At 72.0% G+C, this 55352-nt stretch carries 56 protein-coding genes (2 of these 56 only partly in view); 33 read left to right on the top strand and 23 right to left on the bottom strand.

Features of this window, described 5'->3' with window-relative positions:
* On the top strand, positions 1-1425 hold the 3' portion of the coding sequence (locus AC2AXK_RS02420; protein WP_484343739.1) for a lysylphosphatidylglycerol synthase transmembrane domain-containing protein. Its footprint begins 1164 nt before the window's first position; 1425 of the gene's 2589 nt are visible here — the last part of the coding sequence; its start codon lies beyond the left edge, outside the window; it ends in the stop codon at positions 1423-1425.
* 264 nt (positions 1426-1689) lie between these two features.
* Here AC2AXK_RS02420 and AC2AXK_RS02425 read toward each other — a convergent pair whose 3' ends face one another.
* The 4 genes from AC2AXK_RS02425 to AC2AXK_RS02440 form a co-directional block, all read right to left on the bottom strand.
* A complete protein-coding gene (locus AC2AXK_RS02425; protein WP_484343740.1) occupies positions 1690-4098 on the bottom strand; it encodes a glycoside hydrolase family 31 protein in 2409 nt (802 codons plus the stop codon).
* A 77-nt stretch (positions 4099-4175) separates the two neighbouring features.
* A complete protein-coding gene (locus tag AC2AXK_RS02430) occupies positions 4176-5138 on the bottom strand; it encodes a sugar ABC transporter permease (protein WP_484343741.1) in 963 nt (320 codons plus the stop codon).
* A gap of 1 nt (position 5139) precedes the next feature.
* Positions 5140-6753: an ABC transporter permease subunit gene (locus AC2AXK_RS02435; RefSeq protein WP_484343742.1), complete on the bottom strand. Its 1614-nt coding sequence runs from the start codon at positions 6751-6753 to the stop codon at positions 5140-5142.
* Between the two features lie 132 nt (positions 6754-6885).
* Complete coding sequence (locus AC2AXK_RS02440) at positions 6886-8187, bottom strand: sugar ABC transporter substrate-binding protein (RefSeq protein WP_484343743.1); 1302 nt, start codon at positions 8185-8187, stop codon at positions 6886-6888.
* Positions 8188-8411: 224 nt separating this feature from the next.
* On the opposite strand from AC2AXK_RS02440, the gene AC2AXK_RS02445 reads away from it, so the two are divergent.
* Positions 8412-9431 carry a LacI family DNA-binding transcriptional regulator gene (locus AC2AXK_RS02445; RefSeq protein WP_484343744.1) on the top strand — a complete coding sequence of 340 codons (1020 nt, stop codon included), beginning with the start codon at positions 8412-8414 and terminating at the stop codon, positions 9429-9431.
* Here the strand turns inward: AC2AXK_RS02445 and AC2AXK_RS02450 are convergent.
* Entirely contained in the window at positions 9376-10761 is a 1386-nt protein-coding gene (locus tag AC2AXK_RS02450; RefSeq protein ID WP_484343745.1) for a YibE/F family protein, read from the bottom strand. The genes AC2AXK_RS02445 and AC2AXK_RS02450 overlap by 56 nt on opposite strands.
* Before the next feature lie 38 nt (positions 10762-10799).
* Positions 10800-12065 carry an MFS transporter gene (locus AC2AXK_RS02455; RefSeq protein ID WP_484343746.1) on the bottom strand — a complete coding sequence of 422 codons (1266 nt, stop codon included), beginning with the start codon at positions 12063-12065 and terminating at the stop codon, positions 10800-10802.
* Positions 12066-12246: 181 nt separating this feature from the next.
* On the opposite strand from AC2AXK_RS02455, the gene AC2AXK_RS02460 reads away from it, so the two are divergent.
* Positions 12247-12696, top strand: coding sequence for a hypothetical protein (locus AC2AXK_RS02460; RefSeq protein ID WP_484343747.1), 450 nt, complete (start codon positions 12247-12249; stop codon positions 12694-12696).
* Positions 12693-13004 (top strand): winged helix-turn-helix domain-containing protein, encoded by a 312-nt coding sequence (locus AC2AXK_RS02465; RefSeq protein ID WP_484343748.1) that lies wholly within the window; start codon positions 12693-12695, stop codon positions 13002-13004. Before AC2AXK_RS02460 ends, AC2AXK_RS02465 begins: the two co-directional genes overlap by 4 nt.
* Positions 13005-13112: 108 nt before the next feature.
* Here the strand turns inward: AC2AXK_RS02465 and AC2AXK_RS02470 are convergent, their stop codons facing one another.
* A complete protein-coding gene (locus AC2AXK_RS02470; protein WP_484343749.1) occupies positions 13113-13397 on the bottom strand; it encodes an HU family DNA-binding protein in 285 nt (94 codons plus the stop codon).
* A 167-nt stretch (positions 13398-13564) separates the two neighbouring features.
* Between AC2AXK_RS02470 and AC2AXK_RS02475 the strand changes: the two genes are divergently transcribed.
* The 6 genes from AC2AXK_RS02475 (at position 13565) to AC2AXK_RS02500 (ending at position 17599) form a co-directional block, all read left to right on the top strand.
* Positions 13565-14773, top strand: coding sequence for a class I SAM-dependent methyltransferase (locus AC2AXK_RS02475; RefSeq protein ID WP_484343750.1), 1209 nt, complete (start codon positions 13565-13567; stop codon positions 14771-14773).
* Complete coding sequence (locus AC2AXK_RS02480) at positions 14770-15795, top strand: DMT family transporter (RefSeq protein ID WP_484343751.1); 1026 nt, start codon at positions 14770-14772, stop codon at positions 15793-15795. The genes AC2AXK_RS02475 and AC2AXK_RS02480 overlap by 4 nt, the downstream gene beginning before the upstream one ends.
* A complete protein-coding gene (locus tag AC2AXK_RS02485; RefSeq protein WP_484343752.1) occupies positions 15792-16328 on the top strand; it encodes a GNAT family N-acetyltransferase in 537 nt (178 codons plus the stop codon). Before AC2AXK_RS02480 ends, AC2AXK_RS02485 begins: the two co-directional genes overlap by 4 nt.
* Entirely contained in the window at positions 16325-16855 is a 531-nt protein-coding gene (locus AC2AXK_RS02490) for a hypothetical protein (RefSeq protein ID WP_484343753.1), read from the top strand. The genes AC2AXK_RS02485 and AC2AXK_RS02490 overlap by 4 nt, the downstream gene beginning before the upstream one ends.
* A 100-nt stretch (positions 16856-16955) precedes the next feature.
* Positions 16956-17219, top strand: a complete 264-nt coding sequence (locus AC2AXK_RS02495; protein WP_484343754.1) for a type II toxin-antitoxin system Phd/YefM family antitoxin — start codon at positions 16956-16958, stop codon at positions 17217-17219.
* Positions 17216-17599: a PIN domain-containing protein gene (locus AC2AXK_RS02500; protein ID WP_484343755.1), complete on the top strand. Its 384-nt coding sequence runs from the start codon at positions 17216-17218 to the stop codon at positions 17597-17599. The genes AC2AXK_RS02495 and AC2AXK_RS02500 overlap by 4 nt, the downstream gene beginning before the upstream one ends.
* Before the next feature lie 76 nt (positions 17600-17675).
* Here AC2AXK_RS02500 and AC2AXK_RS02505 read toward each other — a convergent pair whose 3' ends face one another.
* Entirely contained in the window at positions 17676-18203 is a 528-nt protein-coding gene (locus tag AC2AXK_RS02505) for a PGPGW domain-containing protein (protein WP_484343756.1), read from the bottom strand.
* A 10-nt stretch (positions 18204-18213) separates the two neighbouring features.
* Entirely contained in the window at positions 18214-18666 is a 453-nt protein-coding gene (locus tag AC2AXK_RS02510; RefSeq protein WP_484343757.1) for a DoxX family protein, read from the bottom strand.
* A gap of 84 nt (positions 18667-18750) precedes the next feature.
* On the opposite strand from AC2AXK_RS02510, the gene AC2AXK_RS02515 reads away from it, so the two are divergent.
* Positions 18751-19182 carry a fluoride efflux transporter FluC gene (locus AC2AXK_RS02515; protein WP_484343758.1) on the top strand — a complete coding sequence of 144 codons (432 nt, stop codon included), beginning with the start codon at positions 18751-18753 and terminating at the stop codon, positions 19180-19182.
* Positions 19179-19544, top strand: a complete 366-nt coding sequence (locus AC2AXK_RS02520) for a fluoride efflux transporter FluC (protein WP_484343759.1) — start codon at positions 19179-19181, stop codon at positions 19542-19544. The genes AC2AXK_RS02515 and AC2AXK_RS02520 overlap by 4 nt, the downstream gene beginning before the upstream one ends.
* A 42-nt stretch (positions 19545-19586) precedes the next feature.
* On the opposite strand, the gene AC2AXK_RS02525 is transcribed toward AC2AXK_RS02520, so the two are convergent.
* Positions 19587-20528 carry a cation diffusion facilitator family transporter gene (locus tag AC2AXK_RS02525; RefSeq protein WP_484343760.1) on the bottom strand — a complete coding sequence of 314 codons (942 nt, stop codon included), beginning with the start codon at positions 20526-20528 and terminating at the stop codon, positions 19587-19589.
* 145 nt (positions 20529-20673) lie between these two features.
* Between AC2AXK_RS02525 and AC2AXK_RS02530 the strand changes: the two genes are divergently transcribed.
* Genes AC2AXK_RS02530 through AC2AXK_RS02545 form a run of 4 tightly spaced genes read left to right on the top strand, consistent with a single transcriptional unit; the run spans position 20674 to position 23892 of the window.
* On the top strand, positions 20674-21318 hold the full coding sequence (locus tag AC2AXK_RS02530) for a hypothetical protein (protein ID WP_484343761.1): 645 nt from the start codon (positions 20674-20676) through the stop codon (positions 21316-21318).
* A 53-nt stretch (positions 21319-21371) separates the two neighbouring features.
* Entirely contained in the window at positions 21372-22472 is a 1101-nt protein-coding gene (locus AC2AXK_RS02535) for an amidoligase family protein (protein ID WP_484343762.1), read from the top strand.
* Positions 22469-23119 carry a SigE family RNA polymerase sigma factor gene (locus AC2AXK_RS02540; RefSeq protein ID WP_484343763.1) on the top strand — a complete coding sequence of 217 codons (651 nt, stop codon included), beginning with the start codon at positions 22469-22471 and terminating at the stop codon, positions 23117-23119. Before AC2AXK_RS02535 ends, AC2AXK_RS02540 begins: the two co-directional genes overlap by 4 nt.
* The gene (locus AC2AXK_RS02545) at positions 23116-23892 is read left to right on the top strand and encodes a hypothetical protein (protein ID WP_484343764.1); all 777 of its coding nucleotides are present in this window, start codon (positions 23116-23118) and stop codon (positions 23890-23892) included. The genes AC2AXK_RS02540 and AC2AXK_RS02545 overlap by 4 nt, the downstream gene beginning before the upstream one ends.
* Before the next feature lie 15 nt (positions 23893-23907).
* Here AC2AXK_RS02545 and AC2AXK_RS02550 read toward each other — a convergent pair whose 3' ends face one another.
* On the bottom strand, positions 23908-25572 hold the full coding sequence (locus tag AC2AXK_RS02550; RefSeq protein WP_484343765.1) for a diguanylate cyclase: 1665 nt from the start codon (positions 25570-25572) through the stop codon (positions 23908-23910).
* 371 nt (positions 25573-25943) lie between these two features.
* On the opposite strand from AC2AXK_RS02550, the gene AC2AXK_RS02555 reads away from it, so the two are divergent.
* The gene (locus AC2AXK_RS02555; RefSeq protein WP_484343766.1) at positions 25944-27428 is read left to right on the top strand and encodes an MFS transporter; all 1485 of its coding nucleotides are present in this window, start codon (positions 25944-25946) and stop codon (positions 27426-27428) included.
* A 71-nt stretch (positions 27429-27499) separates the two neighbouring features.
* Positions 27500-28486: a nuclease-related domain-containing protein gene (locus AC2AXK_RS02560; RefSeq protein ID WP_484343767.1), complete on the top strand. Its 987-nt coding sequence runs from the start codon at positions 27500-27502 to the stop codon at positions 28484-28486.
* Positions 28487-28665: 179 nt separating this feature from the next.
* Here AC2AXK_RS02560 and AC2AXK_RS02565 read toward each other — a convergent pair whose 3' ends face one another.
* The 9 genes from AC2AXK_RS02565 to AC2AXK_RS02605 all read right to left on the bottom strand — a co-directional run bounded on the left by AC2AXK_RS02565 (position 28666) and on the right by AC2AXK_RS02605 (position 39881).
* The gene (locus AC2AXK_RS02565; protein WP_484343768.1) at positions 28666-29907 is read right to left on the bottom strand and encodes a serine hydrolase domain-containing protein; all 1242 of its coding nucleotides are present in this window, start codon (positions 29905-29907) and stop codon (positions 28666-28668) included.
* Between the two features lie 258 nt (positions 29908-30165).
* The gene (locus AC2AXK_RS02570) at positions 30166-31398 is read right to left on the bottom strand and encodes a serine hydrolase domain-containing protein (RefSeq protein ID WP_484343769.1); all 1233 of its coding nucleotides are present in this window, start codon (positions 31396-31398) and stop codon (positions 30166-30168) included.
* A 123-nt stretch (positions 31399-31521) separates the two neighbouring features.
* On the bottom strand, positions 31522-32907 hold the full coding sequence (locus AC2AXK_RS02575) for a dicarboxylate/amino acid:cation symporter (protein WP_484343770.1): 1386 nt from the start codon (positions 32905-32907) through the stop codon (positions 31522-31524).
* A gap of 397 nt (positions 32908-33304) precedes the next feature.
* Positions 33305-34417: a lytic polysaccharide monooxygenase gene (locus AC2AXK_RS02580; protein WP_484343771.1), complete on the bottom strand. Its 1113-nt coding sequence runs from the start codon at positions 34415-34417 to the stop codon at positions 33305-33307.
* A gap of 80 nt (positions 34418-34497) precedes the next feature.
* Positions 34498-35730, bottom strand: coding sequence for a MalY/PatB family protein (locus AC2AXK_RS02585; RefSeq protein WP_484343772.1), 1233 nt, complete (start codon positions 35728-35730; stop codon positions 34498-34500).
* 112 nt (positions 35731-35842) lie between these two features.
* Positions 35843-36073, bottom strand: coding sequence for a hypothetical protein (locus AC2AXK_RS02590; protein WP_484343773.1), 231 nt, complete (start codon positions 36071-36073; stop codon positions 35843-35845).
* Between the two features lie 65 nt (positions 36074-36138).
* Positions 36139-38091, bottom strand: a complete 1953-nt coding sequence (locus AC2AXK_RS02595; RefSeq protein WP_484343774.1) for a penicillin-binding transpeptidase domain-containing protein — start codon at positions 38089-38091, stop codon at positions 36139-36141.
* Positions 38092-38178: 87 nt separating this feature from the next.
* Positions 38179-38985: an ABC transporter permease gene (locus tag AC2AXK_RS02600; protein WP_484343775.1), complete on the bottom strand. Its 807-nt coding sequence runs from the start codon at positions 38983-38985 to the stop codon at positions 38179-38181.
* Positions 38982-39881, bottom strand: a complete 900-nt coding sequence (locus AC2AXK_RS02605) for an ABC transporter ATP-binding protein (protein WP_484343776.1) — start codon at positions 39879-39881, stop codon at positions 38982-38984. Before AC2AXK_RS02605 ends, AC2AXK_RS02600 begins: the two co-directional genes overlap by 4 nt.
* Positions 39882-40019: 138 nt before the next feature.
* On the opposite strand from AC2AXK_RS02605, the gene AC2AXK_RS02610 reads away from it, so the two are divergent.
* The 9 genes from AC2AXK_RS02610 to AC2AXK_RS02650 all read left to right on the top strand — a co-directional run bounded on the left by AC2AXK_RS02610 (position 40020) and on the right by AC2AXK_RS02650 (position 48423).
* Positions 40020-41804 carry a sensor histidine kinase gene (locus AC2AXK_RS02610; RefSeq protein WP_484343777.1) on the top strand — a complete coding sequence of 595 codons (1785 nt, stop codon included), beginning with the start codon at positions 40020-40022 and terminating at the stop codon, positions 41802-41804.
* Positions 41801-42568, top strand: a complete 768-nt coding sequence (locus AC2AXK_RS02615) for a response regulator (RefSeq protein ID WP_484343778.1) — start codon at positions 41801-41803, stop codon at positions 42566-42568. The genes AC2AXK_RS02610 and AC2AXK_RS02615 overlap by 4 nt, the downstream gene beginning before the upstream one ends.
* Positions 42569-42604: 36 nt before the next feature.
* Positions 42605-43078 carry a heme-degrading domain-containing protein gene (locus tag AC2AXK_RS02620; protein ID WP_484343779.1) on the top strand — a complete coding sequence of 158 codons (474 nt, stop codon included), beginning with the start codon at positions 42605-42607 and terminating at the stop codon, positions 43076-43078.
* A 108-nt stretch (positions 43079-43186) separates the two neighbouring features.
* Positions 43187-43666 (top strand): GyrI-like domain-containing protein, encoded by a 480-nt coding sequence (locus tag AC2AXK_RS02625; protein ID WP_484343780.1) that lies wholly within the window; start codon positions 43187-43189, stop codon positions 43664-43666.
* Positions 43667-43991: 325 nt separating this feature from the next.
* Positions 43992-44813 (top strand): CPBP family intramembrane glutamic endopeptidase, encoded by an 822-nt coding sequence (locus tag AC2AXK_RS02630; RefSeq protein ID WP_484343781.1) that lies wholly within the window; start codon positions 43992-43994, stop codon positions 44811-44813.
* A 98-nt stretch (positions 44814-44911) separates the two neighbouring features.
* Positions 44912-45472 (top strand): hypothetical protein, encoded by a 561-nt coding sequence (locus AC2AXK_RS02635; protein WP_484343782.1) that lies wholly within the window; start codon positions 44912-44914, stop codon positions 45470-45472.
* A gap of 55 nt (positions 45473-45527) precedes the next feature.
* On the top strand, positions 45528-46028 hold the full coding sequence (locus tag AC2AXK_RS02640) for a ribosomal maturation YjgA family protein (protein WP_484343783.1): 501 nt from the start codon (positions 45528-45530) through the stop codon (positions 46026-46028).
* Between the two features lie 182 nt (positions 46029-46210).
* Positions 46211-47872 (top strand): DEAD/DEAH box helicase, encoded by a 1662-nt coding sequence (locus AC2AXK_RS02645; protein WP_484343784.1) that lies wholly within the window; start codon positions 46211-46213, stop codon positions 47870-47872.
* Between the two features lie 32 nt (positions 47873-47904).
* A complete protein-coding gene (locus AC2AXK_RS02650) occupies positions 47905-48423 on the top strand; it encodes a MarR family winged helix-turn-helix transcriptional regulator (protein WP_484343785.1) in 519 nt (172 codons plus the stop codon).
* A gap of 13 nt (positions 48424-48436) precedes the next feature.
* Here AC2AXK_RS02650 and AC2AXK_RS02655 read toward each other — a convergent pair whose 3' ends face one another.
* On the bottom strand, positions 48437-48946 hold the full coding sequence (locus AC2AXK_RS02655) for a hypothetical protein (RefSeq protein WP_484343786.1): 510 nt from the start codon (positions 48944-48946) through the stop codon (positions 48437-48439).
* Between the two features lie 100 nt (positions 48947-49046).
* On the opposite strand from AC2AXK_RS02655, the gene AC2AXK_RS02660 reads away from it, so the two are divergent.
* From AC2AXK_RS02660 to AC2AXK_RS02685, 6 genes are all read left to right on the top strand, one after another.
* Positions 49047-50228, top strand: coding sequence for an AI-2E family transporter (locus AC2AXK_RS02660; RefSeq protein ID WP_484343787.1), 1182 nt, complete (start codon positions 49047-49049; stop codon positions 50226-50228).
* 9 nt (positions 50229-50237) lie between these two features.
* A complete protein-coding gene (locus tag AC2AXK_RS02665; RefSeq protein WP_484343788.1) occupies positions 50238-51698 on the top strand; it encodes a dihydrolipoyl dehydrogenase family protein in 1461 nt (486 codons plus the stop codon).
* A gap of 113 nt (positions 51699-51811) precedes the next feature.
* Entirely contained in the window at positions 51812-53011 is a 1200-nt protein-coding gene (locus AC2AXK_RS02670) for a toxic anion resistance protein (protein ID WP_484343789.1), read from the top strand.
* A gap of 34 nt (positions 53012-53045) precedes the next feature.
* Positions 53046-53510, top strand: coding sequence for a hypothetical protein (locus AC2AXK_RS02675; protein WP_484343790.1), 465 nt, complete (start codon positions 53046-53048; stop codon positions 53508-53510).
* A complete protein-coding gene (locus AC2AXK_RS02680; RefSeq protein WP_484343791.1) occupies positions 53507-54094 on the top strand; it encodes a TerD family protein in 588 nt (195 codons plus the stop codon). The genes AC2AXK_RS02675 and AC2AXK_RS02680 overlap by 4 nt, the downstream gene beginning before the upstream one ends.
* Positions 54094-54660, top strand: a complete 567-nt coding sequence (locus AC2AXK_RS02685) for a hypothetical protein (protein ID WP_484343792.1) — start codon at positions 54094-54096, stop codon at positions 54658-54660. Before AC2AXK_RS02680 ends, AC2AXK_RS02685 begins: the two co-directional genes overlap by 1 nt.
* Here the strand turns inward: AC2AXK_RS02685 and AC2AXK_RS02690 are convergent.
* Entirely contained in the window at positions 54648-55229 is a 582-nt protein-coding gene (locus tag AC2AXK_RS02690) for a 1-acyl-sn-glycerol-3-phosphate acyltransferase (protein ID WP_484343793.1), read from the bottom strand. The two genes, AC2AXK_RS02685 and AC2AXK_RS02690, sit on opposite strands and share 13 nt — an antisense overlap.
* Before the next feature lies 1 nt (position 55230).
* Positions 55231-55352: the end of a tetratricopeptide repeat protein gene (locus AC2AXK_RS02695; RefSeq protein ID WP_484343794.1), read on the bottom strand. It continues 1000 nt past the right edge of the window; 122 of the gene's 1122 nt are visible here — the last part of the coding sequence; its start codon lies beyond the right edge, outside the window — the gene reads right to left on this strand; the stop codon is at positions 55231-55233.

Here is a 55352-nt window from a genome sequence, read left to right on the forward strand (position 1 = left end):
GCCAGCGACTCGATGCTCCTCATCCAGGAGCACACCGTCGGCACCGTCCCCCTGCGGGACCTGCCGACCGAGCAGATCACCGACGCCGTGCTGCGGGACGCGTGGTGCCAGCTCGAGCTCGCCCACGGCGCCGGCCTCGCGCACCGCGCCCTGACCGCGGACGTCCTCCTCGTGGGGACCGGGCCCGACGGCGCGCCCCAGGTGTGGCTCACCGGCTGGGAGTCGGGCGACGTCGCGTCCTCGACCCTCGCCCGCCGCGTCGACCGGTCACAGCTCATCGCCCTGCTCGCCCTGCGGGTCGGCGCCGAGCGTGCCGTCGCGTCCGCCGCCGCCGTCCTGCCCGAGGAGGACATCGCGGCGCTCGGCCCGCTCCTGCAGACCGTCGCCCTGCCCGCCAGCACCCGCGAGGAGGTCGGCCGGCACAAGGAGGTGTTCGCCGAGCTCCGCACCGCTCTCCTCGCCCGGATGCCCCAGGCCGACGTCGAGCCCGTCAACCTCGTGCGCTTCGGCGCCCGGACGATCATCACGCTCGCGATCACGATCGTCGCCGTCGTCGTCGTCGTCACCACCGTGAACTTCGACCAGATCGCCCGGGCGGTCGCCGAGGCCCAGCCGTGGTGGGCCCTCGTCGCGTTCGCCCTCGGACTCCTCACGTGGGTGGGGGGCGCGGTGACGCTCGTCGCGTTCTCCCCCGTGCGCCTGGCCCTCGTCCGCGTCACTCTCGTGCAGGCCGCCGCGTCGTTCGTCGCCCTCGCCGCACCCGCCGGGATCGGTCCAGCGGCGCTCAACCTGCGGATGCTCACCCGACGGGGCGTGTCCACGTCCCTCGCCGTCGCGACGGTCGCGCTCGTCCAGGTGTCCCAGCTCGTCGTGACGATCATCCTCGTCGTGGTGCTGTCGGTCGTCACCGACAACGGCGGGGCGCTGCGCAGCCTCCCCTCCGCCACCGTGTTCTCGGCCCTGGCGATCCTCGCTGCCGTCGCCGCCGTCGCGTTCCTCGTGCCCGCCGTCCGCCGCTGGCTGCACACGAAGATCGAGCCGATCGTCCAGCAGCTGTGGCCGAGGTTGTCCGAGATGCTCGGAAACCCGGGGCGGATGGCGCTCGGGCTCGTCGGCAACGCCGTCATGACCCTCGGTTACGTCTTCGCGTTCGACGCCGCGCTCGCTGCGTTCGGCCGGGAGGTCAACCTCATCGACGTGGCTGTCGTGTACCTCATCGGCAACACGGTGGGTTCGTTGGCCCCCACCCCGGGTGGTCTGGGAGCGATCGAGCTCGCGCTCGTCACCGGGCTCACGACCACGGCCAGCGTCTCCGCACCCATCGCGACGTCTGCCGTCGTGCTGTTCCGGGTGGTCACCTACTGGGCGCGCATCCCGCTCGGCTGGGTCGCGATGCGCTACCTGCAGAAGAAGGGCGACCTCTAGCGGGTCGCTGTCCGGCCCGGCGACCTCGGGGCGGAAGATACGGAGGCGTCTCACCCGCACAAGGTGAGACGCCTCCGCACTGCACGGGCCGCCGCAGGCACCAGTGGATCGCACCGGCGGTCCCCCTGGGGCCCGGACGAGGTCTGCACCCCGACGGATCGAATACTAGCCCCACGCGTGGCCGCTGTGGGAGCGCTCCCTTCGTTGACATCACTGACCTCCGGTCAGCGATGGGGAAGCGTCATGCCCCCCGGGGTGTCCTCGTCAGTCAGCCGCGAGAGGGCGCACGGGAGCCGGCCTGGTGCTCAGGGCAGCGCCGAGCTGCTCGGTCAGTGCGGCGAGGAGGGCGGGCTCGAGACCGAGCGCCACGAGCTGGGACAACCGCCCCGCGACGGGCCCCGGTGCGGTCGCGAGCCCGAGGATCCGGGTCTTGAGGTCGAACTCGATCTGCGCCCGGTCGAGGAGCGCGAAGACCCGCTCGGTGACGTGGTTGTCGTGCAGCCCGGGCTCAGCACCGAGCTCGACGACGACCTCGCTGTCGCGCGGCACGTCCGTGACGGTGACGGCGACCCGGGTCCCGGTCCGAGCAACGTGCCCGGTCACCGGACGACCGTCGACGGTCACCGGAATCTCACCCTCGTGCGCCAGCGCAGGGAAGGTCAGGGTCCATGAGCGGACCGCCGGCACGACGTGCGCTGCCCCCGACGCGGGCCGGACCACGACACGGCCCGACGCCTGCTCGTACGTCAGGGTGGTGCACGCGAGGTCACCACCGGGGGTGTCGTCGTCCTCGATGAGCTCGAACGTCCCGTCCGCGCCGACGACGACGAGCACCTCGAGGTGCCGGGGGCTGACCGGGTCGTTCACCGGCACGGCGCTCCCGTCGAGCGGGACGATGGCACCAGCCCGGGCGAGGACCGGCAGCGCCGTGACGTCACGGTGCATCGTGAGCTCACGGTCGCCGTCGTACACGAGGTCCGCCAGGACGTCCACCCACACCCCGGCGGGCAACCAGGTCCGCACCTGCGCGGTCCGGGTGCGCGGGTCGCACGGCTCGGTGATCGCAGCCACGACCAGCTGGGAACCGAACGCGTACTGGTTCGGGACCTCGTACGCCTGGGGCGCCTCCGGCGCCGCGTAGTACATCGGCAGCACGAGCGGGGTCCCCGCCGCTGCGCGGTGGTTCATGGTGTGCAGGTACGGCACCAACCGGTGCCGCAGCCGCAGCATGTCGACCATCGCCTCCCGGGTGTCCGTGGGGAACGTCCACGGCTCCTTGGTGATGAACGGGTTGGCCCCCGAGTGCAGGCGCGTGATCGGCGAGAACACACCGAGCTGCAGCCACCGCGTCGAGAGCTCGTCGTCCCGGGTGCCGTGGAAGTGCCCGCCGATGTCGTGGCTCCACCAGCCGTAGCCGATGTTGCTCGCCGTGGCGGTGAAGTGCGGCTGGAACGCGAGGCTCGCCCAGGAGATCACGGTGTCCCCGGAGAACCCCACGGGGTAACGGTGGCTGCCCGGTCCCGCGTAGCGCGAGAAGGTCAGCGCCCGGCGGTCCTCGCGGGCATTGTCGAGGAAGTGGAAGTGGTTGAGCATCCACAACGGGTCGATCCCGGCCACCCGCGAGTGGGGCCCGGACTGCCAGTCGAGCCACCAGAAGTCGACCCCGTCGGCCTCGAGACCACGGTGCAGGACGTCGAAGTACGCCGTGAGGAACTCACGGTCCGTGACGTCGAACGAGATGGGCTCACGCGTCGCCGGGTCGAGACCGAGCGCCCGTGCCATCGCCGCGTAGGCGTCCTCGTGGGCGCGCACGCCGTCCGCGGGGTGCACGTTGAGCGTCACCCGGAGACCGCGCTCGTGCAGCCACGCGAGGAACCCGGCCGGGTCCGGGAACAGGTCGCGGTTCCACGTGTAGCCCGTCCACCCGCTGCCGAGCTCCCGCGGGACGTCGGTGACGTGCCAGTCCATGTCGATGACGCTCACCGAGAACGGGATGCCCTCCTCCTGGAACCGCGTGATGAGCTGCGCGTAGGAGTCCGCCGTGTAGCGGTGGTACCTGCTCCACCAGTTGCCGAGCGCGTAGCGCGGGAGCACGGGCGTGGGCCCCGACACCGCGTAGAGGGCCGCGAGCGCCTCCGTGTAGTCGTGCCCGTACGTGAACACGTAGAGGTCGTGGCCGCCCGCGGGGCGCGGCGCGACCCAGCCCTCGTCGTCGAACAGCATCGACGACGAGTCGTCGATGACGGCATAACCGTTGCGGGAGACCACCCCGGGCTCGAGCGGCACCGCACCGTCCGCCTTGTCGAGCGTGCGGGCGGTCCCGCCGAGGTCGTCGGCCGGCTGCCCGAACCGCCACACCGAGTGGTACGCGCTGATGCCGCCCTGGACGGCGACGCTCAGGCCGCTCGTGGTGAACGGCCCCTTGTCGTACGTGAGCCGCATCCGGGACGTGACGATCTCGAGGTGCGTGCCTGAGTCGTGGACGGTGAAGTCCGGGACGTCGAGCGCACGGTTGAGCGCGAACGTCGATGCCCGGTCCTCGAAGCGGCCGGTGTCCGAGTACTCGAGGCGGACGAGACCGTCCGTGAGGACGGTGATGCGGTAGCGGTCACCTGCCACCACCGCCCCGGGACGGGCGATCGGGTCGGTGGACAGGCGTCGTGCGCTGGGCATGGGGATGTGTTCTCCGGAGCTGGGACGGGGCGGGACGGGGAGCCGGGACGGGCGGGGCGGTCTGCAGGGAGGGGCTGCTACCCCTTCACCGCACCTGTGGTGAGCCCGCCGACGATGAACCGCTGCAGGTACTGGAAGAGCAGGACCACAGGCAGCGCAGTGAGCACCGCGCCGGCCGCGAAGACACCGAGGTTGTTCGACCGGTCTGATTCGATGATGCCGTACAGACCCACGGCGAGCGTCTTGACCTGGGTGTCGGTGAGGAAGATCGAGGCCATGAGGAACGCCCCGATCACCCCGACGAACGCGAGGAGGGCGGTCACGGCGAGGATGGGCCGCACGAGCGGCAGGATGATGCGGAAGAACACCGTCGCGTGACCGGCGCCGTCCATGATCGCGGCCTCGTCGAGCTCCTTGGGGACGGTGTCGAAGAACCCCTTGATGAGCCACACGTGGGCGAGGGCGCCACCCATGAGCACGAGGCAGTACCCGAGGATCGTGTTCATGCCCAGGCTCGGGAGGACCTCGCCGATCGCGGTGAACATCGTGAACAGCGCGATCACGGCGAGGAACTGCGGGAACATCTGGATGAGCAGGAGGGTGAGCAGACCCATCCGGCGACCACGGAACCGGTGCCGGGAGAAGGCGTAGGCGGCCAGGGCGCTGCACAGCACCTGCCCGACGGTCACGACGAGGCAGACCACGAGGGTGTTGCGCATCCACGTGAGGAACGGCCGCGACGAGTCCGTGAAGAGGGCCTCGAAGTTCACGAGGCTGAACCTCGTCGGGATGACCCCTGTCGACACCACGGTGCCGAGGGGGTTGACCGACGCGGACAGGATGTAGAGCACCGGGATGATCGCGAACGCGACGGCGGCGAGGCCACCGACGTGGCGCCACCCGACCTCCCGCCACCACCGCAGTCCGGTGGGGCGGACGAGGGTGTCGTCGCGGCGGCGCCGACGGGCGGCAGGGCGGCCGCTCGTCGAGGTGGTGGTCCTCCCGTTGGTCGACGCGGCGGTGCGTGGGGTCTGGGCCATGTCAGTTCACCTCTTCGAGCATGCGGGTGGCGCGGAACTGCAGGGCGGCGATGACGCCGGTGAGGATGAACAGGAGCGTCGCGATGGCCGACGCGAAGCCGAACTGCGCGCCGCCCCCGCCGAACGCCAGCCGGACGGTGTAGCTGATGAGGATGTCCGTCCCGCCGGCCGTGGGGTTCTCGGGCGTGAACGGTCCGCCCTTGGTGAGGAGCTCGATGACGTTGAAGTTGTTGAAGTTGAAGGCGAACGACGAGACGAGCAGGGGTGCGACGCTCACGAGGAGCAACGGGAGGGTGATCTTGCGGAACCCCGTCCACCCGTTGGCGCCGTCGATGCTCGCCGCCTCCTTGAGCTCTCCCGGGATCGACTGCAGCGCACCGGTGCACACGAGGAACATGTACGGGAACCCGAGCCACAGGTTGGTGAGGAGGACGGCGATCTTGGCCCAGAACGGGTCGCCGAGCCAGTTGATGTCGAGTCCGGTGAGCTGGTTGATGAGCCCGAAGTCCTGGTTGTAGAACCCTGTCCACACGAGGATGCTGATGAACCCCGGGATGGCGTACGGCAGCAGCAGGATGGACCGGTAGGCCTTCTGGCCGCGCACGCGCCGGTCGTTGAGCATGACGGCGAGCACGAGACCGAGCGCGAAGCACAGGGCGACGGACCCGGTCGCGAAGACGACGGTCCACGCGAAGATCCGCAGGAAGTCCTTGAGGATCCGCGGGTCGTCGATCACCTTGGCGTAGTTGGCGAGCCCGACGTCGGCCTTCCACGACTGGTCCGACAGCCGGGTGCCGTCCGCAGAGACGAAGTACTCGCGGTCGCCCTGCTCCTGCACCGTGTACTCGACGCCGGTGTCGGTGTTCGTGATCGTGTCGCGCGCCTCGTCGTACTGCAGGACGGTGATGCCCTCGTACGCCTCCCGCAGACCTCGTTGCTGGATGGCACCGTTCTCGGTGAGGACGGTCATCTCCGCGAGCGCTGACGACGCGGCGTTGATCTGCTGGGGCGTGAGGAACGTGTAGCCGTCGGCGGCAGTGACCGCGCCGTCCTCGACGGTGACCTCGTCGTCCCCGAGCTCCTCGAGACCTTCCTCCGTCCCGGAGTAGACCTGACCGGTCTCCGGGTCGACGAGGAAGAACGTGTAGGGCCCGGAGGCCGGGTCGCCGGTGGTGGCGATCGACAGTGCGTACGTGCGGGCGTCGGGCGCCTGGACGATGGAGTTGCCGATGATCCGGCTGACGGTCTCCTCCTTCGTCGAGCGTGTGCCGTCGCCGTAGTTCGTGGTGGACGACTGCACCGTGAAGGCCACGGGCAGCACGATGAACAGGACGAGGAAGATCGACCCGGGCACGAGGTACTTGGCGGGGATCGCCCGGCGCCCCGCGTAGGTGGCGAGGAGCACGGCGGCGAGAGCCCAGACGGCGACGAGGATGCCGTACTGCTCGGCGGCGACGAGCGCGGGGGTGAGTGCGACCGCGGTCCCGAGGATGGTGCCGAGGCTGACCACCTTGATGATGACGGTCAGCGCCCCGGTCGTGCCGCGCGGGCGCCGGACGCGCCGGGATTCCGCGGACGGGGTACGTCCGGGCGTGGGTGTGAGGGTCTGGGTCACGGCGGTCCTGGCTCTCGGGAGCACGTCGCGCCGGTGGCGCTGTGCGGGCGGGGAGGTGCTGTGCGGGCGGGGAGGTGCGGGCGGGGAGGTGGATGTGGGGCCCGGCGACGGCTCACCGGGCCCCACGGGGGGTCAGCCTCCGGCGACCGCTGCGCGGATCGTCTCGGCCGTGCTCTGCATCGTCGAGGTGGGGTCGGCGCCACCGACGACCGCGGCGTAGGCCTGGCCGAGCGGGGGCCAGATCCCGGCCATGAACGCGAAGTCGGGCAGCAGGGTGGCGTTCTGCCCGGCCCCGGCGAGCTTGCCCATGTCCGGGTCCTCGACTGAGACGGTCGCGAGGACGTCCGCGTGCACGGGCGGGCGGGGGTCCTCGGCGTACATGGCTGCCATGGCCTCTTCGGAGTTCATGGTGTTCGTGATGAACTCCTGCGCGAACGTGGGGTTCTTGGCCTTGGACATCTGCCAGAAGGCCTGGGCACCGAGGAACGGTGCGGCGGGGCTGCCACCTTCGAACGCCGGGATGGGGCTGATGTCGTAGGGGACCCCGGAGGCGCGCACGTCGGCGAGTGCCCACGGCCCGGTGACGAGGAACGCGGCGTTGCCCTCGGTGAACTGGGCGATGGAGTTGGTGCCGTCGATCGACTGGGACAGGACGCCGGCCTCGCCGAGCGCACCGATCTTCTCCGCGGCGGCGATGGAGCCGGCGTCGTCGATGCCCACCTGCGTGGGGTCGTACTGACCGTCCTCGTCGATGGCGAACAACGAGCCACCGGCCGAGGTGAAGAAGGCGTGCATGTGGTACGCGTCGCCCTCCTGGCCGACGGGCAGGCTCAGCGCGCGCTCGACGAGGCCTGCCTCGACCGCGGCCTGGCCGGTGGCGACCATGTCCTCGACGGTGGCCGGGGCGTCCGGAGCGGCCTGGGTGTTGCGGATGAGGACGAGGTTCTCCATGCCGTACGGCAGGGCCCAGACCTGGCCGTCGCGCGTCACCGACGCGACAGCGCCCTCGTCGTAGACGGCGAGCTCGTCCGGGGTGAGGGACAGCGGGGTGATGGCGCCGTTCTGCAGGGCGCCACCGAGGAAGTCGTTGGGCAGGGTGAGGATGTCGGGGCCGTTGCCTGCCGCGTTGGCGGTGATGGCGTTGGCCGCGAGGTCCGCGGCGATGACCTGGACGGCGACGGTGATGCCGTTGTCCTCGCCGAACTGCTCGGCGATGGGGGTGATGGCCCGGGCGGCGACGTCGGACGTCCAGATGACGAGGTCCGCGTCGGCGCGCTCGGGCGCCTCGCCCTCGGTGCTCCCTGTGGTGCTGGGATCCTGCGTCGGTGCGGGCGCCTCGCTGCTGGAGCACGCGGCCGTGACGGCCAGCACTCCGGTGGCGAGCCCTGCGGTCAGGATCCGGGACAGCCGGCGTGGCTGTGGTCGGGTCGACATCGTCGGGACTCCTCTGGTCTGACGGCCGGCGCGGCGCCGACCGATCGCCGCTGAGCCCGCGGCGTCCGTTGCCGACGAGCCCCGCCGTCCGGACAGCTCTGTCCGGTACCAAACGTAAGCGGTTACGTAGGACCTTCGCCGCTGTCTGCGGTCATTGTCAAGCCCGCGGGATCACAATTCCGCAGCGTCACGTAAACGGTTACGTGCAGCGGTAGGGTGGCGGCGTGTCGAAGACCCCGACGTACAACATGGCTGACCTCGCCGAACGGGCCGGCGTGTCGATCGCGACCGTCTCCCGCGCCCTGAGCGGCGCGCCCGGCGTCTCCGCCGTGACCCGGGACCGCATCCGTGACCTCGCCCGCGAGCTGTCCTACACCGTCTCCCCCGACGCGGCGCGCCTCGCCCGCGGTTCGAGCGGCCGCGTCGCCGTCGTGACACCCAACGTCGCGTCCTGGTTCTTCGCGTCGATGCTCGACGGCATCGTCACGGCCCTGCACGGCTCCGACGTCGACGTGCTGCTCTACGAGGTCAAGCACGAGCGCGAACGCCGCCGGTTCTTCGAGGAGCTCCCCGCGCGCCGCCAGGTCGATGCGGTCATCCTCATCGCCATGCCCATCAGCGCGCGCGAGCGCGACCGGCTCGAGTCGATGGACGTCACCGTCGTCATGGCGGGCGGCACCCTCGGAGACCACCCGCACGTCCGGGTCGACGACGCCCTCATCGCCCGGCAGGCCACCGCGCACCTCGTCCTCGCTGGTCACGAGCGGATCGCGATGATCAACTCGACCGGTACGTGGCGGCTGGAGTACGCGGCCCCGGGTGCACGCTTCGAGGGGTTCCGGGCGGCGCTCGACGACGCCGGCATCCCGCTCCGGGACGAGCTCGTCGTGCGGACGCCGTTCGGGTCCGCCGGTGGCACCGAGGGGATGAGCCGGCTGCTCAGCCTGCCCGAACCGCCGACCGCGGTCGTCGCATTCTCCGACGACGTCGCGTTCGGCGCCCTGCGCACCCTGCGCCGGGCCGGCGTCGCCGTGCCCTACTCGATGTCGCTCGTCGGCATCGACGACCACGAGCTCGCGGACATGTTCGACCTCACGACCGTCCACCAGCCCGTGACCGCGCAGGGGTCCGCCGCCGGCCGGCTCGTCCACCAGATCCTCGCGGGTGACGAGCCCGAGTCCGTGCACCTCACCCTGCCGACGCACCTCGTCGTCCGCGGGACGACGGGGCCCGCACCGCACTGACGGTTCGCGGCGCCGGGCCCCGGCGTGGGCTGACCGGCACCTCGCCCAACGATCCGGCGCCACCCACCGCGAGCGCCGCAATCGCGGTCGTGATGGGGATCGCCAGGACCAGGCCGATGGACCCGACGAGGGTGCGCACCACCTCCTGGGCGATCTCCCCGGACGTGAGCGTCTGGCCGAGGCTCACGTTGACGAGGCTCACGACGAGCAGCATCGGCAGAGCGGCACCGAGGTACGCGAACGCCACGGTGTAGACGGTGGACGCGATGTGGTCGCGGCCGATGCGCATGCCGCGCCGGAAGAGCTCGAGGCGGCCCATGTGCGGGCTGACGGTCCGCAGCTCCCACACCGCTGACGCCTGCGTGATGGTGACGTCGTTGAGCACGCCGAGGCCGGCGAGGACGATCCCGCACAGGGCGATGCCGGTGAGGTCGATCGTCGGCGCGTAGACAGGCAGGAGGCGCAGGTTCTCGTCCGCGAGGCCCGCGACCTTCGCGGCATCGACCGCCCACCCGGCCAGCACGGCGGTGATGACCAGCCCGAGGAAGGTGCCGAGCAGCGCGGTCGACGTCCGTGCGTTGAAGCCGTGCGCGAGGTACAGCACGACGAACATCACGGACGCGGAGGTGACGAGCGCGACCCCGACCGCAGACTCCCCGACGAGGAGGGCGGGGAGCGTGAACGTGACGATGACGGCGAACGCGATGCCGAGCCCCGCCATGGCGGCCAGCCCGCGCCACCGGGCGACGGCGAGCACGACGACGGCGTAGACGAGCGCGAGCATCCCGATGGGGACGTCTCGCTTGTAGTCCATGAACTGGTACGCGCTACCGGCGGCCGCGGCGGCGGGGATGTGGAGGATCTTGTACTCGTCACCGACCTCGACCCCGGCCTCCACGAACTCCGGCGGGAGCTGGACGAGGACCTCCTCGTCGGTGCCCTGGAGCGTCACGGGGACGAGGAAGTTCTCCTGCGCCGGCCCGGTCACCGTGCCGAACACCATGCCGGCGGTGTTCGCGGTGGGGTCGATCGGCCGCCCGGGGGCGTCGTGGGGCCAGAGCGCGACGAGCCCGACGAGCGTCGCCAGGAGCGTCGGGACGAGCAGCGCGGCAAGGATGAGCCGCACCTGCCGCGAGGCCCGGGGCACCGGCCCGTGGGAATGCCCGTGCACCGCGACGTCGGGCGTGCGCCCGCCGGGCGCCGGCGTACCGGACGCCGTCTCGTCGGACGCCGTCTCGTCGGGCGCAATCTCGTCGGGCGCCGTCTCGTCGGGCGCAATCTCGTCGGGCGCCGTCTCGTCGCGCGCGGTCTCGATCTGCTCGTCTGCCACGGCCCCGATCCTCCCAGACCGCGCGGGCCTCCCCGGGGCTACCTCCGCGCGGCAGGCTCGCCAGCCGCCACGGTGGCCGCGAGCGCGGCCTCGCGGCGACGAACGGTGTCCCTCCGTCCGTGGACGAGGTGGTAGAACCCTGCACCGATGCCGACGAGCCCGGCGAGGAGGAGGTACATCGTCCCGAAGCCCACCTGGCTGAGCAGCAGCCCGAGGACCACGGGGCCGAGCCCGAACCCGACGTCGATCATGAAGAAGTGGGTCGAGATGGCGACGCCGATGCGCCGCACCGGCACGCGGCCGACCGCGACGGACTGCAGGGCGGCCATGAGCGTGCCGAAGCCGAGTCCGAGGAGCGCTCCGGCGAGGACGAGGACGAGGCTGGACCGGGCTGCGGAGAGCACGCCGAGGCCCGCCGCGAACGCGATGATCGCGGGGTAGACGACGACGTTGTCCCCGTGGCGGTCCTGCACCTTGCCCGCGACGAGGCGCGAGACGAGCAGGACGGCGGCGTAGACGAGGAAGAACACGCTCGCGCCCGTCTCGAGCCCGCGCTCCTCGGAGAACGCGTTGAGGAACGTCAGCACGCTGGAGTAGGCGAGGCCCATGACGAGCATGAAGGCGGCTACGGGCACGACGTCGGCGTGCAGCATGTCCCGCGGGTGGAACCGGCGCAGGCGCGCGCGCTCCTCGGGGTCGAGCTGCTTGCCCGGTGCCCGCAGGAACAGCGCGGCGACGATGGCGAGGACGGAGGCGACGATGGACGCGACGAACAGCGCCGGGTAGCCGGGGCCGCGGACGAGCTGGAGGGCGAGGAACGGCCCGATCGCGGTGGCGAGCGTCGTGCTCAGTGCGAAGTACCCGGTGCCCTCCGCGCGACGGGCGGGCGGGATGATCTCCTGGGCGACGGCCATCGCCGCGGTGCTGCCGAGCGCGAAGGCGATGCCGTGGACGGCCCGCACGCCGAGGAGCAGACCGAGCGAGTCGGCCGGGAGGTATCCGACGGCGGCGACGAGGAAGAGTGCGAGCGCGACGAGGAGGACGCGGCGGCGCCCGACGAGGTCGGCGAGGTTCCCGGCGAAGAGACGAGCGAGGGTCGCCCCGATGATGAAGACGCTCGCTGCGAGCCCGCTCTCCGTGTCGGAGGCGCCGAAGCTCACGACGGCGTAGAGCGCCATCGTCGTCATGAGGAGGTAGAAGACGAAGGCGAGGGCGAAGTTCGTGACCCACGCCAGGACGAGGTCCCGGGTCCAGAGGGTGGTCCTCGCGGGCTCGCCGAGGTCATGAGTGGTGCTGCGCGTCACGTGTGATGCCTGTCCTGATGATCGTCGAGCGACGCACGGTTCGCTACGGACCCGAGCGACGGGCCGTCGAACATCTTCGCACTGCGAACGGCCAGATGCCGCCTCTGACGCGTGTGACGGGAACGACGTCGCCGCTCACGACCGATCGCCTTTCCATCATGGAAAGGCTAGTGTTTCCGATATGGAAAACAGCAAGCGACGCCCCAACCCGGCTGAGGCCCGCGCGGCCCTGGACGCCATCGACGACAGCCGCGCGAGTCTCGCCCCGTTCGTGCGCTCGCCCTGGTGGCTCTACCCCGCGCACGGCGTGTGCGTCGCCCTCCTGCTCCTCGGCCTGCCCCTGAGCACGTCGGACATGGCCCGGGGCTCCGGGCTCATCGTCGCGTCGATCGTCCTCCCCCTGCTGCTGCAACGGCCCGGACGGATCGTCCTCGACGCCTACACCCACCCCGCATGCCGCGTGCCCGCGGTCGCCTACGCCGTGGCACTCGTCGCCCTGCTGGTCATCGCGTTCATGACCACCGACAACGCGGGCGTCTACGTCGCGGCGGGCGCAGGGTTCCTGCTCACCGTGGCCCTCGGACCGGTCCTGGACCGGCGGGTCGAGCGCGACGTCCGGACGGGACGATGACCGACGACGGGTTCGACGAGCTCATCCACGCACCGGTCCGCCTGCGCATCTGCTCGTTGCTCGCCGAGGTGACCGAGGCGGAGTTCGGGACGGTGCGCGACGCGCTCGCCGTGAGCGACTCCGTCCTGAGCAAGCACCTGCGTGTCCTCGAGACGGCGGGCTACGCCGTTGTGCGCAAGGGGACCGTCAACACCCGGACACGGACCTGGGTGAGCCTGACGAAGGCAGGGCGGGCGGCGTTCGCGCAGCACGTGGCGGCGCTGCGGCTGCTCGCGAGGAGCGCCGACCTGCCAGAACCCGGGGCCTAGCGGGGTCCCACCTCGGCGGCGGGACACGAAGGGCCCGGCCCCGAGGACGTGTCCTCGGGGCCGGGCCCTTCGTGGCCTGACCGGGCTCGCGCCACGGTCAGGGATGGATCACTTGGTGCTGACGGCCTTCTTGAGGAGGCTGCCGGCGCTGATCTTCACACCGAAGCCAGCGGGGATCGAGATCTCCTCGCCGGTGCGGGGGTTGCGGCCGGTGCGCGCAGCACGCTCGACGCGCTCGACGGAGAGCAGGCCCGTGACCTTGACGGCCTCGCCCTTGCTGAGCGACTCGACGAGAACCTCCTGGAGAGCGGAGAGCGCGGCGTCAGCGTCGGTCTTGGTGAGACCGGACTTGCCGGCGATAGCCGAGACGAGGTCAGTGCGGTTGAGCGACATGTGGATCCCTTCTTCGGTCCCGTCCCGCACGGTCGGAACCGGTGCGAGGAGACGTACTGTGCCGGCCGTACGGCCGGGCTTCGTGGACAACACTAGGGAATCTACGGGCACATCCGCGATTTTTCGCTATTCCCGTGTCGCGTGGCTCGGATCAGGGACACTGGAGCATGCCCTCCTTGCCCGACACCATCGCGCCGCTCCTCGACAACCTCAGCCGCTTCCCGGACGCCGAGGGGCGGGACCTGCACGGCTTCGACGGCGTCGACCGGCTCCTGCTCGAGGAAGCGATGGGCGACATCGCGCCTGATGAGGTGGGGGCCCCGGGCACGAGCGACCGCCGTGTCGTCGTGCTCGACGACGAGTACGGGGCGCTCACGCTCGGCGCGCTCACTCTCGGCGCGTGGGACGTGCGCGTCCACCAGGACTCCCTCACGGGCGTGCGCGCCCTCGCCAACAACGCCCGGCGTGCGGGCGTCTCCGGGTACGTGAGCGTCGACCCCCCGGCCGCCACGGCCGGGGGGGCGGGCGACGCGCTGCTCGGCGCCGAGCTCCTCGGCGGGGCCGACGTCGTGCTCCTGCGCCTGCCGAAGAGCCACGACGCCCTCGCCGAGATGGCCGACGCGATCGCCCGGCACGCCTCCCCCGGAGTGGTCGTCCACGCCGGGGGCCGCGTGAAGCACATGAGCCGCGGCATGAACGACGTGCTCGCCGCGTCCTTCGGCGACGTCCGCGCCGGGCTCGGACGCTACAAGTCGCGCGTGCTCACGGCCCGCTCGCCGCTGCCCGTGCCGGAGCGACCCGCGTTCCCCCGGTCGGAGCGGCTCGACGAGCTCGACCTCACCGTCGTCGCACACGGCGGGGTGTTCGCCGGGAACCGTCTCGACCTCGGGACGCGGTTCCTCCTCGAGTTCCTGCCCCGCATGGACCCGGATGCGCGCGACGCCGTCGACCTCGGGTGCGGGACGGGGATCCTCGCGACGATGCTCGCCCGCACGCGCGAGGGTCTTCACGTCGTCGCGAGCGACACGTCCGCAGCCGCGGTGGCGTCCGCCGCGGCGACAGCGCGCGCCAACGGCGTCGAGGCCCGCGTCCGCGCGGTGCGCGACGACGCCCTCGCGTCGCTGCCGACCGCGAGCGCCGACCTCGTCGTGTGCAACCCGCCGTTCCACACCGGCACCACCGTCCACACGGCGTCCGCGCAACGCATGTTCGACGGCGCGGGTCGCGTCCTGCGCCCGGGCGGCGAGATGTGGACGGTCTACAACTCCCACCTCACGTACAAGCGGGACCTGACGCGCGCCGTCGGGCCGACGACGATGATCGGCCAGAACGTGAAGTTCACCGTGACGAGGTCCGTGAAGTCCGAGGGCCGGTGACCAGCCGGCGGCGGGCGGTCGCGGCAGGCGCGGAGCAGCGACTCGTCGTCGACGGGACGCTGCTCGTCGTCGCGGCAGCGTGGGGGTCGACGTACTGGGTCGGCAAGGAGCTCGTCACCGCCGACACGGTGCTCAGTCTGCTGGCCGTCCGGATGGTCCTCGCCGCCGTGCTCCTCGGGCTCGTCGCCGCTGCACGCCGCGCACGGATCCACGCCCGGGACCTGCGGCTCGGGACGTTCCTCGGGCTCATCCTTGCCGCGGTGTTCCTCTTCGAGACGTTCGGCATCGCCGGTACGAGTGCCACGAACGCGGGACTCATCATCAGCCTGACGATCATCTTCACGCCGCTCCTCGAGACCGCGCTGGGCGGCGCCCCGCTGAGCCGGTGGTTCTACGGGGCCGGTCTCGTCGCGGTCGTCGGCGTGCTGCTGCTGTCCGGCGGGATCGCCGGATCGTTCCAGCTCGGCGACGGGCTCGTGCTCGTCGCCGCCGTCGTGCGCGCGGTGCACGTGACGACGATGCACAGGCGGTCGGTGCCGCAGAACGACTCGATGCACCTCACACTCGTGCAGATGTCGACGTGCGCGGTCGTGTTCCTCGTCGCGTCGGCGCTCTGGGGCACGTCCGTCCCGGAGTACGCGCAGAGCCTCGACGGCGGCGCGACGACGCAGCTGCTCTACCTCGTCGTGGCCTGCACGGTGTTCCCGTTCCTCGTGCAGATGTGGGCGGTCCGAAAGACGTCCCCGACGCGTGTGAGCCTGCTGCTCGGCACGGAGCCGGTGTGGGCCGCAGTCATCGGGGTGACGCTCGCCGGCGACGCGTTCGGCGCCCCGGGCGTCGTCGGGATCCTCCTCGTCCTGGCGGGCACCCTCTGGGGCCAGCAGATCGAGGCGCGACGCCGGACCGCCCCTCCGACGGCGGAGGACCGGAGCGTCGCGGCTGTCGCGGACACGGGGACGCAGATCGCTCCGACTCCTGCCCCGGTGGCGCCCGTCGTCGTGCCCGAGGAGCCCGCACGGTGACGGGTGTCCTGCGGGCCTGGAGCGCTGCCGACGCACCGGCTCTCCGGGACGCCTATCTCACCTCGTCCGACCTCGGGGTCCAGCTCGGCGGTGCGGATCTGTCGACCGCGGTCGCGGCTCGTGACTACATCGAGCGCGCGCTCGCCGGGAGCGAGGTGTCACGTTGCTGGGCGATCGTCCACCGAGGAGTGGCCGTGGGGAACGTCGCGGCGACGGCGATCGAGCGCCGGCACGACAGCGCGTGGATGTCCTACTGGCTCGCCGCATCAGGCCGAGGACTCGGCCTCGCGACGCGCGCGCTGAGCACCGCCGCGGACTGGGCGTTCGACGCCGGGCTGCACCGGCTGGAGCTGGGCCACCGGGTCAACAATCCTGCGTCGTGCCGGGTCGCGGCGCGGGCCGGCTTCATCGCAGAAGGGATCGAGCGAGCGAAGCTCCGGTACGGCGACGAACGGTTCGACGTCGAGACGCACGCGCGCCTCGCGACCGACCCGGCACCCGACGTCGAGCCTCTGCCGATGGTGATGCCATGACGTCACGGACGACCACCGCCGGGTGCGCCATGCTCGTCATGCTCAGCCTCGCGCTGGCGGCGTGCTCCTCCGGCGGTACCCCGGACGGGCCGGGCACGACGACCCGACCGAGCAGCTCCGGGGTCTCTGACGCACCTGTGTCCTCTGACCCACCCATCGTCATCTCCCCACCCATCGCGATCACGCCACCGGTCTTCACACCCGCAGCGGTTCCGCAGGCCGTCATGGACACGAGGATCGAGGGGAAGCTCGACCTCGTCGAGGGATGCTTCGTGCTCCGGGCCGTGCCGGCCTCGACAGACGCGGCCACGGAGAACGGCGCCCTGGTCGTGTGGCCGCACGGGTCGGCACGCACGCCGGGCCGTCTCGACGCGGTCGACGTGCCCGGGGCCGGGACCGTCGCGGTCGGGGACATGATCGCCGGAGGCGGCGGGCCGGGCGACGCGACCATGCCGTACCACCGCGCAGCGCAGTGCCCCGTCGCCGAGTTCGACGGCGTCGTGCAGCTCGACTCGATCGAGCCCTGAACCCCCGGCCTCCCGGGCCTTCGAGACCTCGGACGCCTGTCCTCCACCGTGGACCCAGCCGGACCGACGCCGGAGTAGCACACGGTGCTACCGTGGTTCGATGACGACTGTGGGGGTGCGCGAGCTCAGGCAGGATGCCTCGGGCGTGCTGCGCCGCGTCGAAGAAGGTGAACGCGTCGTCGTGACGGTTCACGGCCGGCCGGTCGCCGACCTCGTGCCGCACTTCGAGACCCGCCCGACATGGCGTCCGGTCGCGGACCTTGCGGCACTCTTCCCCGGCGTCGACGACCCCGACTGGGACACGGACATGGCGCTGGTCGACGGCGCCGCGACCGATCCGTTCGAGCGCGGCACTCACGCGTGAGGCTGATCCTCGACACGAACGTCCTGATCGACGGGCTGGTACCGACCGGCACGGGCGATGAGGCAGCGATCAGCATGGCGACGCTGGCGGAACTTCGCTTCGGCGTCCTGATCGCTCGCACACCGGAGAGCAGGGCGGCCCGGATGCGAGTTCTGTCGAGTGCCGAGAGCGCGCTGGCGGCCCTGCCGATCGACGACACGGTCGCGTCGTCGTACGCCCTCCTGGCGACCAAGACCCTCGCGGCCGGGCGGCAGCCGCGCGCCCGAGCGTTCGACCTGCTCATCGCAGCGACCGCCCACGCACATGGTGCCGTCCTGGTCACGACGAACGTCGGGGACTTCACGGGCCTCGACGACGTCCTCGAGGTTCGCGCGCCGTAGCAGCAGGCCGAGCCGCCGAGGCACGACCCGCTCGCCCGAGGAGGAGACGGTGGAGGACGTGCGTCGGACGTGCCCCTCACGTGGGGGGTGGGTCGTCCTCCTCGGCGGCATCCGTCGGACGCGGGTCCGGCGTCGGACGCGGGGCCGGCCGGGGCCGACCACGGTACCGGCGGAGGCTGTAGACGATCGTGGCCAGGGCGAGGATCCCCGAGACGATGAGGGTGACGCCCGTCGCCCACCCGCCCGGGAGCCACCAGCGTGCGTCCACCGGCCACCATCCGGGCACGGGGAGGCCTCTGCCCCACACGACTCCCAGCCCGACGAGCACGAGCGCGCCCGAGACGCTGGAGAGGATCCGGAGCCACGTCTGCACGCCGTCCCACGCCAGGCCGTGCGCCCGGTCCATGACGGGCCGGAGCACGCGCTCCGCCCATGCGTACTGCAACGCGAGGACCGCGAGACCCGCCGCCATGAAGAGGAGTCCCGGTCCGGGAAGGACCAGCGCGGCCACTCCTGCGGTGACGAGCACCCAGCCCACCACCTCGATCGCGCTGCGCCGCACCCACCGCGGGACCGGGTGCCGACGGCGCTCGGGGCGGGTCATCTCCTGTCCCTCATCGCACGTCCCCGCGCTGACCGGCTCGACGAGCGACCGCGAGCGCCCACAGGACGAGCGGGGCCTGCAGCGGGAGCCGCGCCCAGGCGATCCGTTCGCGCGCGGCCCCGCGCCCGCGTGCTGAGCCCGCGTGCCGTCGGCGGGAAGCGGTGGCGCGCACCGCCATCGTGACGTTCCCGGGGAAGACGGCGACGAACAGCGCCGCGGCGGCGAGCGCCCCGGCCCTGCGGGTCGCGGGGTGCGCGATCGCCGCCGCGCAGGCCAGCTCACCGACGCCGCTGCCCAGCACCCAGGCGCGCGGTCGGCCGAGCGCGTGCGGGATGAGGCCCTCGTAGGCGCGGGGGGCGACGAGGTGCGTCGCCCCGGCGGCAGCGAGGACCCCCGCGAGCACGAGGGCGGACGTTGGGGAGGTCGAGCCGGGCGAGATGGGTGGTGTCGCGGTGACGGGCATCCCCCCACGCTAGGCGTCCCACCGGGCACACGGCGATCGAGACACGAGACGGAGCAGCACGCACGTGGGTGGGATGCTGTGGTCGTGACCCGGCCCCTGCACCTGCGCCCGCAGCTGGTGCTGCTCGTCGGTGTCGGCGGCGCTGCCGGGACGTCGGCCCGGTACGTCCTCACGGACCACGTCCCCTCCTGGCAGGGGTGGCCGGTGGCGACGCTCGTGGAGAACCTCCTCGGCGCGTTCCTCCTCGGGCTCCTGCTCGAGGCCCTCGTCCGGATCGGGCCCGAGACCCCCCGGCGTCGCCTCGTCCGCCTCGGGCTGGGGACAGGACTGCTCGGAGGGTTCACGACCTTCTCCGCCCTCGCTCTCGAGACCGAGCGCCTCCTGGCCGACGGGGCGGTCGGCACCGCGCTCGGCTACCTCAGCGCGTCGGTCGCTGGTGGTGTCGTCGCGTGCTTCGCGGGGGTCGTCCTCGCAGCGCGCGTGCACCGAGCCCGATCGACCGCGGGCGCGTCGTGATCCCCCTCGGGCTCGTCGCCGTCCTCGGTGGGCTCGGGGCCGCCACACGGTTCGTCGTCGACGGGGCGATCCGCAGGCGGTGGTCGAGCGCGTGGCCCGTCCCGACGATCGTCGTCAACGTGGGCGGCTCGCTCGCCCTCGGACTCGCCGTCGGCGCTGGTGTCGCCGGCGCGACGCCTGCCAGCGTCGTGGCGGGGGTCGCCGCGTTCTGCGGCGGCTGCACGACCTTCTCGACGGCGATGGTCGAGACGGTGCGGCTCGTCCAGGCGGGCGACGTCCGGCGCGCGCTCGGCAACGCCGCCGGGACCGCGGTGCTCACGGTCGCGGCTGTCGCTGGTGGCGTGGGACTGGCCCTGCTCTGAGCGGCACGTTCCGCCCGAGCGGTCCGGGCCGACCGCCACGGCTCAGGGGTGCGCCCCGTGCTCGTGGTGCGCGTGGGACGGGGGCTCGACCTGGAACGTCGAGTGCTCGATGTTCACGGGGAAGTGCTCGGCGACGCACTCCTGGAGCGCGTCGAGGATCCGTGGCACGTGACCGTCACGGAAGCATGCGTCGTCGACGACGACGTGCGCGGTGAGCACCGGCAGGTCTGCTGAGATCTGCGTGGCGTGCAGGTCGTGGACGGAGAGCACGTGCTCGAGGGCGAGGATGTGCTCGCGCACGCCGTCGAGGTCGAGGCCCCGCGGCGTGGACTCGAGGAGGACGTCGACGGTCTGGCGGAGCAGCCGCACGGTGCGGGGCACGATGAGAGCGCCGATGAGCAGGGCGGCGACGGCGTCCGCGCCCGACCACCCGGTCGTCGCGATGACGACGGCGGCGACGATCACCGCGACCGACCCCAGGGCATCGTTGAGGACCTCGAGGAACGCCCCGCGCATCGCGAAGCTCTCCGTGCGGGCCGAGGACAGCACGGCGATGGCCGCGACGTTGCCCACGAGGCCGAGCACCCCGAACACGAGCAGCTCCGTGGACGGCAGCTCGGGCGGGGTGACAAGCCGCCGGACCGCCTCGACGACGACATAGACGCCGACCCCCAGCAGCACGAGCGCCTGCGCCGCTGCGGCCAGGACCTCTGCCCGCCGGAACCCCCAGGTGCGCGCGGACGTCGTCGGACGCAGCGCGAGGGACGTCGCCACGAGTGCCATCGCGAGCCCGCCCGCGTCCGTGAGCATGTGCGCGGCGTCGACGAGCAGCGCGAGGCTCCCGGTCCACAGGGCACCGACCACCTCGGCGACGAGGATCGTCGCCGTGATCGCGAAGGCGATCCCGAGGCGACGGCGCTGGCCGCGCGTGCGGGCCTCCCAGCCGTGGCTGTGCCCGTCCGCGGGTGTCCCGTGTGCGTGCATGCGTCGATGCTCGCACCTCTGAGGTCGAGACGCCGCTGACAGCAACACACAACCTTCACCTGGTGCGGGCCTGTCGGCCTCCACAGATCACCGTCGAGCGGCGTTCTAAGTGGGCAAGCCCATCCGAACCACCTCAGGAGGACCCATGAATCCCACGACCACCACCCCGGTCCGCTCCCGTCGCCGGCTGGTCACGGGCGTCATCGCCGCCAGCCTCTCCCTCGCCGGGGCCGGTGCAGCCATGGCCGCCGACGGCTCCGGCAGCAGCGCGTCCCAGACGGAGCCGACCGCGGAGCCGACCGTCACGGTAGCCGCCGAGCCGACGGCCGAGGCGACCGTCGAGCCTGGTGCCGAGGCCGCGACGGATCTCGGCACCGAGCCCGGGCTGCTCACCGCGGACGGCGAGCGCGTGCCGTGGGTCAACGAGCACCAGAAGGAGTACGACGCCCTCTGGGCCGCTGGGTACACCTACGAGGACGTCGTCGCCCTCAGCGACATCTGGGACATCGACACGGGCGAGGTCAAGGTCCGCGCAGGTGCCGCGCTCATCGCTGGCGAGACGCTCCCGGTCGCGCCCGGCTCGACGCCCGTGGCGCCGACGTTCGACGCCGAGGCCATCGACGCCTTCTGGTCCGCTGGGTACAGTGTCGACGACCTCGAGGCCCTCGCGGCCATCTGGGAGACGAGCGACGTCATGGAGGTCAAGGCGCGTGCCGGCCAGCTGCTCATCGACGGCCAGGACGTCCCCGTGAAGCCGTCCGGTCAGACCGTGACCACCGACCAGTCCTGACCGTGCCGCCCGGCACCACCGACCGACGTTTCCTGGCGAGAGAGAGCAACGACGTGGACGAGCTGTCGCTCCGCACCGGCTTCGAGATCGAGCTGCTGGCACCACCCGGGTCCGACCGGCAGGTGCTCGCCGACGAGCTCGCAGCGCGCGTCATGGGGGGCGTGCAGCGCACCTTCCACGCCGACAGCGAACCGTCGGTGGTGCCGGGCGTGGGGGTGTTCCACCACCTCACCCCGGCGTTCGCCGTCGTCGACGAGCGTGGCGAGCAGGTCGCCTCGCTCGTCGACGACATCACCATCCAGGCCGACCTCGTCACGGCACCCGGCGCGGGCAGGGCTGCTCCCTCCCGCGCCGGGCACCGCGGCTGGTACCGGCTGCTGTCCGACGAGCCGCGGCTGCTCCGGCTCGTCGGCCGACACGCCGACCCCGCGGCACCGCTCGCGACCGTGCTCGACCCCGTGGCCACGCTGTTCGGCGCCACGCCGGAGGTCTACCCCACCGCCGCGCGGGTGAACGACCCGAGCGGCGCGACCATCGCCGTCGCGATGCCTCTGCCCGCAGGGCGTGAGCGCCCGTGCGAGATCGTCACGCCACCCCTGACGTCCGACCACGCGCAGGCGCTCGAGCGCGTGCTCGCTCCCGCCCGCGAGCTCGGCTTCACCGTCCCCCGCGAGGCAGCCGTGCACCTGCACGTCGACGGCGCGCCGTTCCGCAACCCGGCGGCGTTCGCGAACCTCGTCCGCCTCTTCACCTCGTGGCGGGACGTCCTCTGGGCGGCGCTCGGCACCAACCCCGCGTGCCGCCGGCTGGCCCCGCTGCCCGCGGAGCTCGTCGCGCTCGTCGAGCAGGAGTGGCGCAGCACCGACGACCAGACCGGCTGGGCGCGCCTGCAGGAGGCGGCGCGAGCGGTCGGGCTGACGAAGTACGCGGACGTCAACCTCGTGCAGCTCGTCAGCAAGCGACCCCTCCGGGACACCGTCGAGGTGCGCATCCTGCCCGGGCTCAGCGACGGATACGAGATCGTGGCGCTGGCCGCCGTCGTCGAGCGCCTGCTCATCCGCTGCCTCGACCCGCGCCCGGTCCCGCCGCCGGCCGTGGACGCCGCCGACGACCCCCGTGCCGCGCTCGACGACCTCCTGGGAGTCCGCCGATGAGCACGTGGACAGACATCCTCAGCCCTGACAGTGCTGCGATCCCCCGGGTCCGACCCGCGACGGACCACGTCACCGACCTCGGCCGGGCACGGCGTGCCCGCCAGTCCCGTCCGGCCGCACACCCTGCTGCCGCCAGCGAGACGACGAACAACGCACCTCTGGACGACGTCGTACGCGCGCACCTGCCCGGCCTGCTCCGCTACGCGACGGTCCTCACCGGCGACGGCCACACGGCCGCCGACCTCGTCCAGGAGGTGCTGCTGCGCGCGCACGTGCGCTGGACGCGGATCTCCATGATGAACCGCCCCGACCTCTACCTGCGGCGCATGGTGACGAACGAGCACCTCTCGTGGCGCCGCCGCTGGCACGAGCGCACCATACGACCCGTCGAGGACGACGTCCTCGCGGCGAACACGGCACCCCAGGGCGACCACGCCCACCACGTCGTCGAGGACGACGACATGTGGCAGCGGCTGGCTGCCCTCCCCCCGCGACAACGGACCGTGCTCGTGCTGCGCTACTACGAGGGCCTCGACGACGTGGAGATCGCCACCGTCATGGGGACCTCGGGGGCGACCGTCCGCAGCCACGCCTCCCGGGCTCTCGCCGCACTACGCCAGACCACCACCTCGACGGAGACAGCATGAACGACCACGCCCGTCCAGGGGACGGCCCGCACCCCGAGGACCTGGAGCACCAGATCGCCCGTGCGCTGCGCTCACGCGCCACGGCGGCGCCCGACGCCGAGGCTGTCGCCACCCGCATCGAGGCGCGCCTCGCGGACGGCGTGGTCGGAGACGGCGTGGCGACCGTCGCCGTGCGGCGAGGGCGCCGCGTGATCGTCGCCGGAGCCGTCGGCTCGGCGCTCGTCGTCACCGCTGCAGGTGCCGCCGCCGCCGCCAACCCCTACTCGGGTGTGGCCCGGGTGGTGGAGAACGTCGTGCAGAGCGTCGGCATCGAGTGGTCGGCGATGCCCGACAACTACAGCCGCGAGCAGTACGAGGCGTTCTGGAGCTCCGACTACCCCTACGACGACGCCTTGCGACTGGCCGACGAGTGGCAGGTCGACATGACGGAGACCAAGGCCCGGCTGGGCCAGATGGCCCTCGACGGGCAGCAGATGCCCGAGCCCGCCCCGCGCCCGGACACCCCGGAGAACCGCGAGCTGGATGCCCTCGACGCGTTCTGGGACTCCGGCTACACCGCGGGCGACGTCGAGGAGCTCACCGAGCTGTGGAACGTCGACTTCTTCGAGGCCAAGGCGCGGGTCGGGCAGATGATCCTCGACGGAGAGCCGATCCCCATCGACGAGCCGAACCGACGCGAGGACGTCCCCGTGCGGCCGGACACCCCCGAGGACGTCCCCGTGCGGCCGCAGCCCACCGAGGAGGCTCCCCCGGAGCGTGCGCCGGGCCGCTGACCCGGCGCGTGGTGCTCAGTCGGAAAGGCGGACGGCGTCGCGCCCGTTGCGCTTGACGCTGTACAGAGCGGCGTCGGCCCGCGCGATCATGTCCTCCACAGGCTCCGCGGGCCGACGGACCGCGACGCCGATGCTCACTGTGATGCGTGCACCCGGCACGAGGTCCTGCCACGGGTGGGCGGCGATCGCCCGCCGGATGCGCTCGCACGCATCCGCAGCAGAGACACCCGTCAAGCCGTCGAGGAGGATGGCGAACTCCTCACCGCCGTAGCGCGCGACGACGTCGCTCGCGCGCAGGAGGTCCCGCAGCAGCTCGCCGAACCTCGAGAGGACCTGGTCGCCGACGAGGTGGGACCACTCGTCGTTGACGCGCTTGAAGTGGTCGATGTCGAGCACCGCGCACGCGAACTGGTGCATGGGGTCCTGCGTCCACGTCCCGAGTGCCTGGTCGAGCGCTCGGCGGTTCGGGAGCCCGGTGAGCGGGTCGTGGTGCGCATCGTGGGCCAGGCGGGCGTTGTGCTGCTCCAGCGCGAGCACGCGTGCCCGCTCCGCGTCCGCGACACGCTGGGCCTGCTCAGCCTCGAGCCGTGCGCTGAGCAGCTGCGCGCGACGGTCCGCGGTCGCGTCTCCCTGCCGGAGGGTGAGCTCGTGGACCTCCCGCATCGTGCTCAGGGCCGAGGCCAGGTCTCCACGCCCCTCGTGCGCGTCGACGAGCGTGGTGAGCAGGTCGATGCGCTCTCCGGGCCGGTCGAGGTCCGCGCACAGGTCGAGCCCCTCGACGATCGTGAGGACGGCCTCGTCGAGCCGCCCCACCTGGACGAGCCAGCGGCCGCGCAGCGCGTGGTATGCGATCCGCTGCCGGGCCACCGCGAACGCCGGGAGCATCGCGCCCGCGGCCTCGAGCACCTCCCCGGCAGCTGCGGTGTCACCGGTCTGCATGAGCGCGCCGACGACGGCGAGCCGCGCGTCGATGCTCGTGCGTGAGAGCCCGGCGGCGTCCGCCTCGTCGACGGACTGCCGTGCGGTCGCCAGTGCGTGGCGGGCCGCCGCGACCGCGCCGCGCGGATTCGTCACCGCGAGCCGTGTGCACGTGACGAGATACGCCTTGGCGAGGTTCGTCAGGGCCACCGACGCGTGGTCGGGGTCCCCCGACTCGAGCCAGACCCGGCGCGCCTCGACGAGCATGCGGGCGGCCTGCGGTGCGAAGTGCGGCACACCCAGGTACACGGTGCCGAGGCTGTTGAGGACGGACGCGGTCCCGGCGTCGTCGTCGGTCTCCCGGCGGAGCACGAGGGCCCGTTCGAGCAGGTCGATCGCCCCCTCGACGTCCCCGATCTCGTGGTGGACGAGGCCCTTGCAGACGAGGGCGCGAGACTCCCCCACGAGATCACCCAGCTCGTGGGCGAGGTGCTCGGCGCGAGCCGCCGCCTCGAGCGCCTCGGAGTCCTCGGCGAGCACGTGGTGCGCGAACGCCGCACAGCAGGACAACCGCATCTCGGCGTGCTCGTCGCCGAGGAGCACGGCGAGGTCGAGCTGTGCTGCTGCGAGCTCGACGCACGCGCGGGGGTCGGTGTCCTGGAGCGTCTCGAGCTCGTCGACGACGGTGTCCCAGTCCGGTGCGGCGTCGAGCAGCACGCCGTCACCCGGCATGGCGGGGCTGAGGTGGTGTGCGTCCGTCATGGACATCGGTCCTGCCTCCACTCACGCAGGGCCCGGGAGCCTGCTCGACGTCCCATCGTCAGGCGCACGCCGGGTGTAAGGAGTGCCCGGGGATTTCAGCGGGTGAGCGGGGGGCGGAATATGCCGGCGGCCGCGCTCGTTGGCGTCGGAGCGCGCAGCAGCGCGTGTTCCGTGACCGCGCGTCCGTCCGGCTCGATCGAGCGGAAACGTGCCTGTCACAGTGGCGCTGTAGGGTCGGCCGCCGAGCCGGTGCTGTCTCGCCCGCCTCACCGCCGCACCCTTCTTGGAGAATCATCATCGTCTCGTCCACGCCCCCGGGCACACACGCCACCGACACCCGTGCAGGATCCCCGGACGAGGGCACTCCCCTCGTGCCCGAGGCGGACAGCAGGCCCGGCGACGCCGGACCTGACGGCTCCGGGCCAGCGATCGCCCCGGACCACCCGCGGCGCAGGTGGATCCTGCTCGGCGTGGTCGCGCTCGCCCAGCTCATGGTGGTGCTCGACTCCACGATCGTGAACATCGCGCTCCCCGCGGCCCAGGCAGACCTCGGCATGAGCGACGGCGACCGCAGCTGGGTCGTGACGATCTACGCGCTCGCGTTCGGCTCGCTGCTGCTGCTCGGCGGACGGATCGCCGACTACTGGGGCCGCAAGCGGTCCTTCGTCGTCGGGATGGCCGGGTTCGCCGCGGCCTCGGCCGTCGGTGGCTTCGCGACGACGACGGAGATGCTCCTCGCTGCCCGCGCGGGCCAGGGTATGTTCGCCGCGCTCCTCGCTCCCGCGGCCCTCGCACTCCTGTCCGTGACGTTCCCGTCCGGCAAGGACCGCGTCAAGGCGTTCGCGGTCTACGGCACGGTCGCCGGGTCCGGCGCCGCCATCGGTCTCGTCCTCGGCGGGGTGCTCACCGAGTACACGAGCTGGCACTGGTGCCTGCTCGTCAACGTCCCCGTCGCGCTGCTGGCGATCGGCGCCGCGATACCGCTGGTCCGTGAGAGCCGCGCGGACGGCGACACCCGGTACGACATCCCCGGGGCGGTCCTCATCACCGCCGGCCTCGCGTTGGTCGTCTACGGCTTCTCGCGCGCAGAGCTCGGGTGGGACCGCGCCGACACCATCGGCTTCCTCGTCGCCGGCGCCCTCGCGATCGCCGCGTTCGTCTGGTGGGAGAGCCGCGCGAGCAACCCGCTGCTGCCGCTGCGCGTCATCCTCGACCGCTCACGCGGGGGCGCGTTCATCGTGTCCGTCGTCATCGGTGCCGCGCTCCTCGGTGGGCTGCTCTACCTCACGCTGTACTTCCAGATCGTCCTCGAGATGAAGCCGCTCACCGCCGGGCTGGCCTCGCTGCCCATGACGGCGGCGATCATGATGACCGCGCCCTTCGTCGCGCGGCTCCTGCCCGCCGTGGGGCCGCGCGTGCTGCTCACCGTCGGCCCGGTCCTCGCGGCCGTCGGGGTGCTGTGGTTCACCCAGGTGTCCGTGGACTCGAGCTACGTCGTCCACGTGCTGCCCGGCCAGATCATCCTCGGCATCGGCCTCGCGACCGTGTTCGTCCCCATGCAGAACGTCGCCCTCTCCGGGATCGAGCCGCGCGACGCGGGTGTCGCCGGCGCGGCGCTCACCGCGACGCAGCAGATCGGCGGATCCATCGGCATCGCCGTCTTCACGGCTCTCTACACGACGGCCGCCGCCGCCTCCCCGAGCGGCAACCTGCTCGAGGGCTCGGTCGACGGCTACTCCACCGTGTTCCTCGCCTCGGGCCTCGCGCTGCTCGTCGCCGGGCCGCTCGCGTGGTTCATGGTGCGGGTCGACAAGTCGTCGTTCGGTGGCACGTCGGAGGTCGTCCACCTCGGTTGAGGACGCCGGGCGACACGACATCGTCGCGAGGAGCGCTTGAGTGGCGAGGCGATTCGACCGACACACCTCTCATGACGACGAACAAGACCGAGACGGCGGGCACGACGAAGCGGATGCGGCTGCGGTACGCAGGCAGCTGCCGGGAGTGCTCGGCCGATCTCGGTGCAGGAACGACAGCCGTCTACGACCGCGCGAGCAAGACGGTCGTCTGCATCAGCTGCTTCGACGCCGCCCTCGTACCCGGGGTCCCATCTGCGCCCCACGACTCGATGACGCCACTCGTCCCGACGGCAGCGCCCGACGCCGCCCCGGTGCCTGATGCCGCTGAAACCGTCGCGACGGTGCCCCTCGACGGCCCCGAGCAGGACACCGAGATGTCCGCGACTGACGAACCCGAGATCGACCCGGGTGCGGCAGGTGCCTCGGCTCTGCGCGAGTACCACCGACGCAAGGACGCCAGGGAGACGCGGATCCGCGAGGCCCACCCGCGACTCGGGGGCCTCATCCTCGCGTTGTCCGACGAGCCGCAGACCACCAAGGCATGGGCGACGGGCGCCAGGGGCGAGGAGGTGCTGGGTCGGCGCCTCGACAGCCTCACATCCTCGGGCGCCCGGGTGCTGCACGACCGCCGGATCCCGAGGAGTCGCGCCAACATCGACCACATCGTCGTCGGACCTGGCGGTGTCTTCGTCATCGATGCCAAGCGGTACACCGGCCGCCCGAGCCTCCGGGTCGAGGGTGGAATCCTGCGTCCGCGCACCGAGACGTTGATCGTCGGTCGACGCGACTGCACCAAGCAGGTCGACGGCGTGCACAAGCAGATCGGCCACGTGCGGACCGCGCTCGAGCGCGCTGGCATCACGGACATCCCCATCGCCGGGATGCTGTGCTTCGTCGAGGCCGACTGGCCGCTCTTCGGCGGCGACTTCGTCGTCTCCGGGATCCACGTGCTGTGGCCGAAGAAGGTGGGTAGTCATGTCCTCCGGCCGGGAGCTCTCGACGCCGCAGGGGTGGCTGACGTCCATCGCCACCTTGCTGCGGCCTTCGCGCCGTCCTGACCCGAGCGGCTCGGGGATGCTCCGTTCGCCGAGCGACCGTCCGGCGTCAGGTGGCGCTCCGGGGTGGGCAGGAGACCGACGTTCGTCAGCGGTACACCGTCGACGGTCGCGTCGCCCCTGACCGAACGCCGGGTGCCGAGGAGCTCGACGCTCCCCGGCACCTCGACGCATGACACCGGTCAGTCCTGCGACGCGCCGCAGATCGCCCCGTCGACGACATCCTCGACGGCCGCGACGTTCTCCATCGACGCAGGCAGGTGCGTGGCGACGACGACTGCACCGCGACCGTCCTCGGTGACCCCGTTGGCGCTGTGGTACCCGAAGATGTCACCGCCGTGCCCCCAGTACTCCCCGCCGCAGCTCAGCGGCGTGCTCGTCAGGCCGAGGCCGTACCCGACCCCTTCACCGAACTCTTCCGCCGGGACGGTGGTCTGCATCTCCTCGAGCGACGCGGGCTCGAGGAGCTCGCCTCCGACGAGCGCGGAGAAGAAGCGGTTGACGTCGCTCGGCGTCGAGATCATCTGGCCGGCTGCCCACGCCATGGACGGGTCCCAGCCGCTGACGTCGACGAGCTCGCCGTCCGCGTCCGCGTAGTAGCCGTGGACGTACGGTTCCGGGAGCGTCCGGTCACCGACGCCGGGGAACGACGTCTCGGTGAGGCCGAGCGGCTCGATGATCCGCGTCGTGATCTCCTCGTTCACCGGGCGGTCCGTGACCTCCTCGATGATGAGCCCCGCGATGAGGTAGTTGCTGTTGCTGTACGACCAGCCCTCGCCCGGCGCGAACTCCACAGGTGCCTTGAGGGCGCTGTCGAGGAGGGTGCGGGGGTCGACGTACGTGTCCTGCCAGCTGAGGTAGGTGGCCGGGTCCGTGCCCATGACCTCGAGGACGTACTCGCCGAGACCGCTCGTGTGCTGCAGGAGGTTCCGGACGGTGATGGCGTTGCCGTCGATGCCCTCGCCGTGGATGAGGCCCGGCAGGTACGTCTCGACGGGAGCGTCGAGGTCGACGAGGCCCTCCTCGACGAGCTGCATCATGACGACGGCGGTGTAGCTCTTGGTGTTCGAGCCGATCCGCACGTGCCCGTCGACCGGGGGCGGCGTGCCGGCCTCGAGGTCGCCGACGCCGGCCACGTAGTCGCGGATGGTGCCGTCCGCGTCGCGGACCGACGCGAGGGCGCCGGGGGCGGGGTAGTTCCCGTCGGCGATGAGCGCGGTGAGGGACGTCTGGACCGCGTCGTTCTCGCCGACGGTCACGTGGGAGGTGTTCTGGTCGGCGGCTGCCGCGTCGTCGTCGTCGCTCACGGCCAGCTCGATGCCTGCGGAGAGCAGGCTCCCGGCAGCCACGACGCCACCGATCGTCAGCCACAGGGTGCGGCGGGAGCGGAAGGGGGACTGGGTGCGTTCCTGGTTCGTGGTCATACCTCCAACCTAGGGACGGCGAGCACGCGGCTCGATGGCGCTGCCACCCGTCTTCGAGGTGTCCCTCGCTCCCCCTCAGGGGTAGACCCAGCCCTACCCCTCCCCCCCGCATGGGGTCCAGGTGGTCGGAGCCGTCGGACGCGCACCGGCGGACGCGCGACGGCGGACGCGCGACGGCGGACGCGCGACGGCGGACGCGCGACGACCGCGTGGCGACGGAGGTCGCCACGCGGTCGTGGGAGGTGGGGCGCGTGGGGTTCAGCTGTCGGCGGGAGTCTCGCAGAGCTCGGCGTCGATGAGCGCACCGACCTCGAGGATCTTGTCCATGCCCTCGGGGATGATCGTCGTCGACACGACGGCGCCTCGTCCGTCGTCGGTCATGCCGGTGGCCGTGTGGTAGCCGGGGATGTCCCCTCCGTGGCCCCACGCGACGCCGCCGCAGCTCAGCGGCGTGCTGTAGATCCCCATGCCGTACCCGACGCCCTCGCCGAGGTAGTCCGCCGGGACCGTCTGGAGCATCTCGTCGAGGGTCGCGGGCTCCAGGAGCTCACCTCCGAGCAGCGCCGCGAAGAACCGGGTGATGTCGCTCGGGGTGGCGATCATCTGCCCCGCGGCCCACCCCATGGACGGGTCCCACTCGGTGACGTCGACGAAGGGGTCGTCCGGGCCGGCGTTGTAGCCCTGGGAGTGGGGGTCGGGCATCGACTGGTCGCCGACGCCGGGGAAGTGGGTCTCGGTGAGCCCGAGCGGCTCGATGATGCGCTGCTCGATCTGCTCCGCGATCGGCCGGCCGGTGACCTTCTCCACCATGAGCCCGGCGACGAGGTAGTTGGTGTTGCTGTACGACCACTGCTCACCGGCGGGGAACTCCGCTCCCATCGACATTCCGTAGTCGAGCAGCGTGCGGGGCGACACGTACGTGTGCTGGACCGCGAGGTGGTCGGCCGCGTCCTCGCTCATGTGGGGGACGAGGTACTCACCGAGCCCGCTCGTCTGCTGGAGCAGGTCCCGGACGGTGATGGCGTTCGGGTCGATGCCCTCGCCCCGCACGAGCCCGGGCAGGTACGTCTCGATCGACGCGTCGAGGTCGACGAGCCCTTCGTCGACGAGCTGCAGGACGACCACCGCGGTGTACGTCTTCGTCGTGGAACCGATCCGCACGTACCCGTCGGCCGGTGCTGCGTCCCCCGTCTCGAGGTCGCTCACGCCCGCGGCGTACTCGCTGATCTCACCGTCGGCGTCACGGACGGCGGCGGCAGCTGCCGGGTAGAGGCCGGTGTCCACGAGGGCCTCGAGGCGCCCCTGGATCGGGTCGTCACCCGGCGCGGCCGTGGCGGCGGGGAGCGTGGGCCGGTCGGCGGCGCTCGCTCCGACCGCCAGCTGCACCCCTGCCGAAAGGAGCGAGCCAGCGGCCACGACGCTGCCGATCGTCCACCACAGGGTGCGGCGGGAGCGGGCGGTGGACGGGTGGGACTCGTGGTTCGTCGTCATACGTCCACCGTAGGGAATCGGCGGCCCGGGGCTCGATGGGGCTGCCACCCGTCTTCGAGGTGCTCTCCGCTCCCCGTCGACGGGTAGACCCAGCCCTACCCCGGTGCCGCCGATCGGACCTCGTCAGGCGACGACGAGGTCCTTCTCGTCCTGGGTGCCGGCGTCAGGAGCGGCCTCGACGGCCTCGGCCGGCTCGTCGTCGGCGAAGAGGTCCTCGCTCGTCGCGGACCGGTACTGGGCCTCGTCGAGGATGCCCTCACGCTTGGCGACGATGGTGGGCACGAGCACCTGGCCCGCGACGTTGACCGCGGTGCGGCCCATGTCGAGGATCGGGTCGATCGCGAGGAGCAGACCCACGCCGGCGAGCGGCAGCCCGAGGGTCGACAGCGTCAGCGTGAGCATGACGAGCGCCCCGGTGAGCCCTGCCGTGGCGGCAGACCCGACCACGGACACGAACGCGATGAGCAGGTAGTCCGTGATCGACAGGTCGATGCCGAAGATCTGCGCGATGAAGATCGCGGAGATTGCGGGGTAGATCGAGGCGCAGCCGTCCATCTTCGTCGTGGCACCGAGCGGCACCGCGAACGACGCGTACTCGCGCGGGACCCCGAGGTTCCGCTCCGTCACGCGCTGGGTGACGGGGAGCGTCCCGATGGAGGACCGGGAGACGAATGCCAGCTGGATGGCGGGCCACGCACCGCGGAAGTAGCTCGAGATCTTCAACCCGTTGGCCTTGAGGAGCACGGGGTAGAGGACGAAGAGCACGAGCGCGAGCCCGACGTAGACGGCGACGGCGAACGTCGCGAGCGGCGAGAGCAGGTCCCACCCGTACGCGGCGATCGCGTGGCCGATGAGGCCGAGCGTGCCGAGCGGTGCGAGGCGGATGATCCACCACAGGACCTTCTGGATGATCGTCAGGGCCGAGCGGTTGAACGCGAGGAACGGCTCGGCCTGCTTGCCGACCTTGAGGGCGGCGATGCCGATGACGAGCGCCATGACGACGATCTGCAGGACGTTGAAGGACACCGAGGTGCTCAGGCTGCCGTCGTCGCCGGAGGACGTGCTCGCCCCGAGGCCGAGGAAGTTCGCGGGCAGGAGGCTGTCGAGGAAGTCGAGCCAGCTGCCGGTGCGGCCGGGCTCCTGACCGTCGGCCGCGCTGAGGCTCGTGTTCTCACCCGGCCGGAAGATCAGCCCGAGCGCGATGCCGATGGACACGGACACGAGGGCCGTGATGGCGAACCACAGGAGGGTCTTCCACGCGAGGCGCGCGCCGTTGGCGACGTTCTTGAGGTTGGCGATCGACGCGACGATCGCGGTGAACACGAGCGGCGGGACGATCGTCTTGAGCAGCAGGACGAACGACGACCCGATGGTGTCGAGGGTGGTCGTCAGCCAGTTGGCGCCGCCCTCGGGCGTTCCGTCGTCGACGGTCCCGATGGACAGGGCGGCCCACCCGAGCAGGACGCCGAGGACGAGCGACGCGAGGATCTGGACGCTGAACGAGGGCATCCGCAGACGCCGACGGGTGGTGCTGCCCGACGCTGCGGGCCTGGCGTCCGAAGGACGCGCGGAAGGTGTGGTGGGCACAGGTGTGCACCTTTCGAGAACGGTGGGACGAGGAGGTCGAGCAGGGTCAGCGGGCGGGTCGACAGCCCTGCGTACACCCGGCGCCCGGCACGGACAGCGCACGCACCGCGTGCGCGTCGTCGTGGTGCGTGGTCTCGGTCCACCCCTGGATCACGGCGTTCTCCTGTGCTCTGTGCGCGTGCGTTGTCGCACGTGGTCTGTACGTCAACCGGACGTGCCCCGCAGGTATTCCACACCACGCACGGCCCCGGCCCGGACCGTCGGTGGACGGTCCGGGCCGGGGCGACGTGCGGTGATGCGTGCGGCGCTGCGGCGTGGGTCAGGTGGTGGCGCAGGTGACCGTCGGTGTGCCGGGGGTTCCGCTGCCGATGAACCCTGCGGTGACCGTCTCGCCAGCAGCCAACGAACCGTTCCAGCTGGCGTTGGTGATGCGGGTGCCGGTCAGCGTCCCGCCCCACGCCTGTGTCGGGGTCACTCCGGAGAGCGCCGCGCTCCAGCCGCTGATGGCTGCGTCACCGGCAGTCACCCGTACCTCACCCTGGTATCCACCCGGCCACGTGTTCGTGATCCGGACGACGGCGACGCACTGGTCAGTTCCCGGCACGGGGTCGGTCGGGTCCGTGGGATCCGTCGGGTCGGTCGGGTCCGTGGGATCCGTCGGGTCCGTGGGATCCGTCGGGTCCGTGGGATCCGTCGGGTCCGTCGGGTCCGTCGGGTCGGTCGGGTCCGTCGGGTCCGTGGGATCGGTCGGGTCCGTCGAGCCGTCGCCGCCGATGTTGATGTCGCTGCACAGGTAGTAGGGCTGGTCGAGGTGGCTCGCCTGCCAGACCGTGAACAGGACGGCTCGGCCGCTGCGGTCGGCGGGGATCTCGACGTCCGCGCGGTAGGGGGAGCTCGTCGGGTAGGACCCGGTCTCGGTGAGCAGCTCGAGGTCGTCCCAGCCGAGAGCCTCGGTGGTCGGGTCGAACCCTTCCTCGGACACGTAGATCCGCAGGTAGTCGGCTCCGTGGTTCGCGCCGTCGGTGAGCGTCAGCGTGAATTCGTGCTCGACGTCGGTCATCACCCACTCGCCCGGGGTGTCCATGTAGTTGTACCGACCGTTCTCGGTGCGTCCGCCGCTGCACAGCTGGCCGTTCGGCACCGCCGCCTCGTGGTTGCCGCCCACGTTCTCGCGGTAGAGGCCGTTCCAGTTCCACATGGCGTTGGGGTCGGCCTCCCACGCACCCGCGCACATGGGGTCCGTGTCCGCCATGTTCGGGTCGAGGTGGTTGTCTCCCCAGCGCTCGAGACACCCGTAGTTCCGGGTGGGCGGGTCGGTGACCGACCCGTGTGCGGCCGCGGGTCCGGCCGTGAGGGTCGCGACTCCCAGGGGGACGACGAGGGCGAACGGTAGGGCGACGGCGACTCTGCGCGCGCGGGCACTGACGGACATGATTGCTCCCGGTGTGAGTGTGCGGTGGTGCCCACACCGTCACACAGGTGTCCGTTTGAATGCCATGAGTCCGTTTGGTGTTAAACGTTTCGCCTGCGGAGCCGACGCGGCGTGGGGGTGTCGAGCGCGGCCACCATGCGCTCGACGGCCTCGGTGAGGATCGCCCGCGACGTGGCGAGATTGACCCGCGCGAACCCCTCGCCGCCGGCCCCGAACGGCAGGCCGGAGGTGAGTGCGACCCGCCCGCGCTTGAGCAGCTCCCGCGCCGGATCGTCCCCCAGGCCCTGCCCTGCGGCGTCCCGCACGGCACGGAGGTCGACCCAGGCGAGGTAGGTCGCGTCGGCCGGCTGCACGACGGCGTCGGGCAGGTGCTCGGCGAGGAGGCCGGTGAACAGCGACCGGTTCGTGTCGACGGCGGTCGTCACCTCGTCGAGCCAGCCCCGGGCATGGGTGAGGGCTGCCGAGTGGGCGATGGCCGCGACGTGGCTCGCACCGTGGTCGGCGATCTCGGCGATGTCCCGGACGTCGCGCGTGGCCTGCGGTCCCCCGATCGCGAGCGCGGCCTTGAGGCCGGCGAGGTTCCACGCCTTGGAGGCGGAGACGAGGCTGATGGCGTTCTCGGCGCCCGGGACGGTGAGGATCGGCGTGAACACGGACCGGCCGAGCTCACGCTCCGCCGCGGGCGACGTGATCGGCGCGTGGATCTCGTCCGCGACGATCCGCACGCCGTGCCGACGGGCGAGCGCGGCGACCGCCGTGAGCTCGTCCACCGTGTGCGCGACACCGGTCGGGTTGTGCGGGTTGCACAGGAGGTACGCGCTCGCCCCGTCGGCGAACGCCGCCTCGAGCGCGTCGAGGTCGATGCGCCCCTCCGGCGTGAGTGCCGCTGTCGCGACACGGCGGTCGATGCCGCCGACGAACGAGTAGAACGGCGCGTACACGGGCGTGTTGACGACGACGACGTCGCCCGGCTGGGTGACGACCTTGAGCACGTCGGTGATGCCGATCATCACGTCGGTGAGCATCCGCACCCGCGACGGGTCGAGGGACCAGTCCCAGCGGTCGGCCGCGAACCCCGCGAACGCCTCGGCGTACGCGTTGCTCCCCGGGTAGCCGGTGTCCCCGCGCCGCATCGCATCGTGCACCGCCGCGACGACCGGCTCCGCCTGCGGGACGTCCATCTCCGCCACCCACAGCGGCAGCACGTCGGGCGGGTAGGCCCGCCACTTCTCGCTCGTCCGTGAGCGGAGCTCGTCGAGGGTGAGGGTGTCGAAGATGGTCGGGGCAGCGCTGGTCGTCGGTTCGGCACTCATCCTTCGACCGTATCCCGGGCCGACGACACACGATCGCCGGACGAGCGTCCTGCCGCGTCACGCCGGTCACACCCGACCACGCGGCGGTGCACAGCGATGAGCACCGCGAGGGTCAGGGCAGCGGTGCCGAGCGGTCGACGAGCTCGTGGGCACGGACGATCTCCGCGTCCGTCGCCTCGGCCGCGTCGGTCTGGTCGAGCTCGGTGAGGAGGTCCACCAGGGCCTGGCGCTGCGCGGGATGCTCGAACGGCAGCAGGTCGAGCTCGGTGTTGGTCAGCCAGAAGTGGAGGACGACCGCGTCCGCGCGCCACAGGTCGAGCCTGAGCACGGGGAAGTCGGTCATCCGACCAGCATCACCCTGTGGACAGGTTCACACAAGAGGGCGGAGGGACAAGGAGGCCAAACGGGCTACCCTACGCCAACAAAGAACGATTCGAGAAGGGGTCCGGCCGTCGTCGAGCCGTACTCACCCGTCTCCACGAACACCGAGACCGCAAGATCGCCCCTCGTCGCGATCATCCATGCGTGGTTCGTCGTCCCGTCGCCGTACTGGGCCGTCCCGGTCTTCGCGGCGACCTCCCCGGGCAGGTCCGCGAGGAATGCACCGCCACCCTCTGTCACCACGGCGCGCATGAGCCCGTGGAGCTGCGCGGCCTCGTCGGCCGTGAGCGGAGCGGGCGCGGCGGTCGGCAACGAGGAGGGCTCGGCCGGGTCCGGGACGTCCTGCGCGAGGAACGTCGGGCGGACCGTCGTCCCCGCAGCGACCGACGCCGCGACCCCGGCCATCGCGAGCGGCGACGCCTGCACCTTGCCCTGCCCGATCATCGAGGCCGCGTGCTCCGTGCCTGCCGAGTCCCGCGGGACGGCGCCCGTGAACACCTCCGGCCCGGGCTGCTGGGCGAGCCCCAGCCCCAGGGCGGCTGCGGCGTCGGCCAGCGCGTCCTGCGTCACCTGCCCGCTCGCGTTGATGAGCGCGGTGTTGCACGAGTTCGCGACGACGGTGCGCAGCGGCACGTCGCCCAGGGCGGACGCCGGGTAGTCGGGGAAGTTGCGGAACGCCCGACCGTCGACGACGGCCTCGGGCGTGCAGCTCAACGGTGACTCCGGTGTGACACCGGTGCGCATGAGGGCGAGCGCCGTGACGACCTTGAACGTCGAGCCGGGCGCGTACATGCCTGCGGTCGCCGTGGAGAGCCCGCCTCCCGCGGGGCCGCTGGCAGCCGCGAGGACCTCGCCGGTCGACGGACGGATCGCGACGATCGCGCTCGGCACCGTGGTGGCCGCGAGCACGGTCTCCGCGGTGACCTGCATCGCGGGGTCGAGCGTCGTGCGCAGGGGCTCACCGGCGACGGGTTCCTGCCGCAGCGCGTCCCGGACGCTCCCGTCCGTCGCGACGATCTCGACGACCCGGCCGGGGGTCCCCCGCAGCTGGGCGTCGTACTGGCGCTGCAGGCCCGACAACCCGACGACGTCCCCGGCGACGACCGCGCCGTCGGACGCCTCGACGATCTCTGCCGTCGCCTCCCCGGCCCGGCCGAGGATCGGCGCCGCGAACTCGCGCGTCGGCGCGAGCGGGATCGTGTCGTCGACGAGCAGCACGCCGGGAACGGCCGCGAGCGCGGTCCAGTCCTCGTCCGTCTCCGCGCGCAGCACGATGGCCTCGACGAACGCCTTGTCGCCCGCGGCGGCGACCTTCCCGGCGTACGCCTCGGGGTCCATCTCCAGCAGGCCCGCGAGGGCGCGCGCGGAGCTGTCCCACGTCGAGGCGTCGGCCCGGGTCTTGTCGATGCCCACGCGTTTGACCGGGCGCTCGGTGACGATCGGCTGGTCGCCCGCGCCGAGCACGTCGCCCCGGTCCGCCGCGGTCCGCGACGTCTGCAGCCGCTCACCGGGCGCGAGGCCGGGGACGAGGATGTCCGGCTCCCAGGCGACCCGCCACTCGTCGGCCTCCTCGTCGAGCGCGAGGTCGGCCGTCGTCGTGTACGTCCAGGGGGTCCCGCCGATCTCCCACACGTGGTCGAGGTCGGCGGTGGCCGTCGTGCCGTCCTCGGCGACGACGACCGTGCCGGCCGTCACCTCGTGGCTCGTGGCGTCCAGGGGTTCGACGACGGCGTCGCGGTGCGCCGTGGCGTCCGCCCCCGACACGCCGTCGAGGGGAACCGCCGCGAAGTCACCGCCCGCCATGGCAGCGGCGAGGGCGTCGACCGTGGCGTCGGGCGTCGGCGTGTCCGAGCCGCAGGCCGTCAGGCCGAGCCCGGCCAGGCTGAGGACGACGAGCGTCGCGACGGTCCGGGCAGGGGGGCGGGAGGCGCCGCGGGCAGCGTCGGTGCGCGCGCGGGCGGGCGCGGTGCGGAGGGACATGGGGTACATGGAACGCCGCCCGGCCCCCTCATGTCCACCTCGTCCCGTTCCGCCCGCGCCCGACCGGGCTACGTGATCGCGGCCCTGCTACTTGATCTCGGCCCTGTGCACCCGCCACCAGCCGATCGCGATGGGCAGCAGGACCCAGACGACGGACGCGACACCGAGCTTCGCCCAGTCCTCCCCGGACATCGAGCCGCTGAGCAACGGCATGGTGGCGCCGTCGAGGTTGAGCCACTCCGCCGGCTGCCGCATCCAGGAGATCAACGAGGTGACGATGCTCCAGGCCGTCGGCAGGACGTAGTACGTGACGATCGCAGCCGGTGTGTTGAGCAGGATGAGACCGAACGCGACGCCCTGAGCGACGACGAGGAGCTCGAGCATCGTGAAACCGCCGAGCATCGCCCAGTCGACGGCCCACGAGCCGTTCCCGTCGCGTGCGACGGAGCCGACGACGTTGACGACCGCTGCGAGCACGAGCGCCGCCGCGACCGCCGCGAGCGCCACGAGGAGCGCGCCGAGGATCTTCGCTGCCACGACACGACCGCGCCGCGGCTCCTGCGTGAACGTCACGAGGCCGGTGCGCTGGCTCCACTCGCTCGTCGTGGCCATGATCCCCACGACGGGCAGGAGGAGCATCTGGGGGATCGCGGCGGCCTGCGCGAGGTTCTGGAACGTGATCTCCGCGGGGTTCGCGTTGAAGACGAAGACGACCATGACCAGCGCGGTGATCGCGCCGATGAGGACGAGCAACCATCGTCCGGCCCGGGTGTCGACCTGCTTGCGCAGCTCGACGTGCACGAGCCGCTGGAACGGGATCCCGACGAGGGGGGCAGTGGGCGGGCGCAGGGCCTTGCTCGGCGCACCGGGGGTGTGGTCCGTCGTGGTGGTCATGCCGCCACCCCCTCACGGCCGTGCTCGGCTGTGAGCTCGAAGAAGAGCTGTTCGAGGCCGTTGCTCTTGGCCACCCCGAGGTTCGTGAGGACGACGCGGGCGTCGAGCGCCACCCGCCCGACCTCCTCGGGCGTCGCGGAGGTGCTCAGACCGCCGCCCGGGTGGGCGGAGACCTCGACGCCCGCGCGGCGCAGGGCCTCGGCGAGCGCGACGTCGTCCGTGCTCGAGACGACGGACCCGGCGACGGACAGCAGCTCCGTCTTGCTGCCCTGGGCGACGATGGTGCCGCGACCGATGACGATGAGGTCGTCGGCGACGGCCTCCATCTCGAGCAGCAGGTGCGAGGAGAGCAGGACGGTTCCGCCCGCTCCCGCGAAGTCGTGCAGCAACGAGCGCATCCAGCGGATCCCCGCCGGGTCGAGGCCGTTGACGGGCTCGTCGAGGACGAGCATCTGGGGGTCACCGAGCAGCGCGTTGGCGATGCCCAGGCGCTGGCGCATGCCGAGGGAGTAGTTGCGCACGCGCCGGCCCGCCTCCTTGGGGGTGAGCCCGACGATCTCGAGGACCTCGTCGACGCGGCGCCGCTCGACGCCCATCATGAGAGCGCTCAGGACGAGCACCTCGCGGCCGGTGCGGCCCGCGTGCTGCGCGGAGGCGTCGAGGAGGACACCGACCCGCCGTCCGGGGTTGGCGAGCGCGGCGAAGGGTTTGCCGAACACCCGCGCGCTTCCCGACGTCGCCGGGGTGAGCCCGCAGACCATGCGCAGGGCCGTGGACTTGCCGGCCCCGTTCGGTCCGAGGAACCCGGTGACTCGGCCGGGCTGCACCTCGAACGACACGTCGTCGACGGCCGTGAAGCCGCCATACCTCTTGGTGAGTCGTTCCACTGTGATCATGGGACCAGCCTGGCAGCAGCACACGGGCTGCGACATCCGGCTCACGTAGCGTGTCCTGCAACTTTGGTCGCGGAGGCGGCGGCCCTCCCGCGACCTGCGGCCCTCCTCTGCCCGCTGCCACGCACCTAGGCTGTGCGGGTGCCGACTCCTGCGCCTCCCGCTCCTCCAGCGCCCACGGGCTTCTGGGGCGAGACGTGGCGCGTCCTCGTCGCCCTGCTCATCGGGCTCGTCGGCCTGCACTTCACCGCGAACGTCGCCGACTACGATCCGCAGGGCGCGGTGATCCCGCGGCCCGACTGGCTGCTCCCGATGGATGTGGCCCTGGGGATCGTCGCCATCGTCCTCATGACGCAGCGGCGCAGGTGGCCCCTCGCCGTGGCCGTCGTCCTGGCACTCCTGTCGAACGCCTCCGGGCTGAGCAGCGGCGCCACGTTCATCGCCTTCGTCTCCCTCGCGACGCGACGCCGCTGGACGGAGATCGTCCCGGTGGGTGTCCTGTGGATCGGCGCCGGGTATGTCTACGAGCACACCGCGGGTCCGCACACGGGCAACCCGTGGTGGGAGCTCGTGGTCGTCGCCGTGCCCACGTACGCCGCCCTCGCCGGGACCGGCGTCCTCATCGGTGCGCGCCGGGCGCGCGCCCTGGCCGCTGGAGTACCTCAGCGCACGGTCGGTGCGGCGATGCGTGACGGCCTCATCCGCCTCGCCCAGCCCCTCCCGACGTACACCCCGCCCCCGCTCACCGGGTGGGGATCGACCTGGCGGATCATCTTCGCGGTCGTCGCCGGGCTCTTCGGGCTGCTCTCCTCCGTGTCCGCGCCGGTCGCCGAGGAGGTCGCCGACACGATCGGGACGCGGGTGGCCCCCGGATGGGTGCTGCCCGTCGACGCCGTGCTCGGCATCGTCGCGATCATCCTCATGACCCGCCGTCGCCAGGCCCCGTTCGCGACCGCACTCACCATCGCCGCGATGTGCGCCCTGTCGGGGTCGAGCGGGGGTGCGCTCATCGTCGCCGTGATCTCCCTCGCGACGCGGCGTCGCTGGAGCGAGCTCCTGCCCGTCGGCGGAGTATGGCTCGTCTCCGCGTACGCCTACGAGCTCGTCCTCGGCACCCCATGGTCGAGGCTCGGGTGGGTGCCGCTCGTCGGAGTCCTGCTCGGCTTCAGCTTCTGCCTGGTCATCGGCTTCTACGTCGGCGGGCGCCGCGAGGCCCTGGCGAGCCTCCGGGTGCGGGCGGAGACGGCGGAGCGCGAGCAGGCTGCCCGCTCCGAGCAGGCGCGGACGGCGGAACGGTCCCGGATCGCCCGGGAGATGCACGACGTCCTCGCGCACCGGATCTCCCTCGTCGCACTCCACTCGGGCGCGCTCGTCTACCGCGACGACCTCGACCGGATGCAGACCGTCGAGGCCGCGACGATCATCCGCGACAACGCGCACCTGGCCCTCACCGAGCTCCGTGAGGTGCTCGGTGTGCTGCGCGACCCGTCGGGCGCACCGGGCATCGCGGACCGTCCGCAGCCGACACTCGCCGCCCTGCCCGACCTCGTCGAGGAGACACGCGCCGCGGGTCACCGGGTGCTGTGCGCCGTCGCGCCCGGGATCGAGGTGGCGCTGTCCGGGCTGGCGGACACGGTGAGCCGCAGCGCGTTCCGCATCCTCCAGGAGGCGCTGACGAACGTCCGCAAGCACGCGGCCGGGGCGCCGGTGCGTATCGACATCGGTGGGCGGCCCGGCGGGCGCCTCGAGCTGAGCGTCCGCAACCCCGTTCCCGAGCCCGACGCGACCGGGCTGGTGCTGCCGTCGTCAGGCCTCGGGCTCGAGGGGCTGGCAGAGCGCGCCAAGCTCGCCGGGGGCGAGCTGGAGCACGGCCTTGACGTCGGAGGGCAGTTCACCGTGAGAGCCTGGGTGCCGTGGCCGACATGACCGACAACACCGACACCCGCACCGACCGCCAGACGGACCGCGACGAGGTTCGCCCCGCACCCCACGCGCCGGGCGCGGCGAGCACACGGGACGCGCCGGGCACCCCGCCCTCGCCGATCCGCGTCGTCCTCGTCGACGACGACGCCCTCGTCCGCGCCGGGCTGCGTCTCATCCTCGGCGGGAACTCCGGGATCGACGTCGTCGCCGAGGCGGGGGACGGGCTGCAGGGTGTCGCCGCCGTCGCGACGCACCGCCCCGACGTCGTGCTCATGGACATCCGGATGCCGCGCCTCGACGGCCTCGCCGCCACGGAGCGCATCCTCGCCGCACACCCCGACGTCCGCGTCATCGTGCTCACGACGTTCGACGCCGACGACCTCGTCCTCTCCGCGCTGCGCATCGGCGCCGCCGGGTTCCTGCTCAAGGACACCCCTCCGGAGCAGCTCGTCTCCGGGGTCCGCACGGTCGCCGCCGGCCAGCCGATGCTCTCGCCGAGCGTCACCGCCCAGCTCATCGCGTCCGTCACGCACGACCCCTCGGGCGGGCGCAGCCAGGACGCCCAGGCACGCCTCGCGACGCTCACCGAACGGGAGCGGGAGGTCGCGATCGCGATCGGCCAGGGGCTGTCCAACGCGGAGATCGCGACGTCGCTGTTCATGTCCGTCGCCACCGTGAAGTCCCACGTCGGACGCCTCTTCGCCAAGCTCGGCGCCGAGAACCGCGTCCAGGTGGCCATCTGCGTGCACGACGCGGGCCTCACCTGACATGTTCTGCCCGCACGTCTGACCCGAGGAGCACGCATGAACGACTGGATCCCGCTCGAGGAGATCGCCCGCCAGGAGCACGAGCTCCAGCTGCCGGCGTTCACGCACGACGACGCGTGGGAGCTCGGCAGCGCGCTCGTGCGGATCGCCCGCGAGCAGCACCTCCCCGTGACCATCGACATCCGCAGCGGTGACCACCAGCTCTTCCACGCAGCGATGCCGGGCGCCACGACGGACCACGACTCGTGGATCGACCGCAAGGGCCGCGTCGTCGACCTCCTCGGGCACAGCACCTTGTACGTCGGCCAGGAGTGCCGCGACGCCGGGACGACGTTCGAGGAGCGGTATGCCGACCTCGACCCCGAGCTGCACGTCGCCCACGGCGGCGGTTTCCCGCTCGCCGTGCGCGGCCAGGGACCCGTCGGTGTCCTCGTCGTCTCGGGCCTGCCCCAGGTCGACGACCACCGGCTCGCCGTCGCGGGGCTGCAGGCGTACCTCGACGCCGCATAGCGGCACCGGCCCGGGGGCTTGACGTCCACCCCGGGGTGGGGAGGACGCTCGTGGTGCGATCCCGGCCGGGCCACGACCGGGGGGTGCGGACGACCAGGAGGAACCGCGATGTTCGAGATCACCGTCCGGGACGTGCCGGGCCAGCGCGTGCTCACCGAGCAGGGAACGATGCTCGCCGACGCCCTGCCACTGTGGATCGGCCAGACGCTCGGCCGCCAGCACGCGGCCCTCGTCGAAGAAGCCGTCGTGGAAGAGGCCGTCAGCAGCGACGCGCCGCCCTTCGTCGTCTACCACGGAATGGTCACGGCTGAGCAGGCGGGTCTCGTCGAGGCGTGCACGCCGGTCCCCGACGCGGTGGGCGCCGGGTGGGTGACCCGCGACGAACCGGCGCACCGTGAGGCCTTCGCGAGGATCACGAAGAGCCAGGTCGCGTTCCCCGAGATCCTCGACGCGTACGCCGCCGTCGAGCAATGGATGAACACCCAGGGCGTCACGCCGGTCGGCCCGCCACGCGAGGTGTACTTCGGCGACTGGGACGCGGCGGGTCCCGACGACGCGGTCGTGGACATCGCGTTCCCCATCGCCTGACCGGATCCGCTCGCCTGACCGGCCGGCGCCACGCACGTCTGACGACGGCACAGGAAAGGCCCCGCCCCGTCGACCAGGTGCTGCCGGACGGGCGGCATCTCGCCCCCACCGAGCGTCATGCTGCCCACCCTCCCGGGGTGGCCCGCTCTCGCGGGACCTCGACCGGCCGTACCTCGACGGCGCGGGGCCTTCCTGCGTGATCCATGGGACCGGCCCGGGATCGTGGTGTGCAGACAGTATGGAACGGACATCACGCCCGCGCATCCGGAACCCCTCGCCCTGAGCGCAGGAGCAACATCCCGGTGACATCTGGGATCCTCGTCCTGTGCAACCGACCCACCCCCCGGCCGACGTCGTCCGCAGCGCACCGCTGAAGCTCCTCCCGGCGGCAGGCGTCTCCCTGTCCGCGTTCCTGCTGTTCGGGGTGCACCTACGCCCCCTCGGGTACGTCGTGCTCGTCCTCAGCCTCGTGGTGGCGTTCCTCGTCGAGCGGGGCCTGGGCAAGGACCTGTCGCTCATCGGTCTCGGCATCTGCATCGTCAGCACGACGTCGATGGCCGCGGACGTCTCCTGGCCGCGGTTCATCGCGATCGGCACCGCGCTGACGCTCGCGGTCGCCGTGCCGTTCCTCGTCGACCGGTTCGTGTTCCGGCGCGAGGCCATCAGGTTCCCGTGGCGCACCGGCAAGGAGTGGCCGCGCATCGAGAAGGCCTACCTCGTCGCTGTCCCGCTGCTCGGCTGGGCGATCCTGCCGTTCTACTTCATCCGGTCCGGGGCGTACGAGAACTGGCCGACGCTCACCGAGACCGACGAGCTCGCCCGGTTCTTCGTCGGCGTCAACGCCGTCGGCACGTGGGACGAGCTGTTCTTCATCTGCATCTGCTTCACGCTGCTGCTGCGGCACTTCCCCGCCTGGCAGGCCAACGTGCTCCAGGCAGTCATCTTCGTGTCGTTCCTCTGGGAGCTCGGGTACCGGTCCTGGGGCCCGGCGCTCACCATCCCGTTCGCCCTGCTCCAGGGCCTGATCTTCACGCGCACGAAGTCGCTCACCCTCGTGCTCATCGTCCACCTGCTCTTCGACGCGATCGTCTTCATGGCGATCGTCCACGCCAACGTGCCGTCGCTGTTCGGGATCTTCGTCTACTGACGCGACGCTGCTCGCGAGCGCCAGCGGACCAGCACCGGAGAAGTTCGTGCGGAAGATCTCTGGACACGACCCCGACGGGGGCCGCTACGCTGCGGGCCATGCGCATCCCCCGCGTCGCCGTTGCGACCCTGCTCACCCTCACCCTCGTCGGTTGCTCCGGCGACTCCACCAGCACGGAGTCGAGCGACGCTCCGGAGCCGACCTCGAGCAGCACGGCTGACGCCGACACCGAGACGGAGGACGAGGCCGGGACGGAGGAGGACTCCGAGCCCGAGGCCGAGGAGCCCGGCACCGAGGACGTGCCGGACGAGGACGCGGCGGACGAGGACGCGAACGCGGCGCTCGACAGCTATGTCGAGGCCGAACGCGCCGCCCTCCCTGCGGCCCTCGAGGCGTACGCGGGGACGTACTCGAGCGCCGAGGTCACGGCGGTCCACCCGGACACGGTCGCGTTCGACTACGTCTTCGCCGAGACCGTCGACGTCGCATCCGCGGTGCCCGCGCTCGAGGCTGGCATCCCGACGATGCAATCGGCGATCGAATCCGGCGTCTTCCCCGCGATGGAAGCCGCTGGTGTCACAGGTGACCTCAAGGTCACCTACTCGTACTACAACCCCGACGGAACCCAGATCTGGACCTACACCGCCCTCCAGCCGTAGCTGACCCCTTCGCGCTCCCGCTCGGCCCCGTCGAGCCGGAGTGGGAAGATCTAGGGTGACCCGACGCCGCGCCCTCGCTCTCGCAGCGGCCGTCACGACGGCGCTCGGGCTCGTCGTCCGCACCGTCGGCGACGGCCTGGCGTCCGCGGTGGCCGGGGACACGCTGTACGCGGCCCTCGTCTACCTGCTCGTGGCGTTCGTCGCGCCCCGGACCCGACCGGCCACCGTCGCCGTGGTCACCTGGGGGATGTGCACGGTCGTCGAGCTCGCGCAGCTCGTGGGACTCGCGTCGGTGGTCGTGGACCACTGGGACCCGGCGCGCTGGGTGCTCGGGACGACGTTCCACGCCCCGGACCTGCTCGTCTACGCGCTCGGCGCGCTTGCAGCCGGGTTCGCGGACGCCGCCGTCACGAGGCACTGCCCCACGGCGGACCACCAGACCACGGGCATGGTGACCCACGATGTCGCCATCGCGACCCTTCCACCCTCGGCCTCGCTGGTCGCTCGTGTGACGAGGTCGGACGGTGGAGGAGAATCATCGACGTCGGAGGAGTGACAGCTAGAGAAGATGGGGCGAGCATGCCCGAGAAGGTCGACGAACCCCCGAGCAGACGTGGGAGCACGACGCCTGCCCCCGCTGTGGCTCGGGGTCCGGTCTCCGCTGCGGCACGCCCACCGCGCCCGGAGCGTGGCGTCGGGGCCAGTGGCGACACTCCGGCGGGCGGCGGCGAGCCGACCATGGCAGAGGCCGTCGCCCTCGCCCTCACCCAGGCGCCCGGGTCCAACGCTCGCGAGATCGCGCTCTGGCTGCGCCGCAACGGGCACCCGGACGCCACGAAGTCGACCGTCAACGTGCTGCTCTACCGCGAGACGGCGACGTTCCAGCGTGACGACTCGTCCGTCCCGCGGTGGTCCCTCGCAGGGACCGACAGCGCCACCGTCGACGGCGCGGTGGCTGCCCGGCGGTCGGAGCGCCTCGTCGCTGAGCACGACACGTACCGCGACCTCGCGCTCGCCGCGCCGACCACTCCGCCACCACCGCCGCGCCCCAGCGCCGCCGCGCGCCCGGCCCCCGCGGAGGCCCTCGCCCTCCTCGAGTGGCAGCGCGAAGCGATCGCGGACTGGTACGCGAACGGGTGCGAGGGCATCGTCGAGGCCGTCACCGGGACGGGGAAGACCCACGTGGGCCTCGAGGCCGTCGCGCACGCGGCCCGGGACGGCCAGCGTTCCACGGTGCTCGTACCCTCCATCGACCTCCAGGACCAGTGGGCGGAACGGTTCCGCCAGTTCCTTCCCGGCCTGCGCGTCGCCCGCATCGGCGGGAAGAGCGGCGGCGACCCGGCGAGGTCCGACGTGACCATCGCCGTCGTCAACTCGGCCGCCAGGACCGATCTCGGTGGTCTCTCGGACGACTCGCTCCTCGTCGCGGACGAGGTCCACCGCTACGGCGCGACGGAGTTCCAGCGTGCACTGCGCACCGGGTACCGGCGCCGCCTCGGGCTCACCGCGACGCTCGAGCGGTCCGACGACGGCGTCGACGGCGCGATCCGCCCCTACTTCGGTCGCACCATCCTCACCGTGGGGTTCGACCGGGCGATCCGCGAGCGCGTCGTCGCGCCGTTCCGGCTCGTCCTGGCGCCTGTCGCCCTCACTGACGAGGAGGGTGCCGCCTACGAGAAGCTCGGGCACACGATCTCGAGCTCGCTGAAGACGCTCCGCGGCGCGGGGGCGCTCGGTGGCGCCGGCGCCAGCCTGTCGCAGGAGCTCGCGCGGTTGTCCGGGATCCCGGGACGGATCGGGATCGCTGCCCGGACCGCGACGGCCGCCATGCGCGACAGGCGCACCCTGCTCGCGCAGCTCACGGGCAAGCTCGACGCCGTCGAGCAGCTCGGCGACGCCATCCGCGCGAGCCAGGGCGCGGTCCTGTTCACGCAGTCGAAGACGACGGCCGAGGAGGCCACGCTCCGGTTGCGCGGGCTGGGCGTACCGGCGTCGGCCCTGCACAGCGACATGGACCGCCCCGAGCGTCTCGACACGCTCGACGCGCTCCGTGACGGGCGCCTCCAGGCCGTGGCGGCCCCGAAGCTCCTCGACGAGGGCATCGACCTGCCGACCGTCGACCTCGGGGTCGTCATGACGGCGAGCCGCTCCCGGCGCCAGATGGTGCAGCGCCTGGGCCGCGTCATCCGCAAGAAGGCCGACGGGCGCCCCGTCGACTTCGTCATCCTCTACGGGCAGGACACGGTGGAGGACCCGAGCACAGGCACCCACGAGGGGTTCTTCGACCTGGTCGGAGAGGTCTCGACGACGACCACACAGCTCGAGCCCGGGTGGACGGCCGAGGACCTCACCGGCGCGGGTGCTCCATCCGACGGTCGAGGGCTGACCCGCGTTACGTGAATCATCAATCGACGAGGCGTAAAGTGGGCTCCATGTCCTATGCCACCACGCCCGCCGCCGGGGAGCCCCGCTGGCTCGACGCTGACGAGCGTGAGACGTGGTTGCTCTTCTCCGAGCTCCTCATCCGGATGCCCTCCGCGCTCGACTCGCAGCTGCAGCGCGACGCCGACCTCAGCTTCTACGAGTACATGGTCCTCGCCATGCTCTCCGAGCAGCCCGAGCGCAGCCTGGGCATGGGTGAGCTCGCGCGCCTGACCAGCGGGTCGCTGTCGCGGCTCTCGCACGTCGTCAAGCGCCTCGAGCGCTCCGGGTACGTCGAGCGGCACGCGAGCACCCAGGACCGTCGGTTCACCAACGCCGTCCTCACCGACGCCGGACTCGAGAAGATCCAGCAGAGCGCCCCCGGGCACGTCGACCACGTCCGTCATCTCCTGTTCGACGCTCTCACCACCGAGCAGGCGCACCAGCTGCGCGAGGCGGCCCGCGTCATCCGCACGCAGATGGACCCGACCGGAGCCGGGAACCTCACCGGCCACCCACCGCGCGCGTAGCGGCGCGACCGGGTCAGGCGCTCGGGGTCTGGTCGTCCTGCGCCTCGAGGGCGGTCCCGCGCACCTGTCCGAGGAGCGCGTCCACCGTCGCGTAGTGGTCCTCCGCCTGGGCGATGTAGGCGTCGAGCTTCTCCTCGTCGAACCCTGCGTCGGCGGCGTAGACCTTGAAGGTCCGCCAGCCGCTCTCCTTGCCACGGATGGCGCTCCGCAGCAGCTCGAGCTCGAGCAGGGCGCGCAGCGGCGAGGAGCTCGCGACGCGCCCGTTGGGCTTGAGCCTGGCGAGACGTTCCCCGACGGCGGCCGCGGCGATCTTGTACCGCTGCACCCCGACGCCCAGTCGCTCCGCCTGGGCGAGGAGCCACTGCCGCTCGTCCTCCATCTCCCGCGCCAGGCGGGCCATGGGCGCCGCGAGGGACGTCCCCTCGTAGTTGTGGGTCATGTTGCGCAGGCGGCCCACGCCGCCCGTCGCGCCCGTGATGTGGTCGTTCAGGTACACGCCCAGCAGGTTCATGTCGACGGCCATGCGCGCTCCTCGGGGTCTGGGCGTGCCCGGCACGGGGCAGCGCTGTGAGGCGACGCTACGTCGCCGGGCGGCACGTCGCATCCGCACGTACCCTGCCGGGATGAAGGCCTCGCCCAGCGCGTCCGAGCGCGCAGCACACGCATCCCTCGCTGCTGCGCCCCACGACCTCACCCCGCCGCCCGGGGCCCCCCGGAAGGCCTCACCGTGGGCCGACTCCCTCGGCCGCGCCTCGATCCGCAGCGCACAGGTGCTGCTCCTCCTCGCGCTCGTCACTTGCGCGATGATCGCCCTCGTCCAGCTCAAGCTCGTCGTCATCCCCGTGCTCATCGCGACCGTCATCGCCGCCGCCGTCAGCCCCGTCGTGACGTTCCTGCGCCGCAAGGGGCTGCCGAGCGGCGTCGCGACATGGGCGGCGATGCTCACGGGCATCGGCGCCCTGAGCGTCACCCTGTGGCTCGTCGGTCGCGGGATCCGCAACGAGTGGGACGAGCTCGTCACCTCCGCGAGCGAGGGGCTCGACGAGCTGCAGACGTTCCTCACCGAGGGGCGCCTCGGTATCACCGACGAGCAGATCACCTCGGCGCGCGAGTCCGCGGTCGACCTCCTGGGCAGCGACGCGTTCCAGAGCGGTGCCATCACGGGCGCCACCGCCGCGTTCGAGGCGGTCGCGGGCGTGCTCCTCGGTGTCGTCATCCTCTTCTTCCTGCTCAAGGACGGCCGGTCGATCTTCGAGTTCCTCATCCGTCCCATCGAGGCCCACAACCGCCACCGTGTGCAGCGCATCGGGGTGCGGTCCGTCCGGGTGCTCGGTGGCTACGTCCGCGGGACGGCGCTCGTGGCGCTCGTCGACACCATCCTCATCGGGCTGGCGCTCCTCATCCTCGGGGTGCCGCTCGCCCTGCCGCTCGCGACGATCGTCTTCCTCGGCGCGTTCGTCCCGCTCGTCGGTGCCACGGTCGCGGGCGTGCTCGCCTCCCTCGTCGCCCTCGTGACGAACGGGCCGGTCACGGCGCTCATCGTGCTCGTCGTCGTCATCGTGGTGAACCAGCTCGAGGGAGACCTGCTCGCCCCCGTCGTCATCGGCCGGGCCCTGTCACTGCACCCGCTCGTCATCCTCCTCGCCCTGACCATCGGGACGATCCTCGCGGGCATCGTCGGCGCCCTGCTGTCCGTCCCCGTCGCGGCCGTCGCATGGACGGCCATCAAGGAGTGGAACGCGACGTCCACGCATCCGGCCGTCCCACCGTCCGAACCGGCCGACGACGACGCCGAGCCCGCCTAGGAGAACGTCATGAGCGACCCGCACGCCGAGCCGCCGCGCCTCACCTACGACGTGGTCGTCGTCGGTGCCGGGGCCGTGGGGGAGAACGCGGCGGACCGGGCCGGGCGGGGTGGCCTGAGCGTCGCCGTCATCGAGCCGGAGCTCGTCGGCGGGGAGTGCTCGTACTGGGCGTGCATGCCGTCGAAGGCGCTCCTGCGCCCGGGTGCGGTGCTCGCCGCCGCCCGCGCCGTGCCGGGAGCGGCGTCAGCCGTCACCGGGCCGCTCGACCGCGCCGCGGTCCTCGCCCGCCGTGACACCTTCGCGTCCGGGTGGGACGACGCGAGCCAGGTCGAGTGGCTCGACGGCGCGGGCATCGATCTCGTCCGCGGCCGCGCCCGGTTCACCGCGCCGCGCACGCTGGCCGTCACCGACACCGGGGGGCGGGTGACGACCGTCGTCGCGCGGCACGCCGTCGTCGTGGCGACCGGGTCGGTGCCGGTCGTCCCCCCGATCGACGGGCTCGCCGGCGTCGAGCCGTGGACGAGCCGCGACGCCACGTCCGCACATCACGTCCCGGAGTCACTCGCGATCCTCGGCGGCGGGGTCGTCGGCGTCGAGATGGCGACGGCCTACGCCGACCTCGGCGCCCGGGTCACGCTGCTCGTGCGCGGCGAACGGGTGCTGTCCGGCTTCGAGCCGTTCGCCGGCGAGGCGGTCCGACGCTCGCTCGAGACCCTGGGTGTCGACGTGCGCCCCGGCACGGAGGTCACCGCGGCTCGCAGGGACGACGACGGGGTCCACCTCACGACGTCGGACGGTGCGGAGGTCGTCGCCGAGGAGGCCCTCGTCGCGACGGGTCGGCGCCCGGCCACCGACGGCCTCGGGCTGGACGAGCTCGGGCTCGCGGGACCGCTCGAGGTCGACGACGCCCTCGAGGTGCAGGGTGTGGACGGCGGGTGGCTGTTCGCTGCGGGTGACGTCACGGGCCGTGCGGCCACGACGCACCAGGGCAAGTACGAGGCGCGAGTCGTCGGGGACGTCGTCGCCGCCCGGTTCGGCGGGGACGACGACACGAGCCGGGACGAGGAGCACGCGGCCGCTGACTGGTCGAGGTTCCGGGCGACCGCCGATCACGGGGCCGTCCCCCAGGTCGTCTTCACCCGGCCCGAGGTCGCGAGCGTGGGCCTCACCGAGCAGGCAGCGCGCGACGCCGGCCGGCCCGTCGTCGCGGTGACGTACGACCTCGGGTCCGTCGCCGGGGCGGCTGTGAGCGCCGACGGGTACGAGGGCACCGCGCAGCTCGTCGTCGACGTCGAGCGTGGCGTGGTCGTCGGTGCGACGTTCGTCGGGCCGGACGCGGCGGAGATGCTGCACGCGGCGACGATCGCCGTCGTCGGCGAGGTCCCCCTCGACCGTCTGTGGCACGCCGTGCCGGCCTACCCCACGGTGAGCGAGGTGTGGTTGCGGCTCCTCGAGAGCGCCGGGCTGTAGCGTGCGACGCCCGGCGAGAGGCCGCGTTCTCGCTGCGCCGCACCCGCCCGGGCGGGTGGGTGGGCCGGTACCATCGGGCGTAGCACCCCGGACGACGACGAATCGAGAGACCGATGAGTGAAGCCCAGCCCCTGACCCCGCCGAGCGCGTCTCTCGTCCTCCAGCCGCCACAGCCCGTCGCGGTCGTCGAGCCACAGCAGGCGGGTGGCATGGTCCCCGTCGACGAGACGCGCAAGAAGGAGCTCGCCGCGACCGCCGAGGCCTACGCGCAGGAGCTCGCCGGCCTCACGCCCAACAGCCCGCAGATGCAGGCCAAGATCACCGAGATCACCAACCTCGGACGCGACGAGATCCAGGTCGCCGCGAGCTCCGCGAACCGCATGCTCGAGCGTCCCGCGTCGGCCCTGGCCGCCGCGAAGGGCAGCTCTGGCGGCGGGGACGCCCAGGCGCGCGTCGCCAAGACCCTCACCGACCTCCGCGGGCAGGTCGAGGACCTCACGCCCAACCGGGCGGACCTCACCGGGACCCGCAAGATCCTCGGGTTCATCCCCGGGGGGAAGAAGATCGCCCGGTACTTCGACAAGTACCAGTCCGCGCAGGCGCAGCTCGATGCCATCACCCGCTCCCTGCAGGCAGGCCAGGACGAGCTCCGCAAGGACAACGCGAGCATCGAGCAGGAGAAGCTCAACCTCTGGAAGACGATGGGCGACCTCTCCGAGTACACCGTGCTGCTCGACGGCCTCGACCGCGCCGTCGAGGCGAAGATCGCGGAGCTCGACGTCACCAACCCCGCCCAGGCGTCCGCGATGCGCTCCGACGTGCTCTTCACCGTGCGCCAGCGTCGGGAGGACATCCTCACGCAGCTCGCCGTGTCCGCACAGGGGTACCTCGCGATGGACATGGTCCGCGCCAACAACGTCGAGCTCATCAAGGGCGTCGACCGTGCCCGCACGACGACGCTCTCCGCGCTGCGCACCGCCGTCATCGTCGCCCAGGCCCTGACGAACCAGCGCCTCGTGCTCGACCAGATCACCGCTCTCAACCGCACGACGAGCGACCTCATCGCGTCCAACGCCGAGATGCTGCGGACCCAGTCGGCGGAGATCAACCGTCAGGCGGCGTCGTCGACCATCGAGATCGAGAAGCTCGAGAAGGCGTTCCAGGACGTCTTCGCCACGATGGACGCGATCGACACGTTCCGCGCCGAGGCGGCGTCGAACATGTCCGTGACGATCTCCGCCCTCGAGGGGCAGATCGCCCACGCCAAGCCGTACCTCGAGCGCGCGCAGTCGCGCACCGAGATCACCGGCTGACCCCGGAGCGACGAGCAGCAGGAGGCGCACCGGCATGGCGCGGTGGTTCGGGCGGTCGCGGGACCGGCGGGAGGACGCCGTCGCGCCCACTGCTCCCGAGCCCGTCGCGCCGGCCGGGCCCTTCACGGAGACGATGGTGCCGCTCGTCCGGGGCATCGAGCGTTCCACCCGGTTCTACGGCCGCGCCCTGCCCATCCAGGCGTCCATCCAGCTGTTCTCGATGGTCGACACCCTCGACGCGCTCGCCCGGCACCTCCTCGTCGCGCCACCGAACATCGACGAGCAGCTCGCCATCGAGTTCATGCTCAAGGACTACATCCCCTCCACGGTCAACGCCTACCTCGCGTCGCCCGCGGACCCGGCCGTCAAGGACCCGCTCCTGCTCGAGCAGCTGAGCTTGCTCGACGACAGGGTCCACACGATGATGGAGGCCGTCTACGCTCACGACAGCGCCCAGCTGGAGATCAACGGGCGATTCCTCCGCGAGAAGTTCGGGTGAGTGACACCGCTATGACCCCCACCGTGCTCGTCAAGGGCGCCAACGCGTCGGTCTCCGGATCCCTGCCCGTCGCACTGAGCGTCACCGTCGGCTTCTCCTGGTCGGTCGTGCAGGGCAACGGGCCCGCGACCGAGATCGTCCCCTGCGCCATCGTCTGCGGGGCCGACGGCCGTGCGCTGTCCGACGAGCACGTCGTGTTCTTCAACCAGATGCTCAGCCCGGACGACGTCGTCGAGTACGACGCGGACGGGTCGCTGCCGGGTGGTGACGCCGAGCAGATCGAGGTGAACCTCGCCGACGTGCCGTCGAACGTCGCGCGGATCGCCTTCGTGCTCTACATCAATCCCGACCTGCGCAACCCCGGGACGTTCGACAGCATGCGCGACGGTGTCGTGCGCGTCCTCGACCGTGCCGGGACCGAGGTCATCCGCTATCCCATCGACACGAAGGACCTCGGCTCGACGAGTGCGCTGTTCGCCGGCGAGCTGTACCGCCGCCGCGACGAGTGGAAGTTCCGCGCCATCGGTCAGGGGTACGCCCGGGGCATCGCGGACGTCGCCGAGGACTTCGGGTTCCGGCTCTGATGGCGGGCGACGCCGTCCCCTACCTGCGCCGTCGGCCCCCGCGGCGCACCGCCACGGCGGTCACCTCGCCCACCCCGAGCCTCTCGCTGCGGCGACCGGAACCCGAGCGCACGATCCGCCGCATCCCCCTGGCCCGCGACACCCGCCGGCTCGATGCCCTCACGCCGATGGTCGTCCTCGACCGGCTCCAGTCGGGCATCGGATCGCTCGAGGTGCTCGTGGGGGTCCCGCTGGCCCGGACGGGGGTCCTGTGGGAGCTCACGGACGGTCGCTCCGGCACCGGGGCGGACGTGCGGCTCGACGCCGGGCGTCGCCCGTACGTCTCGCCCGGCCGCGAGGGGCAGTACATCGTGGGGCTCCGTCACGTCCGCGCCCTGCGGCGCCTGCTGTTCTTCGTACCCGCCCCGTCCTCCGTGACGGTGGTCCTCGGCTCAGGAATGACTCTCCAGTGCTCTCCGGAGCTTCGCGTCCTGGCCATCTACCAGCGCGACGGCGAGCTGTTCCTGCGGTACGACGACGAGCCGTACCGGACTCTCGAGTCCGTGGGTGCGTCCTACGGGTTCTGATCTTCCTCGCGCAGGCGCGGCTCCGTGCGGCGTGCGGGGGTGTGCCCGGCCTTGTCGGCGTAGAACGCGCGCACGACGTCCATGTCTGCCCGGACGTCGCCCGTCGGGTGGAACGTCAGTCCGAGCCCGGCGGTCATGGTCGTGCGGTCGACGTAGCCGAGCGTGATGGGCAGGTCCGCCTCGAGGGCGATGCGGTAGAAGCCCGACTTCCAGTGGGTGCCCGCGCTGCGCGTGCCCTCAGGGGTGACGACGAGGTAGAACTCCTCACCGCGCCGTGCGGCCTCGACGAGCTCGTCGACGACGCCGGTGGGGTTGCGCCGGTCCACGGGGATCCCGCCGAGGGCCCGCATGAGACCGCCGAAGGGTCGCTTGAAGAGCGTGTGCTTCCCGAGGTAGCGCGCCGAGACGCCCGCTCGCGCCGAGATGGCGAGCATGAGGACGAAGTCCCAGTTCGACGTGTGGGGCGCCCCCACGAGGATGCCGCCACGGCCCGGGGGCAGGGGCTCGCTCACGTACCGCCACCGGCTCACTGCCCAGAAGGCGTCGGCCAGGGCGCGTCGCACCCGCACGTCAGACCGCGGTGGGCGTGGCCTGGGAGTCGTACTGCTCCCGGGCACCGGCGTACGCGTTGTCGGCCTCCTCGGTGCGCCCCGTCGCCTGGTACAGGTCTGCGAGCCCGACGAGGCAGTCAC

Source organism: Sanguibacter sp. Z6_81, from assembly GCF_057180625.1.

Bases quoted from the DNA above. Each gene is read 5' to 3' on its own strand.
- AC2AXK_RS02645 (WP_484343784.1), top strand. From the start codon at position 46,211: ATGGCAGAGGCCGTCGCCCTCGCCCTCACCCAGGCGCCCGGGTCCAAC.
- AC2AXK_RS02510 (WP_484343757.1), bottom strand. From the start codon at position 18,666: ATGCCCGTCACCGCGACACCACCCATCTCGCCCGGCTCGACCTCCCCA.
- AC2AXK_RS02525 (WP_484343760.1), bottom strand. From the start codon at position 20,528: ATGCACGCACACGGGACACCCGCGGACGGGCACAGCCACGGCTGGGAG.
- AC2AXK_RS02585 (WP_484343772.1), bottom strand. From the start codon at position 35,730: ATGAGTGCCGAACCGACGACCAGCGCTGCCCCGACCATCTTCGACACC.
- AC2AXK_RS02580 (WP_484343771.1), bottom strand. From the start codon at position 34,417: ATGTCCGTCAGTGCCCGCGCGCGCAGAGTCGCCGTCGCCCTACCGTTC.
- AC2AXK_RS02470 (WP_484343749.1), bottom strand. From the start codon at position 13,397: ATGTCGCTCAACCGCACTGACCTCGTCTCGGCTATCGCCGGCAAGTCC.
- AC2AXK_RS02665 (WP_484343788.1), top strand. From the start codon at position 50,238: ATGAGCGACCCGCACGCCGAGCCGCCGCGCCTCACCTACGACGTGGTC.
- AC2AXK_RS02425 (WP_484343740.1), bottom strand. From the start codon at position 4,098: ATGCCCAGCGCACGACGCCTGTCCACCGACCCGATCGCCCGTCCCGGG.
- AC2AXK_RS02475 (WP_484343750.1), top strand. From the start codon at position 13,565: ATGCCCTCCTTGCCCGACACCATCGCGCCGCTCCTCGACAACCTCAGC.
- AC2AXK_RS02600 (WP_484343775.1), bottom strand. From the start codon at position 38,985: ATGACCACCACGACGGACCACACCCCCGGTGCGCCGAGCAAGGCCCTG.
- AC2AXK_RS02615 (WP_484343778.1), top strand. From the start codon at position 41,801: ATGACCGACAACACCGACACCCGCACCGACCGCCAGACGGACCGCGAC.
- AC2AXK_RS02560 (WP_484343767.1), top strand. From the start codon at position 27,500: ATGACGACGAACAAGACCGAGACGGCGGGCACGACGAAGCGGATGCGG.
- AC2AXK_RS02575 (WP_484343770.1), bottom strand. From the start codon at position 32,907: ATGCCCTCGTTCAGCGTCCAGATCCTCGCGTCGCTCGTCCTCGGCGTC.
- AC2AXK_RS02670 (WP_484343789.1), top strand. From the start codon at position 51,812: ATGAGTGAAGCCCAGCCCCTGACCCCGCCGAGCGCGTCTCTCGTCCTC.
- AC2AXK_RS02625 (WP_484343780.1), top strand. From the start codon at position 43,187: ATGTTCGAGATCACCGTCCGGGACGTGCCGGGCCAGCGCGTGCTCACC.
- AC2AXK_RS02550 (WP_484343765.1), bottom strand. From the start codon at position 25,572: ATGACGGACGCACACCACCTCAGCCCCGCCATGCCGGGTGACGGCGTG.
- AC2AXK_RS02495 (WP_484343754.1), top strand. From the start codon at position 16,956: ATGACGACTGTGGGGGTGCGCGAGCTCAGGCAGGATGCCTCGGGCGTG.
- AC2AXK_RS02540 (WP_484343763.1), top strand. From the start codon at position 22,469: ATGAGCACGTGGACAGACATCCTCAGCCCTGACAGTGCTGCGATCCCC.
- AC2AXK_RS02465 (WP_484343748.1), top strand. From the start codon at position 12,693: ATGACCGACGACGGGTTCGACGAGCTCATCCACGCACCGGTCCGCCTG.
- AC2AXK_RS02530 (WP_484343761.1), top strand. From the start codon at position 20,674: ATGAATCCCACGACCACCACCCCGGTCCGCTCCCGTCGCCGGCTGGTC.
- AC2AXK_RS02430 (WP_484343741.1), bottom strand. From the start codon at position 5,138: ATGGCCCAGACCCCACGCACCGCCGCGTCGACCAACGGGAGGACCACC.
- AC2AXK_RS02565 (WP_484343768.1), bottom strand. From the start codon at position 29,907: ATGACCACGAACCAGGAACGCACCCAGTCCCCCTTCCGCTCCCGCCGC.
- AC2AXK_RS02675 (WP_484343790.1), top strand. From the start codon at position 53,046: ATGGCGCGGTGGTTCGGGCGGTCGCGGGACCGGCGGGAGGACGCCGTC.
- AC2AXK_RS02460 (WP_484343747.1), top strand. From the start codon at position 12,247: ATGGAAAACAGCAAGCGACGCCCCAACCCGGCTGAGGCCCGCGCGGCC.
- AC2AXK_RS02440 (WP_484343743.1), bottom strand. From the start codon at position 8,187: ATGTCGACCCGACCACAGCCACGCCGGCTGTCCCGGATCCTGACCGCA.
- AC2AXK_RS02545 (WP_484343764.1), top strand. From the start codon at position 23,116: ATGAACGACCACGCCCGTCCAGGGGACGGCCCGCACCCCGAGGACCTG.
- AC2AXK_RS02490 (WP_484343753.1), top strand. From the start codon at position 16,325: ATGACGTCACGGACGACCACCGCCGGGTGCGCCATGCTCGTCATGCTC.
- AC2AXK_RS02505 (WP_484343756.1), bottom strand. From the start codon at position 18,203: ATGACCCGCCCCGAGCGCCGTCGGCACCCGGTCCCGCGGTGGGTGCGG.
- AC2AXK_RS02685 (WP_484343792.1), top strand. From the start codon at position 54,094: ATGGCGGGCGACGCCGTCCCCTACCTGCGCCGTCGGCCCCCGCGGCGC.
- AC2AXK_RS02620 (WP_484343779.1), top strand. From the start codon at position 42,605: ATGAACGACTGGATCCCGCTCGAGGAGATCGCCCGCCAGGAGCACGAG.
- AC2AXK_RS02590 (WP_484343773.1), bottom strand. From the start codon at position 36,073: ATGACCGACTTCCCCGTGCTCAGGCTCGACCTGTGGCGCGCGGACGCG.
- AC2AXK_RS02605 (WP_484343776.1), bottom strand. From the start codon at position 39,881: ATGATCACAGTGGAACGACTCACCAAGAGGTATGGCGGCTTCACGGCC.
- AC2AXK_RS02635 (WP_484343782.1), top strand. From the start codon at position 44,912: ATGCGCATCCCCCGCGTCGCCGTTGCGACCCTGCTCACCCTCACCCTC.
- AC2AXK_RS02655 (WP_484343786.1), bottom strand. From the start codon at position 48,946: ATGGCCGTCGACATGAACCTGCTGGGCGTGTACCTGAACGACCACATC.
- AC2AXK_RS02650 (WP_484343785.1), top strand. From the start codon at position 47,905: ATGTCCTATGCCACCACGCCCGCCGCCGGGGAGCCCCGCTGGCTCGAC.
- AC2AXK_RS02660 (WP_484343787.1), top strand. From the start codon at position 49,047: ATGAAGGCCTCGCCCAGCGCGTCCGAGCGCGCAGCACACGCATCCCTC.
- AC2AXK_RS02595 (WP_484343774.1), bottom strand. From the start codon at position 38,091: ATGTCCCTCCGCACCGCGCCCGCCCGCGCGCGCACCGACGCTGCCCGC.
- AC2AXK_RS02570 (WP_484343769.1), bottom strand. From the start codon at position 31,398: ATGACGACGAACCACGAGTCCCACCCGTCCACCGCCCGCTCCCGCCGC.